Source organism: Endozoicomonas elysicola (assembly GCF_000710775.1).
Classification (GTDB): domain Bacteria; phylum Pseudomonadota; class Gammaproteobacteria; order Pseudomonadales; family Endozoicomonadaceae; genus Endozoicomonas; species Endozoicomonas elysicola.
On record NZ_JOJP01000001.1, the window covers coordinates 1,885,882 to 1,942,671 of the forward strand.

Annotated in this window: 60 protein-coding genes (1 of these 60 only partly in view); 30 read left to right on the forward strand and 30 right to left on the reverse strand. The window is 45.0% G+C overall.

The features are described 5' to 3' along the window. The 9 genes from GV64_RS07935 to GV64_RS07975 all read left to right on the forward strand — a co-directional run. Positions 1-262, forward strand: the 3' end of a protein-coding gene (locus tag GV64_RS07935; protein ID WP_020580629.1) for a hypothetical protein. The gene continues 794 nt to the left of window position 1, outside the view; 262 of the gene's 1,056 nt are visible here — the last part of the coding sequence; its start codon lies beyond the left edge, outside the window; the stop codon is at positions 260-262. Positions 263-269: 7 nt separating this feature from the next. Then, entirely contained in the window at positions 270-1,373 is a 1,104-nt protein-coding gene (locus GV64_RS07940; RefSeq protein WP_020580628.1) for a glycosyltransferase family 4 protein, read from the forward strand. Between the two features lie 435 nt (positions 1,374-1,808). Further along, positions 1,809-2,879 (forward strand): DUF1972 domain-containing protein, encoded by a 1,071-nt coding sequence (locus tag GV64_RS07945; protein ID WP_020580627.1) that lies wholly within the window; start codon positions 1,809-1,811, stop codon positions 2,877-2,879. 83 nt (positions 2,880-2,962) lie between these two features. Further along, positions 2,963-3,862 (forward strand): glucose-1-phosphate thymidylyltransferase RfbA, encoded by a 900-nt coding sequence (gene rfbA, locus GV64_RS07950; protein WP_020580626.1) that lies wholly within the window; start codon positions 2,963-2,965, stop codon positions 3,860-3,862. Continuing rightward, positions 3,859-4,425 carry a dTDP-4-dehydrorhamnose 3,5-epimerase gene (rfbC, locus tag GV64_RS07955; protein ID WP_020580625.1) on the forward strand — a complete coding sequence of 189 codons (567 nt, stop codon included), beginning with the start codon at positions 3,859-3,861 and terminating at the stop codon, positions 4,423-4,425. The genes rfbA and rfbC overlap by 4 nt, the downstream gene beginning before the upstream one ends. Next, complete coding sequence (gene rfbD / locus GV64_RS07960) at positions 4,425-5,303, forward strand: dTDP-4-dehydrorhamnose reductase (RefSeq protein ID WP_020580624.1); 879 nt, start codon at positions 4,425-4,427, stop codon at positions 5,301-5,303. The genes rfbC and rfbD overlap by 1 nt, the downstream gene beginning before the upstream one ends. Positions 5,304-5,350: 47 nt before the next feature. After that, the gene (rfbB, locus tag GV64_RS07965; protein ID WP_020580623.1) at positions 5,351-6,445 is read left to right on the forward strand and encodes a dTDP-glucose 4,6-dehydratase; all 1,095 of its coding nucleotides are present in this window, start codon (positions 5,351-5,353) and stop codon (positions 6,443-6,445) included. Between the two features lie 303 nt (positions 6,446-6,748). Next, on the forward strand, positions 6,749-7,042 hold the full coding sequence (locus GV64_RS07970; protein WP_020580622.1) for a hypothetical protein: 294 nt from the start codon (positions 6,749-6,751) through the stop codon (positions 7,040-7,042). 67 nt (positions 7,043-7,109) lie between these two features. Beyond that, positions 7,110-8,591: a mannose-1-phosphate guanylyltransferase/mannose-6-phosphate isomerase gene (locus GV64_RS07975; protein ID WP_026257981.1), complete on the forward strand. Its 1,482-nt coding sequence runs from the start codon at positions 7,110-7,112 to the stop codon at positions 8,589-8,591. A gap of 67 nt (positions 8,592-8,658) precedes the next feature. Here GV64_RS07975 and GV64_RS07980 read toward each other — a convergent pair whose 3' ends face one another. Both GV64_RS07980 and GV64_RS07985 read right to left on the reverse strand, forming a co-directional pair. Then, positions 8,659-9,090, reverse strand: a complete 432-nt coding sequence (locus tag GV64_RS07980; protein ID WP_020580620.1) for a PIN domain-containing protein — start codon at positions 9,088-9,090, stop codon at positions 8,659-8,661. After that, positions 9,087-9,308 (reverse strand): AbrB/MazE/SpoVT family DNA-binding domain-containing protein, encoded by a 222-nt coding sequence (locus GV64_RS07985; RefSeq protein WP_020580619.1) that lies wholly within the window; start codon positions 9,306-9,308, stop codon positions 9,087-9,089. Before GV64_RS07985 ends, GV64_RS07980 begins: the two co-directional genes overlap by 4 nt. A gap of 283 nt (positions 9,309-9,591) precedes the next feature. Between GV64_RS07985 and GV64_RS07990 the strand changes: the two genes are divergently transcribed. Both GV64_RS07990 and GV64_RS07995 read left to right on the forward strand, forming a co-directional pair. Continuing rightward, on the forward strand, positions 9,592-9,996 hold the full coding sequence (locus GV64_RS07990; RefSeq protein ID WP_152553965.1) for a hypothetical protein: 405 nt from the start codon (positions 9,592-9,594) through the stop codon (positions 9,994-9,996). A 144-nt stretch (positions 9,997-10,140) separates the two neighbouring features. Continuing rightward, a complete protein-coding gene (locus GV64_RS07995) occupies positions 10,141-11,562 on the forward strand; it encodes an O-antigen ligase family protein (RefSeq protein WP_020580617.1) in 1,422 nt (473 codons plus the stop codon). 218 nt (positions 11,563-11,780) lie between these two features. On the opposite strand, the gene GV64_RS23690 is transcribed toward GV64_RS07995, so the two are convergent. Then, positions 11,781-12,353 (reverse strand): putative ATP-dependent zinc protease, encoded by a 573-nt coding sequence (locus GV64_RS23690; protein WP_157236872.1) that lies wholly within the window; start codon positions 12,351-12,353, stop codon positions 11,781-11,783. A 199-nt stretch (positions 12,354-12,552) separates the two neighbouring features. Here GV64_RS23690 and GV64_RS08005 point away from each other — a divergent pair, with 199 nt between their 5' ends. From GV64_RS08005 to GV64_RS08015, 3 genes are read left to right on the forward strand one after another with little or no spacing between them, the layout of a single operon-like run. Further along, on the forward strand, positions 12,553-12,813 hold the full coding sequence (locus GV64_RS08005; protein ID WP_152553966.1) for a hypothetical protein: 261 nt from the start codon (positions 12,553-12,555) through the stop codon (positions 12,811-12,813). A gap of 40 nt (positions 12,814-12,853) precedes the next feature. After that, positions 12,854-13,588: a tyrosine-protein phosphatase gene (locus tag GV64_RS08010; protein WP_020580614.1), complete on the forward strand. Its 735-nt coding sequence runs from the start codon at positions 12,854-12,856 to the stop codon at positions 13,586-13,588. Continuing rightward, on the forward strand, positions 13,585-14,202 hold the full coding sequence (locus GV64_RS08015; protein ID WP_020580613.1) for a hypothetical protein: 618 nt from the start codon (positions 13,585-13,587) through the stop codon (positions 14,200-14,202). Before GV64_RS08010 ends, GV64_RS08015 begins: the two co-directional genes overlap by 4 nt. 402 nt (positions 14,203-14,604) lie before the next feature. Here the strand turns inward: GV64_RS08015 and hmpA are convergent, their stop codons facing one another. After that, entirely contained in the window at positions 14,605-15,807 is a 1,203-nt protein-coding gene (gene hmpA / locus GV64_RS08020; RefSeq protein WP_020580612.1) for an NO-inducible flavohemoprotein, read from the reverse strand. A gap of 96 nt (positions 15,808-15,903) precedes the next feature. Here hmpA and GV64_RS08025 point away from each other — a divergent pair, with 96 nt between their 5' ends. After that, positions 15,904-16,332, forward strand: coding sequence for an Rrf2 family transcriptional regulator (locus GV64_RS08025; protein ID WP_020580611.1), 429 nt, complete (start codon positions 15,904-15,906; stop codon positions 16,330-16,332). Between the two features lie 222 nt (positions 16,333-16,554). Here the strand turns inward: GV64_RS08025 and GV64_RS23695 are convergent, their stop codons facing one another. From GV64_RS23695 to GV64_RS08080, 10 genes are all read right to left on the reverse strand, one after another. Further along, positions 16,555-17,508 (reverse strand): DUF3426 domain-containing protein, encoded by a 954-nt coding sequence (locus GV64_RS23695; RefSeq protein WP_020580610.1) that lies wholly within the window; start codon positions 17,506-17,508, stop codon positions 16,555-16,557. A 149-nt stretch (positions 17,509-17,657) separates the two neighbouring features. Then, positions 17,658-18,557: a 50S ribosomal protein L11 methyltransferase gene (gene prmA / locus GV64_RS08035; protein WP_020580609.1), complete on the reverse strand. Its 900-nt coding sequence runs from the start codon at positions 18,555-18,557 to the stop codon at positions 17,658-17,660. 855 nt (positions 18,558-19,412) lie between these two features. Next, a complete protein-coding gene (locus tag GV64_RS08045) occupies positions 19,413-19,985 on the reverse strand; it encodes a hypothetical protein (protein WP_026257979.1) in 573 nt (190 codons plus the stop codon). A gap of 237 nt (positions 19,986-20,222) precedes the next feature. Next, positions 20,223-21,101 (reverse strand): hypothetical protein, encoded by an 879-nt coding sequence (locus tag GV64_RS08050; protein ID WP_020580606.1) that lies wholly within the window; start codon positions 21,099-21,101, stop codon positions 20,223-20,225. A 153-nt stretch (positions 21,102-21,254) separates the two neighbouring features. Next, positions 21,255-21,443, reverse strand: coding sequence for a hypothetical protein (locus GV64_RS08055; protein WP_020580605.1), 189 nt, complete (start codon positions 21,441-21,443; stop codon positions 21,255-21,257). Between the two features lie 64 nt (positions 21,444-21,507). Further along, positions 21,508-23,157, reverse strand: a complete 1,650-nt coding sequence (locus GV64_RS08060) for a P-loop ATPase, Sll1717 family (protein ID WP_020580604.1) — start codon at positions 23,155-23,157, stop codon at positions 21,508-21,510. An 88-nt stretch (positions 23,158-23,245) separates the two neighbouring features. Next, a complete protein-coding gene (locus GV64_RS08065) occupies positions 23,246-23,851 on the reverse strand; it encodes a DUF4326 domain-containing protein (RefSeq protein WP_020580603.1) in 606 nt (201 codons plus the stop codon). A gap of 1 nt (position 23,852) precedes the next feature. After that, positions 23,853-24,296 carry a DUF488 domain-containing protein gene (locus tag GV64_RS08070; protein WP_020580602.1) on the reverse strand — a complete coding sequence of 148 codons (444 nt, stop codon included), beginning with the start codon at positions 24,294-24,296 and terminating at the stop codon, positions 23,853-23,855. A 14-nt stretch (positions 24,297-24,310) separates the two neighbouring features. Further along, positions 24,311-25,009 (reverse strand): dual OB domain-containing protein, encoded by a 699-nt coding sequence (locus GV64_RS08075; protein ID WP_033402522.1) that lies wholly within the window; start codon positions 25,007-25,009, stop codon positions 24,311-24,313. Positions 25,010-25,124: 115 nt separating this feature from the next. Then, entirely contained in the window at positions 25,125-26,495 is a 1,371-nt protein-coding gene (locus GV64_RS08080) for a restriction endonuclease (protein ID WP_020580600.1), read from the reverse strand. Between the two features lie 928 nt (positions 26,496-27,423). On the opposite strand from GV64_RS08080, the gene GV64_RS08085 reads away from it, so the two are divergent. Continuing rightward, a complete protein-coding gene (locus GV64_RS08085; protein WP_026257978.1) occupies positions 27,424-27,651 on the forward strand; it encodes a hypothetical protein in 228 nt (75 codons plus the stop codon). Between the two features lie 43 nt (positions 27,652-27,694). On the opposite strand, the gene GV64_RS08090 is transcribed toward GV64_RS08085, so the two are convergent. From GV64_RS08090 to GV64_RS08130, 9 genes are all read right to left on the reverse strand, one after another. Next, positions 27,695-29,002, reverse strand: a complete 1,308-nt coding sequence (locus GV64_RS08090; RefSeq protein ID WP_020580598.1) for a hypothetical protein — start codon at positions 29,000-29,002, stop codon at positions 27,695-27,697. 116 nt (positions 29,003-29,118) lie between these two features. Next, positions 29,119-30,423, reverse strand: a complete 1,305-nt coding sequence (locus tag GV64_RS08095) for a zonular occludens toxin domain-containing protein (RefSeq protein ID WP_020580597.1) — start codon at positions 30,421-30,423, stop codon at positions 29,119-29,121. 135 nt (positions 30,424-30,558) lie between these two features. After that, positions 30,559-30,876: a DUF2523 family protein gene (locus GV64_RS08100; protein WP_020580596.1), complete on the reverse strand. Its 318-nt coding sequence runs from the start codon at positions 30,874-30,876 to the stop codon at positions 30,559-30,561. Between the two features lie 26 nt (positions 30,877-30,902). Beyond that, on the reverse strand, positions 30,903-32,225 hold the full coding sequence (locus GV64_RS08105) for a virulence factor TspB C-terminal domain-related protein (protein WP_236632926.1): 1,323 nt from the start codon (positions 32,223-32,225) through the stop codon (positions 30,903-30,905). 189 nt (positions 32,226-32,414) lie between these two features. Continuing rightward, complete coding sequence (locus tag GV64_RS08110; protein ID WP_020580594.1) at positions 32,415-32,618, reverse strand: major capsid protein; 204 nt, start codon at positions 32,616-32,618, stop codon at positions 32,415-32,417. 18 nt (positions 32,619-32,636) lie between these two features. Continuing rightward, the gene (locus tag GV64_RS08115) at positions 32,637-32,849 is read right to left on the reverse strand and encodes a hypothetical protein (RefSeq protein ID WP_020580593.1); all 213 of its coding nucleotides are present in this window, start codon (positions 32,847-32,849) and stop codon (positions 32,637-32,639) included. Next, entirely contained in the window at positions 32,849-33,139 is a 291-nt protein-coding gene (locus tag GV64_RS08120; protein WP_020580592.1) for a hypothetical protein, read from the reverse strand. The genes GV64_RS08115 and GV64_RS08120 overlap by 1 nt, the downstream gene beginning before the upstream one ends. Before the next feature lie 468 nt (positions 33,140-33,607). After that, positions 33,608-33,877 carry a hypothetical protein gene (locus GV64_RS08125; protein ID WP_020580591.1) on the reverse strand — a complete coding sequence of 90 codons (270 nt, stop codon included), beginning with the start codon at positions 33,875-33,877 and terminating at the stop codon, positions 33,608-33,610. Positions 33,878-33,897: 20 nt separating this feature from the next. Continuing rightward, entirely contained in the window at positions 33,898-34,119 is a 222-nt protein-coding gene (locus GV64_RS08130; RefSeq protein WP_020580590.1) for a MerR family transcriptional regulator, read from the reverse strand. Positions 34,120-34,351: 232 nt separating this feature from the next. Here GV64_RS08130 and GV64_RS08135 point away from each other — a divergent pair, with 232 nt between their 5' ends. Both GV64_RS08135 and GV64_RS08140 read left to right on the forward strand, forming a co-directional pair. Beyond that, positions 34,352-34,681, forward strand: coding sequence for a helix-turn-helix domain-containing protein (locus GV64_RS08135; protein ID WP_020580589.1), 330 nt, complete (start codon positions 34,352-34,354; stop codon positions 34,679-34,681). Positions 34,682-34,704: 23 nt separating this feature from the next. Continuing rightward, entirely contained in the window at positions 34,705-35,715 is a 1,011-nt protein-coding gene (locus GV64_RS08140) for a phage integrase (RefSeq protein WP_020580588.1), read from the forward strand. 232 nt (positions 35,716-35,947) lie between these two features. Here the strand turns inward: GV64_RS08140 and accC are convergent, their stop codons facing one another. The 6 genes from accC to GV64_RS08170 all read right to left on the reverse strand — a co-directional run bounded on the left by accC (position 35,948) and on the right by GV64_RS08170 (position 42,065). Beyond that, positions 35,948-37,288 carry an acetyl-CoA carboxylase biotin carboxylase subunit gene (accC, locus tag GV64_RS08145; RefSeq protein WP_020580587.1) on the reverse strand — a complete coding sequence of 447 codons (1,341 nt, stop codon included), beginning with the start codon at positions 37,286-37,288 and terminating at the stop codon, positions 35,948-35,950. 10 nt (positions 37,289-37,298) lie between these two features. Further along, on the reverse strand, positions 37,299-37,763 hold the full coding sequence (accB, locus tag GV64_RS08150; RefSeq protein ID WP_020580586.1) for an acetyl-CoA carboxylase biotin carboxyl carrier protein: 465 nt from the start codon (positions 37,761-37,763) through the stop codon (positions 37,299-37,301). Between the two features lie 214 nt (positions 37,764-37,977). Then, positions 37,978-38,424 carry a type II 3-dehydroquinate dehydratase gene (aroQ, locus tag GV64_RS08155; protein WP_020580585.1) on the reverse strand — a complete coding sequence of 149 codons (447 nt, stop codon included), beginning with the start codon at positions 38,422-38,424 and terminating at the stop codon, positions 37,978-37,980. Positions 38,425-38,586: 162 nt separating this feature from the next. Then, positions 38,587-40,428 (reverse strand): protein-disulfide reductase DsbD, encoded by a 1,842-nt coding sequence (gene dsbD, locus GV64_RS08160; protein WP_020580584.1) that lies wholly within the window; start codon positions 40,426-40,428, stop codon positions 38,587-38,589. Between the two features lie 140 nt (positions 40,429-40,568). Beyond that, on the reverse strand, positions 40,569-41,096 hold the full coding sequence (gene ppa / locus GV64_RS08165; protein WP_020580583.1) for an inorganic diphosphatase: 528 nt from the start codon (positions 41,094-41,096) through the stop codon (positions 40,569-40,571). A gap of 447 nt (positions 41,097-41,543) precedes the next feature. Further along, entirely contained in the window at positions 41,544-42,065 is a 522-nt protein-coding gene (locus GV64_RS08170; protein WP_020580582.1) for a hypothetical protein, read from the reverse strand. Between the two features lie 321 nt (positions 42,066-42,386). On the opposite strand from GV64_RS08170, the gene GV64_RS08175 reads away from it, so the two are divergent. Continuing rightward, a complete protein-coding gene (locus GV64_RS08175) occupies positions 42,387-42,800 on the forward strand; it encodes a CBS domain-containing protein (protein WP_152553968.1) in 414 nt (137 codons plus the stop codon). Positions 42,801-42,853: 53 nt separating this feature from the next. On the opposite strand, the gene GV64_RS08180 is transcribed toward GV64_RS08175, so the two are convergent. Continuing rightward, on the reverse strand, positions 42,854-43,513 hold the full coding sequence (locus GV64_RS08180; protein ID WP_033402521.1) for a trimeric intracellular cation channel family protein: 660 nt from the start codon (positions 43,511-43,513) through the stop codon (positions 42,854-42,856). A gap of 149 nt (positions 43,514-43,662) precedes the next feature. Here GV64_RS08180 and GV64_RS08185 point away from each other — a divergent pair, with 149 nt between their 5' ends. The 11 genes from GV64_RS08185 (at position 43,663) to GV64_RS08235 (ending at position 56,751) form a co-directional block, all read left to right on the forward strand. Continuing rightward, positions 43,663-46,197 (forward strand): hypothetical protein, encoded by a 2,535-nt coding sequence (locus GV64_RS08185; protein WP_020580579.1) that lies wholly within the window; start codon positions 43,663-43,665, stop codon positions 46,195-46,197. A 128-nt stretch (positions 46,198-46,325) separates the two neighbouring features. Next, positions 46,326-47,204, forward strand: a complete 879-nt coding sequence (locus GV64_RS08190; protein WP_020580578.1) for a hypothetical protein — start codon at positions 46,326-46,328, stop codon at positions 47,202-47,204. 18 nt (positions 47,205-47,222) lie between these two features. Continuing rightward, on the forward strand, positions 47,223-47,699 hold the full coding sequence (locus GV64_RS08195) for a SycD/LcrH family type III secretion system chaperone (protein WP_201772472.1): 477 nt from the start codon (positions 47,223-47,225) through the stop codon (positions 47,697-47,699). Between the two features lie 16 nt (positions 47,700-47,715). Beyond that, the gene (sctE, locus tag GV64_RS08200; protein WP_034844143.1) at positions 47,716-49,329 is read left to right on the forward strand and encodes a type III secretion system translocon subunit SctE; all 1,614 of its coding nucleotides are present in this window, start codon (positions 47,716-47,718) and stop codon (positions 49,327-49,329) included. Positions 49,330-49,376: 47 nt separating this feature from the next. Beyond that, positions 49,377-50,909, forward strand: a complete 1,533-nt coding sequence (locus tag GV64_RS08205) for a hypothetical protein (protein WP_020580575.1) — start codon at positions 49,377-49,379, stop codon at positions 50,907-50,909. Between the two features lie 115 nt (positions 50,910-51,024). Next, positions 51,025-53,298 carry a TyeA family type III secretion system gatekeeper subunit gene (locus GV64_RS08210; protein ID WP_236632927.1) on the forward strand — a complete coding sequence of 758 codons (2,274 nt, stop codon included), beginning with the start codon at positions 51,025-51,027 and terminating at the stop codon, positions 53,296-53,298. A 49-nt stretch (positions 53,299-53,347) separates the two neighbouring features. Continuing rightward, the gene (locus GV64_RS08215; RefSeq protein ID WP_020580573.1) at positions 53,348-53,716 is read left to right on the forward strand and encodes a type III secretion system chaperone family protein; all 369 of its coding nucleotides are present in this window, start codon (positions 53,348-53,350) and stop codon (positions 53,714-53,716) included. Positions 53,717-53,905: 189 nt separating this feature from the next. Further along, positions 53,906-54,337: an EscI/YscI/HrpB family type III secretion system inner rod protein gene (locus tag GV64_RS23700; RefSeq protein ID WP_020580572.1), complete on the forward strand. Its 432-nt coding sequence runs from the start codon at positions 53,906-53,908 to the stop codon at positions 54,335-54,337. A gap of 204 nt (positions 54,338-54,541) precedes the next feature. Then, positions 54,542-55,333, forward strand: coding sequence for a type III secretion system inner membrane ring lipoprotein SctJ (gene sctJ / locus GV64_RS08225; RefSeq protein ID WP_020580571.1), 792 nt, complete (start codon positions 54,542-54,544; stop codon positions 55,331-55,333). A gap of 87 nt (positions 55,334-55,420) precedes the next feature. Continuing rightward, a complete protein-coding gene (locus GV64_RS08230) occupies positions 55,421-56,113 on the forward strand; it encodes a SctK family type III secretion system sorting platform protein (RefSeq protein WP_020580570.1) in 693 nt (230 codons plus the stop codon). Further along, positions 56,092-56,751, forward strand: a complete 660-nt coding sequence (locus GV64_RS08235) for an HrpE/YscL family type III secretion apparatus protein (protein WP_020580569.1) — start codon at positions 56,092-56,094, stop codon at positions 56,749-56,751. Before GV64_RS08230 ends, GV64_RS08235 begins: the two co-directional genes overlap by 22 nt. Positions 56,752-56,790 lie beyond the last annotated feature (39 nt).

Here is a 56,790-nt window from a genome sequence, read left to right on the forward strand (position 1 = left end):
TTTTATTGATCTGATTAATTATTATATCGATCCTCTGATAGTGAAAGGTAACTCTGTTATCAATATTATAAGGTTTTTACAATGTGATAGATTTTCAAAGATCCTCGATGACTACTCTAGTAGACTCAATGCATGTTCTGATATTAGCTTAATGATCATTTTAAGTTTGGTTTGTCGTTTCATTTATCACTTTGAAAATGGAAATGAATATAGTGCATTAATATATTCTGGTGTTATTAGCGGATTGCTGATGGATTATTGATTTTAATATGAAAAAAATACTTTTCCTTTTTCATCTTCCACCGCCAATGCATGGCGTTTCGAAAATAAATACTTTTATAAAAGATAGCAAAGTTCTTGGTCAAAAATTTCTAATCGATCATGTTAGCATATCAACGTCACGTAGCGTCGAAGATATAGGTACCTCAGGCGTAAGAAAAATATTATTTTTCTTAAAGATCTTTTGTGATGTTTTTTTTAAGTTAATAACAAAACGTTATGATGCGATTTATATTACTCCGTCCCTACCTGGGATTGGTTTCTTTAAGGATTCAATATTTGTAATCCTGTCGAAAATATTCTGCGCGAATATAATTCTTCATTTACATGTTCAAGGTTACAAGAAAGCCTGTAAGAATAAGCTATATAAAGTGATTTATTCTTTGGTTTTTAAAAACACAAAGGTGATTCACTTGTCACCGCTGTTATATGAAGATATTTCCGGATTGGTTGATGACCGCTATGTTTATTTTTTAGGTAACGGTGCGGAAAACCTTTTTGAATGGCGGGATAGAGCTAGAGGCCTAAAATGTAACACATCAATCACGGTTCTTTTCTTTTCGAACCTGCTTGAATTTAAAGGCCCATTAGTTCTCTTAAAGGCATTGTCATATATAAAGTCCAATACCAAACATAATATTTTTATCCAGTTTGTAGGGGAATGGCATGATCCAGATTTTAAAAATGTTTTTTTTGATTATCTATTAGAGCATGAGCTTTCAGACGTTGTGAGCGTACGAACAGGGATTCGGGGAGACTCTAGAAAAGAGTTCTTTAACACTGCTGATGTGTTTGTATTGCCAACTAAGTATGAAGCGTATCCTTTAGTTTTATTGGAGGCCATGTCATGCGGGTTGCCTATAATAAGTACTTTTGAGGGGGCTATCCCTTCAATAATCAAACAAAATGAAAATGGTATATTGGTAAATAAAGATGATCACAAAGCTCTAGCGCATGCTTTGTTGAAGTTAATTGAAAATGAATCGCTAAGAATAGCTATTAGTAATAACAATCGGGTAAAATATTTGGAGAACTACAGTGTAGAATCTTTTGAGATTAGGCTGACGAGTTTACTTGAAGAAATCGTAAGTTAAAAAACAATGTCGTTACGACGAATAGCTGTTATTTAGGAAGAATATTACGATTTAATCGTCGCATCATATAGCACTTCTGCTCATTTACCGGACTAGGTCATGGCACTGCGTATATTTGGCGAATAGTTCTTCGGTCTGGCAATTTCGCGTTCAATCAGAAACTTAAATATCAAATGGCCCAGTTCGCCAATCTGTCGAACTGAGAAAAACCGGGGTCAGAAATCCGAGGTCAGTTCCTGATTCTTGACGCCCCTTAGTTCTGTTCTACTTTTATAGCTCTCTTGATATTACTTGGGGGCATATTAAGTGAGCAGGCCATTACGAATCCAGTACGCAGGTGCTGTACCATGTGACTTCGCCGGGAAATGAGCGTAAGCCAATTTACCGGGAAGAAGTGGATTTCAATCTTTTCCTGGATGTGCTCCCGTGATTAATATGTCTAAAGTAAGTATTATTGGAACCGTTGGCCTCCCAGCCTGCTATGGCGGCTTCGAAACACTGGCGGAAAACCTGGTTGATCACCGACGTAACGAAATCAACTTTGAAGTCTACTGCTCTTCCAAAACCTATAAAGAGAAGAAGACAACATACAAAAATGCCACTCTCCATTACCTCCCATTTAATGCGAATGGCATCAGTAGTATCATCTATGATATCTGCTCATTCTTACACGCCGTTTTTATCAGGAAATCCAATACACTGTTAGTGCTTGGCGTTTCTGGCTGTATTATCTTGCCTTTTCTCCGGTTGTTTTATAAACGTAAGATCATTACCAATATTGATGGTCTAGAGTGGAAGCGTGATAAGTGGAATGCTTTGGCCAAGTCCTTCCTTAAGTTCTCGGAAAAGCTGGCAGTGCGTTATTCCGATGTGGTTATTGCCGATAACCAGGCCATTGCTGATTATGTCAAACGGGAATACGGCGCCGATTCAGTGGTGATCGCCTATGGCGGTGACCATGCCGTTTCTGATTTTGCCAGCTGTTTAGCAATTGAGCCTAATGAAGGGTACGCTTTTTCCCTCTGCCGTATTGAGCCAGAAAATAATGTTCATATTACCCTGGAAGCGTTTGCCCAGTCTGGCAAAACACTTAAGTTTGTGGGTAACTGGAATATCAGTGACTATGGGCGATCACTAAAGCTTCAATACACTGATTATCCAAATATCGAATTGATTGACCCCATTTACGATGTAGAGCAGTTATTCAAGCTCCGTGCCCGTTGCAGTTATTATGTTCATGGTCACTCTGCTGGGGGAACAAACCCTTCATTGGTTGAGATTATGCACTTTGCCAAACCGGTAATCGCTTTTGACTGTGACTATAACCGAGCCACCACGGAAGATAAGGCTATTTATTTTCATAATGCTGGTGAGTTGATTGTTGCAGTTGAACAGCTGGGTGTAACTTCCGGTAACCTTGGCTCCGTTATGCTGGAGATTGCTCAACGCCGTTATACCTGGGATATTGTTGCTAACCAGTATCTTGATGTTATCTGTAGCAGTTGATTAATCACCTCCACATTTCAGTGCCCACAAAGCTCAATCAAACCTTCAGTTTGCTTTTCCCTCTATTAGGTTAAACCCTCCTCATGCATAAACATACGACCACCCGAAAAGGAATTATTCTGGCTGGCGGTTCTGGCACCCGTCTTTATCCATTAACCCAGGCGGTCAGTAAACAACTGATGCCAGTTTATGATAAGCCGATGATCTATTACCCGATTTCCACCCTGATGCTGGCGGGTATTCGTGAAATTCTGATTATCACCACTCCGGAAGAACAACCGCGCTTTAAAGAGCTGCTGGGTGATGGGCATCAGTGGGGTATTCATTTTGAATATGCAGAACAGGAAGAACCTAAGGGACTAGCCCAAGCCTTTACCATCGGTGCAGATTTTATTAATGGCCATGAGTGCGCCATGATTCTGGGGGATAACCTGTTTTATGGGTTTAATTTTGTCAATATGCTGCAGTCTGCCGATTGCCGTAAAGAGGGTGCCTCCGTATTTTGTTACCACGTAAAGAACCCTTCGGCTTACGGTGTTGTTGAATTTGATGGAAATGGCAAGGCAATCTCCATTGAAGAGAAGCCAGAAAACCCAACGTCCCCTTATGCTGTGACCGGCCTTTATTTCTTTGATAAAAATGTCAGCATGTTTGCCCGGGATGTTGAACCCTCAGCCCGTGGAGAGCTTGAAATTACGTCGGTTATTGATTGCTATTTGCAACGTGGCGAACTCTATGTAGAAAAATTAAGCCGTGGCACCTGCTGGCTCGATACCGGTACTCACGGTAGTCTTCTCGATGCTGCCAGTTTTATTCAAACCGTAGAAGAACGCACCGGCCTTAAAATTGCCTGCCCGGAAGAAATAGCCTTCCGACAGGGTTGGATCACCAGCGAACAGGTGATGGATATTGCCGTACCACTGCGCAAAAGTGGTTATGGGGAATACCTGTTGCAGGTTATTACTGAGGTGAATCCGCTGTGAATATTATCGAAACGCCTATTCAAGACCTGTTGATTATTGAACCAAAAGTGTTTGGTGATGAACGTGGTTATTTTATGGAAACCTTTCAGGCCCGGACGTTTGCTGAGTTTGAGCTGCCCTCCAATTTTGTGCAGGATAACCACAGTTATTCCGCACGGGGTATTTTGCGTGGTCTGCATTTCCAGAAGCAGCACCCTCAGGGCAAGTTGGTGCGTGTGATTGATGGGGAAGTGTACGATGTGGCGGTGGATCTTCGTAAAGATTCCGCTACCTATGGCCAAAGCTACGGTTTATTGCTGTCTGGTGACAATAAGCGCATGTTCTGGGTACCGGCAGGGTTTGCCCATGGGTTTTATGTGGTGAGTGAGACAGCGCATTTTCTTTATAAATGCACTGATTATTACGCGCCAGATTATGAAATGAGCATTGCCTGGGATGACCCTGAGTTAGGCATCGACTGGCCTTTGGTTAATGGTGAGCCACCACAGCTTTCTGCAAAAGATCAGTTGGGTGTATGCCTGGCAGATGCTGGAGGTTTTAACAATGGAGTGTATGAGCCTTGATGAATGTATTAATCACCGGCGCTGATGGCCAGTTGGGTTATGAGTTGCGTAGGACTGCACCGGATTTTGCCCAACTGTCTTTTACAGACTATCAGCAGTTGGATATTACTGATGAAGCGGCCATTCAGGCCTTCTTTGCTTCTGCATCACCGGCGGTGGTGATTAACGCCGCCGCCTATACCGCTGTTGATAAGGCTGAGTTGGATGTAGATACCGCTCGGGCAGTCAACGCAACCGGGGCCGCTCTGCTAGCCAGAGCTTGTGCTGACCATAATATTCCCATGCTTCAGGTGTCTACCGACTTTGTCTTTGATGGTGCCCAATCGTCACCTTATCATGCGGATGACCAGCCTCACCCCCTGAGTGTCTATGGCCAGACCAAGCTAGAGGGAGAGAACCATGTTCGGGAATTGCTGCCACAACGCAGTCTGATTATTCGTACTGCCTGGGTCTATTCTGCCCATGGCAATAATTTCGTAAAAACCATGCTTCGCCTGATGCAGGAGAAAGAGCAGCTAGGGGTAGTAGCAGACCAGGTGGGGACGCCAACCTGGGCCAATCACCTGGCACGTTGTGTATGGAATGGTGTTGTCCGTTTGCTGGAAGGCTCGGTGCAGTTGCCGGTGCATCATTTCACCGATGCCGGTGTGGCCAGCTGGTATGACTTTGCTGTGGCCATTCAAGAAGAGGCGTTACAATTGGGCTTGCTGGATAAAGCGATTCAGATAACGCCGATCCAGACCCTTGACTACCCGACTCCGGCTACCCGGCCTGCCTACAGTGTGTTGGATAAAACCTCTACCTGGGCTGAGTTGGAAGCGCCACAAGTGCACTGGCGGGTAGCGCTTCGACAAATGTTGGCTGAGCTGGTTGGCTAAGGCGTCAACTCCATTTCTGCGTTTTAACTCCCCCTCTGGAACTTTCTATGAAATCACTTCTGGTGACTGGTGGTGCCGGTTTTATTGGTGCCAATTTTGTTCATTACTGGCTGAACCAGTACCCCGACCATAAAGTGGTGGTGCTGGATGCCCTGACCTATGCAGGTAATCTGGCAAACCTTGAGCCGGTTAATGGTCTTCCTAATTTTGAGTTTGTGCACGGTGATATTCTCCATACCGATCTGATTGTGGAGCTGCTTAAGCACCATGCCGTTGATACGATTGTCCACTTTGCTGCAGAGTCTCATGTGGACCGCTCCATTACCGGGCCCGATGCATTTTTGGAAACCAATATCATGGGTACCCACAGTTTGCTGAAGGCTGCCAAACAGGTTTGGCTGGATGGTGGTGTGGTAGATCATCGTTTTCACCATGTGTCTACCGATGAGGTTTATGGCACTCTGGCGGAGAATGATCCACCGTTTACCGAAACAACGGCTTATGCGCCGAACTCACCCTATGCCGCCAGTAAAGCGTCCAGTGACCATCTGGTGCGGGCTTATCAGGAAACGTATGGCCTGAATACAACCATCAGTAACTGTTCCAACAATTATGGCCCCTACCATTTTCCGGAAAAGCTCATACCTCTGGTGATTACCAATATTCTGGAAGATAAGCCTTTGCCTATATACGGCGATGGTAAGCAAGTGCGGGACTGGTTGTTTGTAGAAGACCATGCCCGAGGCATTGAGCTGGTGCTGAATAAAGGCATGGTGGGTGAGAACTACAATATCGGTGGTCATAATGAATGGCAGAATATCGATATTGTTAAGCTTGTTTGCCAGCTGGTCAATGAAGCGTTTTCGGCTGATGCTGAGCTGGCTTCTCGCTTCCCTAATGCGACCAAAGCAGCTAATGGTATTGCTGAAGAGCTGATTACTTTTGTGAAGGATCGGCCAGGGCATGATCGGCGCTATGCAATTGATGCAGCCAAGTCTCGTCGTGAACTGGGTTATGAACCGGTTGAGTCTTTTGAGACGGGTATTCGAAAGACGCTGCACTGGTATCTCGATAATGAAGTTTGGTGGCGAGGGGTGATGGATGGGAGTTATCAGGATTGGATGGAGCGGCAGTATCGTTGAGTAAATAATGGAGAGCTTTGGCTCTCCTTTTTGTTTTGGGCTGCATTATTTCACGGTGAGTAAGATGATGGCCTGGCAGCTATTGGCGTAGTCCGTCGTATGGAAGCTTTCGGCAAGTTTGATCTTGAGCTGATTTGAAGTGCAACGCGGTGGTTATCTGGGGAAGGCCGAGGGTCTTGCAGGAATTGTAAACATAACACGTTCTACAGATCACTTCGTGCCGGTGAGCTCAGGGGCAGATGTAGCACCAAAATTCTTTGCTATGCTCAAGGCTCAAACAACAAGCAGTCATGGGTCGTTATTATGTCTCTGGAAGCCAGGGTGAAAAATATTGAGTCCAAACAAGATGCTCTGGAGCATGCTTTTCGTGAGAATAACAAAATTTTTGAAGCAACTCATGGTGTTGTCTCCCTGATTCTGAACGAGCAAAGGGCAATGCAAAAGGAACAGGAGGGCATGAAGAAAGAGCTAAAGGGAATGAAAAATGAGCAGCAGGCAATGAGAAACGAGATATCGGCAAACCAGCGTGAAACCTGCAAACGCTTTGACAAAATAGAAGAAACGCTCATTCAGATTGTCAACCACCTGGCTAAGTAAATCGGGAATCACTGAACTTTACTCTGCTTCTGTTAGTTCTTTCGTCGGATTGCCGATTTACAAGGTTATGAACATTATCCCCGTAATCATGGCAGGCGGCTCCGGCTGCCGCCTCTGGCCTCAGTCCCGAGCACTGAATCCTAAGCAGTTTCTGCCGTTGGTCAATGAGCAATCCATGCTGCAGAACACGGTGGCCAGGTTGGATGGACTGGACTCTGTTTCTGCACCATTGGTAATTGCCAATGAAGATCACCGGTTTCTGGTGGCGGAGCAGCTGCGCCAAATGGAGCGAAAAGCGTCGGCGATTATTCTGGAGCCGGTGGGGCGTAATACTGCTCCGGCAGTGGCTCTGGCTGCTTTGAAAGCGTTAAGCCAAAAGAATTTGAATCACAAAGGAAAGATTGAGGGTGAGGACGAAGATGAGCCACTTTTGTTGGTGCTGGCTGCGGATCATGTGATTCAGGATGTTGATGCTTTTCATCGGGCGGTTGAGGTAGCGTTGCCAGCGGCGATGGACGGTAAGCTGGTGACGTTTGGTGTTGTGCCTACCCATGCTGAAACGGGGTACGGTTATATAAAAGCGTTTAACCACAGAGACCACAAAGCCCTCAAAGAAAAGATAAGCGAAGAACAGGTTTTTGCGGTTCAGGAGTTTGTTGAGAAGCCGGATCTGGAGACGGCCCAGGGGTATCATGCTTCTGGTCATTATTATTGGAATTCCGGGATGTTTCTGTTCAAAGCCTCCCGCTATCTGGAGGCGCTGAAGCAGTTTCGGCCGGATATTCTGTCTGCCTGTGAACAGGCAATGGCGGTGCAGAATCCGGATCTCGATTTTGTTCGTCTGGATGAAGACGCATTCAAGGCCTGCCCGGATGACTCCATTGATTATGCGGTGATGGAAAAAACGACGGATGCCGTTGTGGTTCCGCTGGATGCTGGTTGGTCTGATGTGGGGGCCTGGTCTTCTCTTGGGGATCTCTCTGAGAAGGATGAACAGGGTAATGCTGTTCTGGGTGATGTCCTGCTGCACGATACCCGTAATACCTATGTGCGCAGTGAGAGACAATTAATTGCGACGGTGGGTGTTGATGACCTAGTGGTTGTGGAAAGTGACGATGCTATCCTGGTGGCCCATAAGGATCGGGTGCAGGAGGTAAAGACGGTGGTAGAGCAACTGAAGGCCGAAGGACGGCCAGAGGTGAATCTTCACCGGAAGGTATACCGGCCATGGGGCGCTTATGACTCGATTGATGTGGGCGAGCGCTTTCAAGTGAAACATATTACCGTGAAGCCGGGTGCCAGGCTGTCGCTGCAGAAGCACTACCACCGGGCAGAGCACTGGATTGTGGTGAAAGGCACGGCGCTGGTGGAGGTTGAGGGTAAAGAGGTTCTGCTGACGGAGAATCAGTCCACCTATATTCCCATTGGTGCGGTGCACCGGTTGGAAAACCCGGGTAAGTTCGACCTTGAGCTAATTGAGGTACAGAGTGGGGGGTATCTGGGTGAGGATGATATCGTCCGGTTTGAAGATACATACGGGCGGACTTGAGTTGTGTGGAAATGGTTAAATGGGAATTGGGAATGTGGCTATTCACAGTTAACTATGCCCACATAACTCATGGCTCATAAGCGCCGTCAATTTGTTGAGCAGCCTTATCAAAGGTGTACACACCCGCTAGCGTTTGAGGAGGCTTTGTACAGTAAGCTGCTTTATTGATAATCAGCGCATCAGGAAAGTCAGCCGTTTTTCGTTTGCTACCGACTTTTACCGGTGTAGCCAGTCGATAATCGTTCAGTGCGCCCCATACTGTCTGGCCATCTTCAAAACGGATATTGGGTTCTGCAAAGAGCTGTTGAATAACGGCGATAAGCTGGCTTTTATCAAGGTTGTATTTTTTCCCCCGCAGTGTCCACAGGGCTTCAACCAGGACAATATCGGTAAGCAGAACGGTGTGCTGGCCATTAATCAGCTTATCGGCCTTTGTTGACTGCTGTTTGTCATCATCCAGGAGATAACGGAGCAGTACATTGGTGTCGATGGCGATCATGGGTTAATGCCCGTTTGCATTGAGGTTTCATCGGTGAATCGTTTATCGTTTTTGGTATCTTTGAGAAAACCTCTGGCAGCCCCTCTGGTTTTTTTCACAATCGTAATATGCCCGTGATTATCAATATAACTTTCGTATTCATCGCCCGGAGCCAGTCCCGCTAACCGGCACTGTTCAGCGGGCAGGGTAATTTGTCTTTTGGCACTGATGATTGGCATAACAGGGTCCTCTTTACTTTTTGTTTAAAAGTAAAGATAGGTGCGACTGTTAAAAGGGTCAAGTATTGCTGGGGGGGAAATGGGTCATTCGACGGGTTTAATGGTTGCGGTTATGATGTACGTCCCATATTTAAGCTTGCATTTGTGCGACCGCCAAGGATGGCGGAAGTGTCGAACATGCAGGAGCATTTTTCGACCCTTTGTGATCTTCGTGGTTTCGAGTTTTACCAACTTCGCCCGCAGCCCTTGCGAGAGCGTCGACTAATCGATTAATGTTGAATTTATGAATAAACCATCAAGCCAAATCCCATGGAAAGGGTTGTTGTTTGTTGCCATCTTATTACTATGCACTGTGATGGCACTGATTCCCGGTGCAATGGATCCCACCGGTTTCCTGAATGATAAATTCAAGCATGCAGTTACCTTTTTCTCGCTGGCACTGATGCTTGATTGCCTGGCTTTCCCTACTGCGAGGTTTGTTGTCTTAAAGCCATTAGGATTATTTATGTTTGGTATATTGCTGGAGGTACTGCAGAATCATGTTGGTTACCGGCAGGGTAACACTGGCGATTTAACGGATATCTTATCGAACCTGATCGGTATCAGTGGCTACTTCCTTATGGCTGCTGTTGTCAGGTATTTCCTCAGGCCTGACCCGGAAGCTTTACCAGGGACCGGTGAGGTTTAACGAGTCTGTCGGACTTTTTCCCGTATGGTTGGTTAAGCTCAGGCTTCTGGGTGCGTTATCTATTGTTGCTTTTCTCCTGTCTTCGGTATTATTACCCGCGCTCTTATTTTCACTGGGCCTGAACCCGTTTTAAGGATTACTGCCTTGTCCATATCGGATAGCCGTTTTAGCCGTATTCTGTTTTATTGCCTCTTGCTGATTATTGCCTGGCTACCCTTGCCTTATGGCAGTAAACCCGAATGGGCTATGGGTATTTTGCAAGTGAGTATTTTCATGCTGTCAGCCGTTTGGCTGGTGGGCTATGGTGTTGGGCAATTGTCGGTTACAACGGCCTTTCGAAAAGGTATACCGGTGGTTGTCGGGCTGGTTCTGGTGGCTTTTTGGGTGTGGATTCAGTCATTGCCTTTGCCTGCTCATATTGTTCAGCAGTTATCACCAGAGGCATGGGCCATTCAGCTTGAAGCGGCACATGCTTTGAGTCTGGCAGTGCCGGAATACCTTTATCTTTCTCTTGATCCTTTTGCATCTCAGGTGCATGCACTGTTATCGCTGGCATATGCTCTGTTGTTTGCTTTGGTACTGCTACTGGTCAATAACCCTAAACGGTTACGGGTAATTGCCTGGGTGTTTGTGATTGCCGGTGCCTTTCAGGCATTGTTTGGCTCGTTGAGTACGCTTTCGGGGGCCGAGGTATTGCTGTTTGGCCCTAAAGAAACCGGGCAGGGGGTGGCTTCGGGCACATTTATTAACCGAAATAATTTTTCTGGCTGTCTGGAGATGACTCTGGCAGTGGGTATGGGGTTATTGCTGGGACAGCTGAATGAACGGCGGGCTCATGACTGGCAAGAGTTCTGGCGGCAAACGCTGCAAACCCTGTTGAGCAGCAAGGTGATATTAAGAACCGCCATTGCCATTATGGTGGTTGGCCTGGTGATGGGGCGTTCCCGCATGGGGAATACTGCATTCTTCTCCAGCTTGATGATTACCGGTGTTTTATACGTTATATGTCGTAAAAAACTTAGCCGTGGGGTGATCATCCTGTTTGTCAGTCTGTTTGTGATCGATACGATTATTGTCAGCCAGTGGTTTGGTCTGGAAGAGGTGGTTGAGCGGCTGGAAAGAACCAATGTTGAGATGGAAGCACGGAGTGATGTAAATCCGCAAACATTGGGTGCCATTCCTGATTTTTCATTGACCGGTTCCGGTGCGGGTAGTTTTTATACAACATTGCCTCAATATCACGATGGAACCTGGCGGGGATTTTTCGATCTGGCTCATAATGATTTTCTGCAATTTCCACTGGAGTTTGGCCTGCCTGCTGCTGCCTTGTTGGCATTGATGGTTTTGCTTTCCATCTGGCAGGCGGTTCAGGCGATGCGTCTGCGGCGCAATTTGTTAATGGTTGGTATGGGGTTTTCGTCGTTTATGGGAGTGTTGGCCATTATGATTCACTCCTCCGTCGATTTTAATCTTCAGATTCCTTCGAACGCCGCGTATTTTATCTGCATGATGGCGCTGGCGTGGTTGGCAAGGTATTTACCTACAGTAGGTCGAGTTCGCGGGTAAAAGATTTTTTTGAACCACAAAGAGCACGAAGATCATAAAGGATAAGATAAGCTTTTCTTCTTTTTTCATTCTCTGTGGGTTTTCTGGTCTTCGTGGCTTAGAAGCCCGGAACCACAAAGAGCACGAAGACCACAAAGGAAAAGATAAGATTTTTCTTTTTTTTCTTTCTCTGTGTACTTTGTGGTCTTCGTGGTTCACGGTTTTTAAGGCTCTTGATTTCAGTGTCTGAGTGCAATATCTCCATCTGGCTGGCAGCCATTCAGCAGGTATTTCTGTGAGGTATCAATCACTGCAAGACTATCCAGGGTATTACGCCCCAGAAGAATACTCTGGGGAAAACGGGATCGGGACGTGAGGCTGAACTCGGTGGTGGTTTTAACATTGCCCAGTTCAATAGTTGCTTCGATCACCGGCCGTTTTTGTGGTTTCCCTGCATGGGTTTGTACCAGAATGTATCGCTTGATGGGCTTGAGCAGCGTAATTTCTCTGCCATTTTTACCTCGTTCAGTCAGGATTTTAAATCGCACCCAGAGTACCCCGTTGGGCATGGGTTTGATGGTAATATCGCGAGCGTCCATGGATGAGGTGGTTGAGCCTGAATCAATTAAGGCCGTGAGCTGAGTATCAAATTGATGATCGATGCGGGTAACGTTTTCATGGTGCCCAAATAGATAGCGATCACCAATTCGACATTGTTTCAGAGAGCTGTCTGCCAGTAGCTGAAACGGCATTAGCACTAACGCGAGAAATAGGGTGACACCGGTAAACCGGAGCCCTGGAGAATACAGCATGACTTCCTCCATGAAGGTACTGCTTAACTAAATCCTTCTCTTTATATTTGTAGCTGCTGGGGATAGGCTGAGCCGATTTAATGCAGATTGCTGGTGGTTAATGACGGTTTTCCGGCTAACTCATCCGTGTGTGAGTGTTATGAGCGCTGCATTGCCATGATTCTGTTGCCAAAATATGTCTATTGAGGGCGTGGTTCTCATGAAAAAGTGGGTGCCTGGGTGGGATATCCCCCTGATTATGTTGGTGCTGGCGGTGGAAGTGCTGTTGATTAACACCCTTTCCGGGCCAGATAATGCGCCGTTGAGCTTAAGTATTGTGGATGCGGTGGGCAGTATTGCCTTTGTGTTTACGTACTTTCATGTTCCGGTTCCTGTCGCATTGTTTTTGACAGGCGTCATGCTGCTGATTCCTGCATGTTTGCTGACGCTATTGATTCGTCGCTTACTGTCCAGAAGCTGAGCGCTTGGTTCGCCTGTAACTTAATGATTTATATGACTAAATGATTGATATCCACAACCATGTAATTCCCGGCATTGACGATGGCGCTGATAGTCTGGAGCAGGCGCTGGCCATGCTGGAGCTGGCTCAGGCCGATGGCATCCAGAAGCTGGTGTGTACGCCTCATATGCACCCTGGTCGTTTTGAAAATAATGTGGGAACGATACGCCCGGCATTTACTGGGTTACAGAAACAGGCGGCAGAGGCAGGGCTGACTATCGAGCTGGCTATGGCCGCAGAAGTGCGTTTCAGCGATGAGATGATGTTTCAGCTTCGCAAGGATGAAATTCCGATGATTGGTCAGTGGGATAGTTACCAATGTCTGTTATTGGAGATGCCCCACCAACGCATTCCTGTGGGTATGGAACAGATGTTGGACTGGCTTCAGAAGAGGGAGGTGCGGGTAGTAATTGCTCACCCGGAGCGGAATAAAGAGCTGATGTCTTACCCTGAGCGTGTATTGCCATTTATTGATCGGGGGGCTTTGTTGCAGCTGACGGCGGGTTCGGTGGCAGGTCTGTTTGGGGAAAAGGCGGAAACCACGGCCCGTTGGTTTGTGGATCGTGGGCTGGTGCATTTTGTGGCTTCGGATGCTCATCATCCGGTGCGTCGTCCACCGGCCATGGCGCTGGCGGCCAGAACGTTGAGCCAATGGGTTGGAAGCGAGCAGTGTGCTCAGCTGACAAGCGAGAATCCGGATAAGTTGACACAGTGCCTTTTTGGTGATGCCTTATGAAACGTTCGTTATCCTGGCGGCGTGCTTTGCTTATTCTACCGCTTGTGCTGGTGCTGTGTCTGGCCATTTCTCAGGCGTTTAGTTTGCTCCGTTCTGAGGTGGGGCGTTACCAGACAGAGCTGTTTGTTGATCACTGGCAGAAGGAAACTGCAGTCAACAACAGTTTTCTTATAGAACCTTCCGAGCTAGACATTGCTCTCAAGGGGGTGGATAGCGCCATACGTCAAATGCCAGGTAATCCTGCGTTGTATGTTTTGAAGGCACGAGTTCTTGAACGGGGCAGGCTTTCCGGTATCGCCAGGGATAATCATGCTGAGCTGGATGCCTGGCAGAAGGCGGTAGTATTAAGGCCATCCTGGCCTTACAGCTGGAGTGATTATGCCCGAGCCCGTTCCCAGTATTCTCTGATCGACTCGCAGTTTGAGGCTGCATTACTGCGCGCCAGCGAGCTTGGACCATGGGAGCCTCGTGTTCTGGAAAACAGTGCGGTATTGGGGTTTCACTATCGGGGCTGGTTGAGTAATGAACTGCAGGCAGAATTGGATAACAGTTATCAGAAACTGGTTAAGCTTGCCCCTCATCGTGCCCGACAGATAGCGCAGCAGTATCAATGAGATTTTGATTGAACCACAGAGGTTTTAAAAGCTTTTGAACCACAAAGGCCACAAAGCACACGAAGAAAAGAAAAAGGCTTATCTTTCTTTGTGAACTTTGCGGCCTTCGTGGTTCAAAAAATCTTGCCCCCGTTCCCATGCTCTGCGTGGGGATGATACCCTTTGGCTTTGGTATCTCAGGAAAGTCCGGTATGCATTCCCACGGAGGATCGTGGGAACGAAGTTAGAGATCCTAAGAGCTTTTTAACCACAAAGGGCACCGGTAATTGCTTCTGCATTAACGGCACTTCCGCCATTCTTGGCGGTCGCACGAAGGCAAAGATAAGCTTTTTCTTTTCTTAGTGATCTTTGTGCTCTTTGTGGTTCAAAAAATCTTATCTTTTCCTCTTTTGTGAAAAAGACTCAGAGGTCTTTATGGGGGCCAAATACTTCATAGTGGAGGCGGTCTTCAGTCACTCCCCAGCTTTGCAGCGATTTTTTCACCATCGCCATATACCCCAGGGGACCACAGAAGTAGTAGTGGGCGCCGGGCAGGTCTATCTTTTTGCGGATCAGTTCCAGGTCCGTCTTCCCAGCATGGTGATATCCAGAACAAGCACCGGTTGGCTCGTCGTAAAACAGAATCTGTTCTATGTTATCACTCTGCTCTGTATGCTCCCTGACATGCTGATCAAAAGCGTGAACCCTGCTATTCATTGCACCATGAACATAAATGATCGGTTGTTGATGCCCCTGATGGACCAAACTGTTCAGCATACTCAGCATGGGGGTTTGGCCGACGCCGCCACTGAGTAGTACAACCGGCGCTTCGGAGCGAGGGTTCAGATAGAAGTCTCCGCTCGGTGGACACAATTCCACAATATCATTTATATGTACATTGTCGTGCAGGTGATGGGAGATCATGCCCTGAGTTTCTCCTTTCCCCTCACGTTTTACCGAGATGCGATAGCTTCGGCCATTGGGGGCATCAGAAAGGCTGTATTGACGAATGCAGCGATGTTCTGATTGTTCCGGGTGCAGGTAGATGCCAATGTATTGCCCGGGCTGGTAATCGGCTACCGGTAAACCATCCACCGGTTCAAAATAGAAGGAAGTGATCAGCTCACTTTCCTGTACTTTGTTCACCACTTTGAACTCACGGGTTCCCCGCCAGCCACCTTCAGCCAGTTCACTCTCCCGATAAATTCCTTCCTCAACTTCGATAAATAATGCGGCGAGAAAGCCATAAGCCTCTCTCCACGCATTAAGTATCTCATCCGTTGCTGCATCCCCCAGAACATGAGTCACTGCTTCGAGCAGGTGTTTACCTACGATTGGGTATTGTTCAGGCAGGATATTAAAGCTGGCGTGTTTGTGGGCAATTCGTTGTACGGCTGCGGTTAGAACGCCCAGGTTGTCGATATTGGCAGCGTAGGCATAGACGGCATTGGCCAGAGCCGCCTGTTGGCGACCGGTTTTCTGGTTGGTGGCGTTGAAGATGTTCAGCAGTTCTGGATTCTGGCTGAACATCTGCTGGTAGAAGTGCCGGGTAATGGTTTCACCATGTTCCGCGAGAACCGGGGCAGTGGCTTTGACGATTTGAATCGTTTGTTCACTCAGGCTCATAAAGCACCTCTTTCCATCGTAAATAAAAACATGCATTTGAAATGCATTTAATAAAAGTGCATTCTAGTTACATCTTTCGCCCATGTCTATGCTTGAATGAAACTGACCAAACACACCGATTATGCCCTTCGCATTTTGATGTATGCAGCCCTCCAGCCTGAAGGGCAACTGCTTTCTATCCAGGAAGTAACGGACACCTATGATTTATCACGGAATCATGTGATGAAGATTGTTCAGAAACTCGGGCATGAGGGTTATCTGAAAACCTTACGCGGAAAGGGTGGCGGGTTCACCCTGGGCAAACCGCCGGAAGACATTAATCTCGGTGAACTGGTGCTGTGTATGGAAACCACCATGAAAGTGGTGGAGTGTGATCAGCCGCTCTGTCGGATTTCGCCTGGGTGTGAATTAAAAGGGGTGCTTGCTGAGGCCGTGGCTGCATTCATGGCGGTATTGAACCGATACAGTCTGGCGGATTTGATAGGCAACCGGAAAGAGTTGATCAAGCTGCTGGCGATTGCTTGAGAAATAAAAAAGACCTTTAAACCACGAAGAGCACCGGTAATTGCTCCTACATTACCCACAATTCCGCCATCCTTGGCGATCGCACAAAGATCACAAAGACAAAAAAAGCTTATCTTTCTCTGTGAACTTTGTGATTTCTGTGGTTCAAAAAGTTTTAGTCTTTCCTTTGTGAGCTTTGTGCTCTTCGTTTCGTGGTTCCAAAAAAGTCTTAATCAGTCACATCTAGTTAAATCGTGTCATCTTGTTTTCACTGAATGTCAGTTGATAATTCACTGCTCTTTCGCCTGGATCAATAATTTCCAGCCCAAGCCGAATCGGTTGTGCTTTAGGCATCTCTTCTGAGCCAGCCAGTTCTCCACCAAGGTATTCAAAAGGTGTAAACGTGCGGTTAGCCACCAGTCTGCCATTGATGTCCGTAAAGGTCAGTTCCAGATCCGGAAATGGCTGAGGGTGCTTGGCTTCATTGATGATGACAGCATCTATCTGCAAGGCATTATCTTGATTCGGATGACTGCGAACCACCAGGTCAACGCTTCTTATGGCCTGAATATCGACCAGGGGGGGAAGGGTGCAGGGAAACAGATTACAGGCTATTGCATAGGCAGGCCTGAGTGAAGGGGTCAGAGACAGCGTGTTGCGGTTGAACCAGGCAAATTGCAGAACGAGCATCAGCATCAGGGCGCAGGCAGCAAATCCCCAGTAGGTTCTTTTTCGCCGGCGCTGCTGTTCGCTAATGGCTTCTTCAGTTTCCCGTTCATCCAGCTCCTGAATCAGGGTCTCAATGCTTTGCTGATGGTAACCATCGTACTCCATGGGAGCAGTCGCAACCTTTGCCTTTACAGAAGGGTCAAGCTCTTTGGCTTTGGGTCTTTGCGGTTGCGATGATTCCGGTTTTTTTACCGGTTTGTGCTGTTGGACTACCAGCTTTTCCGGAGGCTGTTGCCTGGGCTGGGCCGCCACTGGTGCTTCTGTTTGATGGGGGGTGGTGTTTTCTTCAAGAGCCTTAACGGTTTCTTTTACTTTTTCCTGCTCTTTTGGACGCTCGACCTGATCCAGGGCGTTGAATACCTGCAGGCATGAGCCGCAGCGCACCGAACCATTGGCAGCCTTAAGCTGAGCATTGGTAATGCGAAATGTAGTCTGGCAATGGGGGCAAGTGACACTTGAAGGCGTCATGTTTACTTTGTACCTGATCTTTAGGCTGCATTTTTTATTAGACCAGAGCCCCCGTACTGAATCCAGTCTAATTCGTGAAGCAGGTGCAACAGGCTCTATTGATAATGAATCTGCAACGAGTTGTTATACCTGCATCCTATGCATGATTTTTATGAACGTCGTTTACCAGAGAGCATGGCCCAGCCATCGAAAGTGACGGGGGCATCCATCGCAAACCACTGTTCATAGGTTTGAATAATTTCATCCGCTTGCTCAGCCAGAATACCTGACAGTGCAATGGAACCGCCTTCCCTGGTCAGACTGGCCAGTTTGGGAGCCAGTTGAGTCAGGGGACCAGCCAGAATATTGGCTAATACAACATCGGCCTGATCGGTTGGCTCATCATCCGGCAGGAAAACGTCAAGTTTGCCCATTGGGATACTGTTCCGTCTTGCATTCTCGATAGTTGCTTCCAATGCCTGTGGGTCGAGATCAACACCGACAGCCGATTGTGCTCCCAGCAGAAGTGCGGCAATGGCAAGAATACCTGAGCCACAACCATAATCGATCACTTCTTTACCGTTCAGGCCATCTTCCAGGTGGCTCTGCTGATCAAGCCAGCGGAGACAAAGTGCCGTAGTAGGGTGAGTCCCGGTGCCAAATGCCAGACCCGGATCCAGCATCAGGTTAACGGCCTCTGGATCTGGAACTTCTTTCCAGCTTGGGCAAACCCACAGACGGTCACCAAACTGCATTGGATGGAAATGGGTCATCCACTCTCTTTCCCAGTCCTTATCTTCCACCAGTTCGACCTTGTGATTGGGGAAAGGGTTCAGTCCGGCATTCTCTTTGAGAAACGGAATGACATTATCGGTGCGGGTTTGGGCATCAAACAGGCCAACAACGACGGTGTTATTCCACAGCGGGGTCGTACCCAGTTCCGGCTCATAGACCGGTTGATCTTTTGCATCCTGCAGGGTTACGGCACAGGCACCTGCTTCCAGAAGCAGGTCTTCCAGAATTTCAGCATGGTCAGAAGTAGTGTCCAGTCTGACTTGAATCCAAGACATTGTGTTATCCAGAATGAAAAGCGATAAGAATTCCGGCCTGCTCTTCATGAGAGCTTCAGGGGAGAAATTCATGGAACATAACGCAGGGTATTGTAGCTGAGCACGGATATTTCATATTAATATAAGGGGGAAAACGCCCCCTTTATTTTCAATGAGTTATATACGAATCAGTTACTTACAACTGCACTTGCGTGCAACCATTAATGGTTGTTAGTGGTTACAGGCAAGTTCTTTCGACACTTGAGAGCATACTATACGGCCAATCCCTGTCAATCTGGACGAATGGTTTATAAGTGGGGAGGTGCTATAGAGAGAGCTATATAGGTAGGGGAAAGTGGAAGGTGATCATTCTTGCCATGCAAAATCCTTGTTCAATTTTGGTATTGGAGTCCAATAAAACGGGGGAAGTACATCATCGCCCGACTTCCGTTTTCCACTATCTGATAGGATTAAACTGGCTCTTGGCTAAACAGTACATTTTCTTTTTAGTGAGGTTATGTCGAGTCTTCTCTATGTCAAATGAACCATATTTATGACATTGATCCCTGAAATAATGCTGTGCCTGGCGGCGACAACCACGATTTTCTACAGAACCTCTCTTGTAATTAGAACAAACTGCATTGTAGTCAATCTTATTATTTTTATAGCTGTAACGAACCTGATAGTACACATCGTGTTTATCTAGATTCACTGACCAGCTATTAAAGCTAATAAATAAAAGAGCTGCAATGACTTTAAACTTCAAAGAAACTGAGTGCATTGGTTGAAACTCTGTAAAACTATTTTTATCATCAGTCCTCTTAGGACAGGAAGTAATTTAAGCTTATGCACTATGAAAGACCTGACCATAACTTTTTAGGCATTTTTGGCAGATTTATCTTTTTGCCATTTTGCTCTTGCGTGCGAACCTGTTCCTCTAGAAAGATTTTTCCTATGAATCATCTGGCTTTCAAAAGAGAAGTCATTATTGATTTTTACTATTAATAACTTACTAAAATTTCCTGCACGCTTAACTCTTACTTCGTCTACGTTTTTTTCAGGAGAGATTGTTTTAATTTCAATGAAATCATTTCCAAGTTTACCATCTGAACCTTTTGTATGAGCTTTATGACGCTTGATGTTGTAATAAATTTCACCAAACAACTCTCCTAACTCTCCCCAAATTTGAAGGTAACGATTCGTTAATAAGTGAAACTCTTTTGCATTGTAAACCAGTTTTTCAAAAATTTCCTCCAACTCAGTATTTATAAGTAATCTGTCAGAAAGGAATTCCTCATCTTCAACTTCTTCCCACTCATTAGGGCTAAAGCCGTAATCAACAAAAGTTGTTGGCTCATACGGGTTGTAACCACAAGCAGCTGCATCAGCTATTTGGTCTGGGTTATAACCCTCATTATGCATATCGTGTAAAAAATCCCAATCGCTCATACTTACCTCGATGAAATGTGAATGAATGCCTAATGCTTATTAGTGTGAATTCCGCTTTTCACTTTGAAGATCTGCACAAATGAGTTCACCTTACAAATTTATACTGATTGAAAATCATCATTTTTGATGACATGGAAAACTGATGTCAGGTCTTTCATTGTGTATTAAACAAAGTATGGGGTTTTCAGATTTATCAATTTAAATGCACGATGAAAGACCTGACTCTTATTTTACGTTCTATTTTTTAAGTGCTTTTAAGGCAATTTGAGAAAATGATGCAGGAAGAGCCTTAGCTTTTGCTTGATTGGATAAATAAGTTGAGAGCTTGCCGTCGCCAATATAAACCTCTCTGAACCATCTTCTGAACTCACCTAGTGCAGACTCAGGATAGCACCAAGGAACTTGAGGGTTTGACATTGCTTGTGGGAAATAATCGGGATAATTATGTTCATATTTATCACGCTCCCCAAATTTCTGCTCAAGATTGTTTTTTGTCCAATGGCTACTCCATGTTCGACCAACACTGATATCAGGCACAAATTTGTGATCAATATGCAAACCAGCCTGCCCAAGAGTTACAACCATATCTGCAATTTCTTTGAAGATACTAAAATAACCTGCTGGTACAGAGTCATATGTAAGAGAAACTCTATCGTGGAACTGTTTCCATTGCTCTGGAACAGCTTGGTTTGGGTCATAGCCAACTTGGGCATATACGAACTCTTCGAACCCTCGACCAGCGAGAGTTCGATAGTTTTGTAATGCGATGGCGTTGTCGTTTTGCAAAGCATCAAAAGCATAATATTCTAGGACAGCAAGACAAACTGACCCAGTCCAGAACCTACTTCCATTTACTTCTAAATACGGTGAATGTAGGCTTACACCACGATTATCTAAAATTTGTTTAATCTTTGTGACACGAGGTTTTTGGACGGATTCTGACCATTCAGAACCAAGTCGTACAATTGGTGCGTTATCAACACCACATAACCGAGCTAACCCACGACCAGTTAGATAAGGAGTACCATCAGAAAGTACACCCATTCCCACTCCATTGATTTCAACTTCTTTCTCGACTTTGAGGTCAAGCTGGTCTTGAACGGTTGGATAATTCATATTTGTCCCCTAAAAGTAGGTGTAAGAGCATACTTTAAAATTATGTTAAGCATGTAACACCTAAAACAAGTACGCTGTAGGTGTCATCTGGAAAATTAGGATCAGGTTTTTGATTATGAATTACAAATCATAGCGTTCAGGTTTATCATTTTTCTACAATGCACGATGAAAGACCTGACCCTTATTTTTTTCATTGTATGTAGCTGAGTGGAGCGAGTCTTCGGCTTCGTCTGCTTGTTTTGCTATAAGTGCGATTTCATCAGTTCTTTTGGCAGATTGCCCTGCAACATTGTCAGAGTTTTTTGAAAGAGCCTTAGCGATAGCTGAAAAAAAATCCTGCATTGGCTCCGGTGGCCAGCAAAGCGGAAGCTAAGCGTATAGCAATTATTATTTTATTTTTCACAAACTAAGACCTTTTATCAATTGCTAGTGCACGCCATAATATTTTGTGAATATATACGATGGATGTGTTCTCTATTTTCTTTGCTGTTAGGTCTTGGCTTCTATCGTGAGACCATTTTACTGTACTTGTCCCATCTACTTTTATTCCGATAACTCCAATTTTATATAAAACATAAAGTATATTTTGTCTTAACTGAACAATATGAGCTTTAGAGGCTGGATATCCTGTTTTCATGTATGCATACGCAGATCTAACAGCTATGTCTGAGTTTTCTTCTGGAAATTCCGCCAGTTCAAGAATTAAAAATTCAAGTTGATCATCAGTTATTGCGCTAACTTTAAAGTTGCTATTCCTGTTATGTAAGAGATCAATATATTTATCAAGAGCTGGATGCTCAACAAACCATTCATACTTTAAGGATTCTATCCTATCTACAGAATAGGATTTTTCAGCTAACTTTATTATAGAAGATGTGATTTCGGACTTTCCTTGAGATTCATTTAAACATGCATTTACAAACATTATCGCATCTCTAGGGCGAAGTAGTGTTCTATCTAATATATATTCAGCTGCTGTAACTTTATCTATTTTATCAGGAAAGACATCATTGAAATTAACAGATCCACTTTTGTACTTATATTTAAGTAAGTGATTAACCCTGCTGTCTAGCACACTCATTAATTGATCTTTATTCCAACCCAACTGGAGAAAGAGACTGTTATATTTCTCACGCTGAAATCCAGAATCTCTTGTTTTATCTAACACCCTATCTAAAAGGTCTGTTCTCAAAGTAATAATAATTTTTACAGGTGTAATGTTTCTAAACTTTTTAATTGTTTCAATTAATGCCCGTATTAGCTTATAGCGAAGTCCATCCTCCACCCAGTTTTCATCTAATCTATCAATTAGAATATATATTTTGTTTTGTGGGTCAGTGAATATATCTTCCGCTAAGAGATTTACTATTTTGGATAGTTTTTCAATTTGAACGGAGCTTACTACTTTTTTTCCGTAATGTATGACTTCTGATTTTTGCTCCTCAGATAAAGCAATCTCAGCTTTGCCATTAACCTTTACTCCAGGGACATTAGAATTAATTGAAGATTTTAAGCTTCTTTCTAACTTATCTGTAAATTCCTTAATACGCGTTTCTGTGTCAATCCAGAATTTATCTCCCCACTCTTCAATATATTGAAGTGCCTGTTGTTTTTTATGGTTTCCAGAAAGTAATGCAGTAATTGAGTCAATAAAATTTGTTTTTGCTTGTGCTGAATCAATATTGTATTTATTTTTAATAAGTTCAACAGCTAAGGTGTGCTGCCATAGTAGGCTGTAAAATATATCTAAATTGACACCTAATTCCTCAAAAAAGTTTAATATGGTTGAATTTGATATATGTCTAAGTGCCAGCTCTTCAGGTTCAATTCTTATTACAGTGTCACTATTTTTTTCTAATTGCTCTAATAATGCACTTTTTCCAATTCCTGTTCTTCCAAGAACTATCGATTGTGAAGCAGTCGTATCTTCTAGGATTTCATAATCACCAATATCAACGAAGCACTCTTCCAAAAACTGCTTATCGTTTTCAGCATCAGCCTCACCGACCGACATATGCTTTTTAAAAACGAAGTCTTGCTTAGCTCTTTTTGTCATATTCCCTCATGGTTTAACGATTTATGTTTTAATGCTAACGCCTAAATCAGGTGCGCCGTAGGCGTCACCTGGATTTATTTGTTAAGCGCTACTCACCATCATCCCAGCTGTTTAAATAATTAGCCAAAACATCACCGTGGCAATTGGCAGGCTTACAAAAACATCCTAGACGCTTACCGGCAAGTCGATAAACCTCATTTTTTTTCAGATGTGGAAATTTATCAAAGTCAAAATCATATTTGAACTTTCTAATTACTTCATCACGGTCACCGTCACCATCATACATTGAATGAGGGTTTCCCCATTTTGAGCCTCTACCAATGTATTCATAGTCTTCAGTGCTCTTTTTGCCTTTATACTCTGTCTCATTCTTTATATTTATAACTCGAGTGATTTTAATTTTTATAAATCTAGAAAAAACACCCTTTTCTTTAAGCTCTTTTCTTAAATCAGAGAATTCTTCACCATCATCAAAAATAATAGCATGAGTGATACTTTCTAGATTTAGACGGCCAATCTCTGTAAAATTTATATCTGGTAATTTTTCAAGGCAAAGTCGGGCAATGAGATTATTGTGATCTTTAATTGTCGCAATTGTATAGTTGTCAAGGTTGGATAGGATATTGCCGACTTTCCTTTCAAGCTTTTCATAGCAGTTGAAGGCTTCAGGGTACTGTATTAATACAACATTCATTTTAGAATAAATGCTTAACTTGAAGGTTTAGTTCTGAATTGTCGTTTAAATACTCAACGACAAGGCGACGATGACAAAAATGAGGTTTGTGTTCGCTGCATAGTAAGCAACCGCTATCCATGAGTGCAGAGCTTAAAGTTTTTTCAATGCAACGTTGTGACATCAGATTGAGGAATCTGTCTTCATACGCCTCCCAAGATATTTCCTTCTTCTTATAGGCATTTAATAAATCTTTTGTTGGCGCTAGCTCTGGTGCGTGTTCATAATCAACACCACATAGTTTTTCTAAGAAGAATTTCAAGTCATCTCTTTTTGCAAAACCTGAGAGTTGAGAAACATTGTTTAATCTGACATCAATAAGAGTTTTTATATCCTCATGGTTTATGAGGCTGAAGAACTCTTTTGCCTTTTTTTGAGTAAAGCCTATTGTATATATTTTCCCCATATTCAGCTCCTCGTTTAATAGCTCCGGATGTTTCTCTGATAATCAGGGAAAGTATAAATACCGTTTACCTGTAACCAATACCCGTTTCTATGGTCAGGACTATAGGCACGACTTAGACCAATCCGTAAATATACTTCATCTTGGCTAGAAATGAAATCTTGAACCCTATCGAGCTCTCCATCATTCTGGTGCATTATCGCATAATCATAGAAGCCACGGTCAGTTATTGATAGATAGCGATAGCTGTGGCCATCTTGATCAGTAAAGCTAAGTTTGATTTTTCCTGGATTGTATTGGTCTTCGTGAATATGAAGTTCAGCTGGATCCACTTCTATTGTAATTATTGAGCATTCAACCTCATCATTTATATCCACATGTTTTTGATTTCTTTCAAACTCATAGTTAAAGCCATCTTCAACTGAATTAGAAAGAGAGTTTAATAAAACTTCTTTAAAATCTTCAGATGAAGCAGGGCCTCTGAATATGAGATTGGAGTAGCTTGCATCTTCTATATGGGGATTCTCTGCATCTTCATCAAAGGTGAAGTTTCCTGTAAAAATTGCTCCTGGTTGAATGTTGTGATCTGCACATGCCCTACTAGAAAAATAAGGCATTGGGCGAATACACTCCCCAGTATTAACATCAATCATTGCTGTACAAACAATATCAGGGTTTCTGAATCTAGTGAGGTCGGTGACTATTACTCGTCTCATTATGATACTCCGTTGTTGATGTTTTTTGCGCTTAACGCCTGCGTGTGCGGCTTGTCCGCACCACGCACTTGTTAGCTGCGTCCTTACTCTAAAACTGAACAAAGGTATTTCTGTATTATTGAACTGCTTCTATGTAACTTTTTTTCAAACTATCAAAATCTGAAAAATCCGAATTTTCTAGAATAACAACTCTTCTAGGTGAATAACTGACGCCATGATTTCTAGGTGGTATCCTTTGTCCTATATGAGTATCAAAAAAAGTCATTAATACATTATTTTTATCTTCTATTTTTAAGGCTATAAAGTATTCGATCAATTCAGCTTTGACTTGAACATCCTTTATATAAGAAAAAACCTCAAACACTTCATCTTTTAGTTCTTGTATATCCCTATCGAGTTCAATTAACCCTGTAACAAGATTTTGAGATAAAAATGATGTTTCAACAGTATTAAGATTCCAGTCGTCAGCCTTTCTAAGTTGAGACAAGATGCTATTTTTGGAATTCTGAATATCTAAATTAACAACGACCTTAACAGCTTCTGAAATATATATGCAGTCCATTGACGACAAATCAGAAGAAATAGTTAAATTCAAATTTCTTATTGTCACTTCTTGTGGCTGATAAGGTAAATTTCTTAACGAGGTCTCCAAAACTCTTACGGCTGTAGGGTTCTGGTAACAGCAAGACAAAGCTGTCCATATAGCATTTTGATAATAGGTGTCCCTAAAACCCTGCAAAGTCCTATAAAGATCATTCAAGGAAATAGAGCCAGGGAGCTTCTTTTCATCATCAATAATGTTTATTTCACTTAACTTAAATGTAGTAACAACCTCTTGGATTTGGTTATCTGTAAAACAAAAGTAACCAATTCTTTTTTCTTCAGTTTTAAACTCATTATTCAGTTCAACTTTAGAAAATATTAATCCTTTAAAATGATTTTCATTGACAGTGTCAATATGCTTGAAAGGAAGATGGTATTCTCCACACAAAATTCTTTCTATTTGTTCAAAGAGTATATTAATGCTATTTTTTAGATTATATTGTTTTATTATTGATACTGATTTGGGACTGCGCTCAATCATAGATTGGAGCTGTTGCCTATCCCAAACTTTCATTTTAAAGCCATTTCTATCAGAGTTTTCTGCATCGAAATTACTTTGAACAGTTGCGCTAGCAATAGTAGAAGTAATTAGAAAATAACCATCTACTTTAAATTTTTTACAAGCGCTTCTCCAGTCCCCAAGCTCGTTTTCATATACAGATTTGTTGCTGTGGGCTTTATGTTTACATTGAACTAAATACTTTATTGAGGTTGTTGTACCTATTTGATCTTTATTCTCAACTTCAACAATTAAGTCTTTTTTCTGGTCAGCACCTCTTGATGGTGAAGATAGAATTTTGACCCCATGACTTTCTAGAACATCTCTAATTAAGAGTTCAAAGTCTTCGCCATCATCGCTGATTCTTTTGAAATCAATAGTCATATTTATTTCACAAAACAAGTAAGTATTAGAATTACTGGGAAATATTAAATATCTATAAAGTAAATAAAGTTTTTATTTATTGCTTTTTTAAATACACTACACTTTCGTTTTTTTCGGCATAGCAGCTAACACTTATTAGTGCGAATTCCGCTTTTCACTTTGAATATCTGCACGCACGAGTTCACTTTAAAACTTTCAACTAATTGAAAATTATAATTTTTTAATACGATAATTAATTAAGCCGTACTAGTCATGTTCTGACAAAGCGAGAATTGGTATTAATCGAGAATCAAGATTCACGATAAAGATCCAGAGGCTAAAATTATTTCTCTAAAAACATACAGATAAATTTTTTACCACTATTTATCAAGAATTGTGGGTACGCTATACACTCTGGGAATTCAGCAAAATCACCGACTTTTTATTATAACTGTATGCTCATACAGCAGATTGAGAGTGATGACCATCAGGCACGCTACCGCCCGTCGATTTTAACTTCTGCCTTATACAGACATCAGGGAGCACATATATCAAACAGCTCAACAACAATTTTTGGGATGTAATATTGGTTCGATGATGTGAACCGTTGCTTACAAAAACCGGACTAAAGTATCAGGTAGGGCTTTATAATTAAAGAAAATCTTTATTGTTCTTCCATCGTCTTCTACTTACAGCTCATCACTTGGTAATAAAGGCTCTCCACTACCTTTTTATGTGCTGGTTCAACCTCGATTTGGACTATATTCAGGGGTTTGAGTCTGTGCGTCAGTTTTATTCTGAAAGCCTACCTCCTGCTGAATAGTTGTAATTTTGAACAACACCCGACGTAGTCCAATAAATCTGTTGCCTCTTCGGACAAAACATTTTTTGGACACGTCTTTACCTGTCGTTCCTGGACAAATTACATTCAGCAAACGAGGTAAACATCATGAAAACACTCACTAACTCGATGCTCTGCACCCTGATTCATTTGACCAAAAATCAGCTTGAAGAAAAGCGACATGAAATTTCAGAACTGAGCCAGTACACCACCAAGGTGATTCGCGAGAGTTATAATTCCGAAGTCGAAGAACTGGTGGCCATATTGGAAATTCTTCACGTTTTACTTAAAGATCATTCCTCACTTGAGCAGCAGATTCGTCCCACCAAGAAATAGCAGAGTGGGGTTTATCCCCTTTCTGCGCCATTTTAAGGGCTGGTTAGATGCTGTATCCCATCAGTATTCTTTCCTGATAGGAGTTTCGTAGTCGCTCAATGAGTTGGTGTTCAGTCGTGTTATTTTTCTCGTAGTGGTCGGCAATGTCTGTCCAGATAATGCTTTCTTGCAGTTCTTTCAGTACCTTTTTGAACTTCAATCCTTTTCGTGCACAGGCTGACAGTAAGTTACCGATGTAGAGCTGGTAGTTTTTGCCGGAGAATGAGGTGGCTTTTTTGTAGTAGCGTTTGTAGTGGAGATTCTCTTTGTAGGCGGACTCAGGGTATTTGAAGACGATATCGTCCAGCAGGATTGTCCAGATCGGATCAAGGTAGTTGCTGTTGTACTTGAGTTTGAAGGATTTCAGACCGTAGAGCCAGAGTGCCTGAATATGTTTGATGACCTCGGAGTAGGTGTTCATTTTAACGCCGATTTCACCGGTTTCTTTGTTGCAGGTTCCCAGGGCAAACTGTTGGATCACGGAATGGTGAAAGCGTACCTCAAACCGGAAGACATCGGATTCAGGATCATATCCACTGCAACCATTTTTTAATTGGGTGCTTTGTTCCCATTTGTGTTCCATATAGTCGAACTTATCAATGGTTTTGGCCTGAATGGTTTTGTTGTAGATGGCCATTTGGACGGCACCCGCAGAGCCAAACTTAAAAGACTGGGAACGATCATAGATGCAGGAGACTTCCGAGACATTGAACTCCGCTTTATCAATCCCGTTAAACTGGGCGATTCTCCGTGATTTACAGGTCATTCGTTCAGAGAGTTCGTTATCCGGTTTCCAACCCTGTACGTCCACCGCCAGGTGGATAGCAGGGTAGTGCGGTTCAGCGCATCGAAGCACTTTCTTGGCAATGTTCGTCAGGAACTGATCCACTTTCTTTGGAGAGCGGTTATCCAGGAACCACGGGGAGCATTCAATTTTCAGGTGGGAGCCAATGGATTCCGCTTTGGAGTGGAACATTTTGCAGAAGATAATGACTCCAAGCTGGTTATTCTGGAGTCGATACTGGTAACCGGATGCTTTACCACTTTTGCCCAGTATCCAGTTATGACCCAAAAACCGGAAGGTTTTCTCCCCAAAGCTCATGGAGTCTTCGATATCCGTCAGGAAGTCCAGATCCATAGCGCCTTTAAAAAGCTGTCGTAAGGTATCCACATAGGTTCCTACGATCTGGAAATTGTCTTGATAGAGATCCTGTACTTTCCCATAGCGAGGATGGACAAAGAGAAGGCCTTTATCACTGGCTATGGTTTCAGCTCTATCCTCTGATAGTTCATATCGTTCTAAAGATTGCATTATAAAATCCTTCTTATAACTTTTTGTCTTATATCTACCCTTGTTTAATGACGTGCTACAGGAACGTCCGCCTGTGCGGGCTGCGCTGCGCGTTGCAGCCTCGCACAGTGTCTGGCTCAGAGTTCGTCATAGGGTGCAATCTCTCTTTTCTGGCTGCGGCGACTGTTTCTGTCGTGTCGTTTATCCGAGAGTGTTTCGTCGAAATAGCCGTTGCGGACAACGGATTTGCACAGGTAGTCCGGCACATCCATCCGTGTCACCCGCTGGGAGTAACAGATGCAGACTTCCTGTGCGGTGTCTTCCCGCCAGAGCACACAGTTTTGTGGCTTAGGGAAGGAGCGGGGTTTGGTGAGGTGGTCGTAGACCGGCGCCGTATGTGTGATGCCGACAATTCTCGGCTTGCGCTCTTCCAGATACTGCTCACGGCTTTGAGGCTGGGTGTCAGCAACCGGCAGCAGAGAACCGGAGGGTTCCGGTGCTGGTGCGGCTTCGCCTGGTTGATCAGGGGTAAGCGTGGTGTAGCCGAAATAGAGTGCACAGCCGATAGCACCGAGCAGTAGCGGGATCAGCCAGATCACCGGCGGCAGGCTCAGCTTGTGCGTGTGCTCAAAGGCCGAGAAGTAGACTCCGAAGTATTTCCTGGGTTTGCCGGTGACGGATTTGCGTCCTTCTTTCTTGGCAAAGTGGTCATCGGGATCAGCGCACTTGTCCCAAGTGTATCGGGTGACTTTGGACGATCCCCAGAAATTGAAGTAGTGGGTATGGTGTCCGCACAGCCTTCTCAGGTGTACATCAAGAAAGTTCGGGTGTTGGGTAATCAGGATGACATCAAAACTGTCGTGGCGATGCTTTTCAAAGCGTGAAGCGTATACAGGGACTTTGTCTTTGCCGGAGCGTACCGGAAAGAACTCCTGTGCCTCATCGATCACCAGCACTGAGTAACCTTGCAGGTCGTACCATTGGTGAGGATCAGGAAAGTGTGTCCAGTGCAGGTTCAGATGCTCGAAGTCCTTGAAAGTGAGTTCCACACCTTCAGGTGCATTCTTCTCGATCTCCGATACTTTCTGAACTTGTGAAGCTGGATAGCAGACTTTCACCCACTTCAGCCATTGCCTCAGTGGATCATGTTGCTGAAAAGCCTGTTCCAGAAACGGCGCATCCTTCAGTTCTACAAATCGCTTTTGCTCATGGATCGGTTGAATCATCGGAGCAATGACAGACTTTTGATTCCTGGTCAGTGACGGTAGATAGATGTCGTAGAAAAATGCCTGGAAGGTCTGGCACTGCTGATAGTCCAGCAGGTTGAGTTTGATGTTGTTGTAGAACTTGGGTCGGCCAGCGTATTTCTTATCGGTGCAGACGGTTTTGAAGCAGTTCAGGCTTTTGCTGGCACCTGGTCTGCCGGTAATGAAGTGCAGCACTGTCCCTTTTCTCCTGTGGTCATCCTTGCGGATTGTTAATGGCTGTTGTTGTTGGGTTCCGCTGGAAACCGAGTTCTTTTCAGGAAAAGAACACCATTTCCAGCGGCTCAATAGACAGCGTTAACAACCCGTGGTTCAGGACGTGCCACCAAAGCCTTTCCAGAAGGAAACGCTTTGTTTTGGCCGTCCGTTGAAATAGGAGATGCCCTTGATCACCATGATGACGGTGATAAACGACAGTGCGATATTGACCGCTTTCGGAATGCCCAGCAGGGAAAGCATCTGGAACATGGCAACCGGCATACCATCAAAGTTGGCCTGTATCTGCTCACCCAGATAATCCACCATGATATCCAGGCCAAAGTAGGTGACCACACCGACACCCAGTCCGCGCAGCAGTAGCCAGGCAATGGGAACAATGGTGGAAACAATAAAGGTGAGTATGTAGCCCATGAGGTTTCTCCTATTTGTTGTGTTGTTTAACCAGAACCAAGTGACTTGGCCAGAATCACCGCCATCGAGAACCAAGTGGCAAAAATAATGAACCATGAGATATAGGAAGCCAGGTCACACAACGGAGTCAGGACAAATTCATATTCAGCACCGAGAACGGTAAAGCCGATTGGGTCTGGGCATTGGTTGTCCGACGTGACGTATTCATCGGTATCCAGGAAGTCTTCAACGTGAATTTCCAGCGTGTCACCTGGGAGTGACCCCAGTGGTGACATGTTTGGGTTGTTGCTGATGATGGAACCGACTTCCCCCTCGTTGTATTGGGAGAGGCACAGTTGCTTTTTCTCCATTCGGGCAATGGCGCACTGAATCGCGTCACCGGAACAGGTCACTTCTTTATCGCATTCAAAACCAGAGAATGCTGATTTGGGATTGTCGCTTTCTGCCTGTTTTTCGGCTTGCTGGCGAATACCCGTTTCTTTGACAATTTGCTGAACGGTTTGGGCTTCAGGTGTGTTGTCCGTGAGATCCTGCTGATCGAGAATATCATCCGTTGTACTGCCATTAGCATTGCCACCATTGGCAGGATGATCCGCAGAATTTGGGTCAACCATATCGCCTTCAGGGTAGGTGCAAAGGTATTCACCGTTGACGTATTGGCAGTTGCTGTAAGCATTCTTTTCAAAGCAGACGACTTCACCGTTAAAGGTTCCGCAGTTGAATTGGTCTTCCAGTGTTTCGTTATCAATACAGACAGGCACCCCATTCACCAACTTGCAGGTTTGATCAGCACTGATGCAGACCTGGGTATAACCATCCGTCCGGCAAGGCAGTTCATCTTCATTGATTTCGGTGTATTCGCTGATACCCGCTAACTGAGTCGTGTCTTCATTACCGGTACAGGCTCCTCCGGTCGGAATGTATTCATAGGCGATGGGAGCCAGTGCATTGTCATAGTCACGAAATCCTCCCAGTGAGGTATAGCTGCACTGGTTGTAACAGGCCGTTTGAGCATTGGTAGAACTGGTGATTGGTTTTGCTGTTAAGCATGATGAAGTACAGGAACCCGTTTCGTCATACACCTCACATTCAGGTGGTGTACTGAAGTTGTAGAGCGCAGTGAAACTTGATGATTGATCATCAGGAGGGCAGTAATTGTACAGGGTGCTGTTTGGGTATTGATTTAAGCCATTATGAACATGGGATAACAAGCGAACAGAGTAGGTTGAGCCAGAGTTATGGGAATAGGTTTGACCGATGGGCGACGTACAATCAGCACCACCAGTTTGATAAGATAAAACATCCAGACTGAAAACACTGGGCAGAATAACGGCTAAAAGTCGTTTCATGGCTGCATCATCCAGACAGCCATGAGGACAACCAGTACATAGAACCATCCATAGTCTGGAACCCACATAAGCCTGTTGTCCTTTTATGGTTGTTCATACTGACAATTGCTCGTGTATTGCCAGCATACCGTCCATCCCTGGACATAAAGACGGGAGGACGAACCTCCCGCCAACCCATGCAAACAAGTCTCAGCCGAAAATCGCGCCTTTGACCCATTTGAACACCACGGCAAGTGCCGCCACGCCAATCAATGCAGTACCCACAGCGGTAATCGCTGTCGAACCATCGGTTGAAATGGCGGTAGTGGCTGCTGACACATCAATCTCGGCAAAGGCACTGGATGCCATTGCTGAAGTTGCCAGCAGGAGTGCAAGGTGTTTTAGCTTCTTCATGGCTAATCTCCTTGTTGGTTAACGTAATTGACGAAGGATCAGGGCAAAGATGAACCCGATGACCAGCAGCATCAGCGTTGCGCTGATCAGGGCATCCGCCTGTTCTTTCGTCAGCCCATTCGATGCAGGGATCGCCTGCACCTCTTCAAGCGTGATGGTGGCGGACTCACCAGAGCAGGAAATCTGCCCTTCCGAATCCGAACTGAAGCCATCACACAGAAGCAGTTGCATTACTTAACCGCCTTTTCTAATGCCGGTTTTTTAATGCCAAGAATTTTGATGGAGATGCGTTGTTTTGAACCGGACATGACTTTGGTTCGAAACTCGTAAGGTTTTAAGGGTTGCAGGGATTGAAAATCCTGAAGTCTTTCATAATCAGAACTGCAAATCATGACATCCAGTCCGAAAATATTGGGGTCGTCATCTTCTCCTGTCGCAGAAAGAAAAACTTTTAAATAGCGACTGGATTCAAATTCGGTAACTTTTGCGCCCAGGTAAAGTGCCTTTATTGATGATTCCATTTTTTTGCTCCTGATGTAATTTGTTGTTTTGGCAATTACAGATTTAATTGCAAAGGGAATGGTTTTCAATAGGGGGTTTTAAACTCGCCCGTAACCGCCAACAGTGGCTAAAAGAAAAGTGAAAATTTACAATTCAAAAGCGAAAATTGATTTATTGACAGCAAAGCTTGGCAAGGCAATTAATCGCATGAAAGGGCAAGGGGTTGCCCTGCGATTAATTTTAATGCCTTGCCTTCACTGTCAATAAATCAATTGGGTTTTTACGTGTCAGACGACGTGTGGTTGCTGGTTGGCCATGTGTCGTTAGGAGGCTCACGCCCGATAATCACGCCCTTAGTGCGGTGATAATGGTAGACACACTCCCATATGTGGGACTTGATAATGTCCATTGCTACCAGGTGTCTTTCCTCCAGAGAGCAGCCAGGTTTAACCCGTGAGCTTGTTCTTTTTCTTCTCATGGTGGTGTTCTTATGGGTTAGGGCAGGACTCATTTAACTGATTAAACCACTCAGAAAGAAATGCCTGAATGGTTCTCAGGGTTTTTAATTCATTGAGCAATTGGGCTTTAAGGTTTTCAGAAATAAAATGTGCTTGATCAGCTAATTGAAACTCCAATTGTTCTTTTTGAATGGTTACAGATTTGATAGAATACTGTATCAAAATTAATTGAAGATAAGGGTCGTTAATAACATCAACCGCTTCAATAGCATTGCCTGTAAAAATAAATACATTGCTCATTTTTTTTCGTCCTTGTTATTTTATTTAAGAGGAATGTTGTTCTGGCCTTTTGCAATTTGCTCCCTGAGTAACAGCATATTGATAAACACCCGTCTTCCAATTCGAAACAATGGCAGGAGTCCTTGTTTCATCCAATGACGAACAACGTGTTCTGAAATATCCAGAGATTGGGCGAAAGCCTTTGGTGTACAAATGACTTCACTGGGGAGGTGACCCTTAATGATCAGGTCTTCAATGTCCATACCATCATCCGTGACGATTGGGTTTATGAAAACTTCTATAAAGTATGCATATAGCATGCAGATGTAATATTTACATCTATAATAAGATAATGTAAAGGTTTTTATTACCTTGCATGTATATATGTCATGTACTGCAAAAATTTATTAGCGAAGGTAGTATTAATACATACCAACAGGACTACCTGATTTAACTGCTCATAAGGCGGTTAAAGAGGGGGATAGGAGCTGATAAATGAGCAGGACTGACAATAACGGTTTGACCATGAATGGTCGGCTGGAGCTGGTTCGTCGATTGCTGGAATACACCCGTAAAGAGTGGGCTGATTTGCTGGGATGCAGCGTAAACTTGATCTCCAACATAGAACATGGTCGCCAGAGGCCGACCAGTGATTTGCTGGAAGCGATCAGTGAACGCTTTCCGTACCTGATTGAGTACATTATTACCGGTCAGGCCGAGAACATCATCAGTGATAAAGAGAAGGCATTCATCAGGGAACTGGCAGGCTATGAACCGGAAAAGGTAAAGGAGATCCTCAACTCTAAACCCAGGAAACGCTATTAGCGTAACTAAAGGTCAGTCAGTTTATGAAAATAACAAAAAATCCAGAAACAGGAAAATGGAAACTTGATGTAGAAATCTCCAAGAACAAGCGGTATCGCAAAACCTGCAATACCAAAACAGAATGCCTGGAGTATTACCACAAGATCAAACGGATGCATGATGATCAGGAAGTGAACGGTTCTGAGGATAAGCGCTCCCTGAAAACCATTATTGATATCTGGTATGAAGGTAAAGGGTGTGAGTTGATTGAAGGGGAGCGACTTCAGAGAATACTCCATGCATTAGCGGACGTGATTGGGAATCCCGAAGCACGAAGTGTGACGCCAAAGCGCTTCAATGACTACAAAACCATCAGGCGTATGGAGTCTAAGAATGGTAAGAAGTGCATTGCCGATTCCACCCTGAATAACTATCTGACGTATCTCCGGTGTGTGTATAACTACCTGTTTGCGATTGGTGAGATCAACTATCCCAACCCGCTGGCAAAGGCTCATAGAATAAAGGTGCAGGAACCGGAGCTGTCTTATCTGACCTGTGATCAGATTCATGACTTGTTAACCGTTATGAAAGAGCATTTTCAGGAGGATCACCTGTTGCTGCTCACAAAGCTCTGTCTTGCTACTGGGGCTCGCTGGAGTGAGATCATCAGTCGAAAAGCCTATCACTTTAAAAATGGGCAGATTGACTTGACCAAGACCAAAGGGAAGCGCATTCGCAGCATTCCACTCAATAAAGATCTTTATGAAGCCGCGAGGCAGCACCTGGAGCAGCATGGCAGCTTCAAATGCACCCGCAGGGGGTTTAGTAAGGCAATTAAGCTGGCAGGAATCCGCTTGCCTGAAGGACAAAGCAGTCACGTACTCAGGCATACCTTTGCCAGTCACTTCATGATGAACAAAGGGAATATCATCGTGCTTCAGAACATACTGGGGCATACGGATATAAAGCTGACAATGAAGTACGCGAAGTTCGATCCTGAGCACTTCAAGGATGCCATAAATCTGAATCCATTAACCCAACTTGAACGACAGTAAGTGTACAAAAAAGCTGGGTTGGCATGTTTACGACGTTTGATCGACATGCCTCGAAAAAATGGGACGAAAGGTCAAAATAATATCAGTGGAAACAAGCGGTTATGGTAAGTGCTTGTTTTGGTTCAAATATTTCATAAACAGACACTGGCTGAGCAATCAGAGGGTATACAAAATAAAGGCCATACCCGGAAGGTAATGGCCTTTATTAAGCGAAGACGTAGAAACAGTGACTTTAGTCAGCCAGTTTCTTCTCCAGATAGTGAATACTCACGCAGCCTTCTTTGAAGTGAGGGTCAGTTACCAGATCCTGATGGAGAGGAATATTGGTTTTGATCCCTTCAATGACCGTTTCGTCCAGCGCGTTCTTCATACGGGTCAGGGCTGTTTCGCGGTCTGGGCCATAACTGATGATCTTGGCGATCAGTGAGTCATAGTAAGGGGGAACGCTGTAGCCGTTGTAAAGGTGGCTATCAACGCGAACACCATTGCCGCCCGGTGCATGGAACTGCACAACCTTGCCAGGTGATGGCATAAAGGTTTTCGGATCTTCCGCGTTGATACGGCACTCGAAGGAATGACCTTTGAGTTCGATGTCTTCCTGGCGAACACTCAGTGGCAGACCACTGGCAATTCTCAACTGCTCTTTAACGATATCAAGACCGCTGATCATTTCCGTCACCGGATGTTCCACCTGAACCCGGGTGTTCATTTCAATGAAATAGAACTCACCGTTTTCATACAGGAATTCAAAGGTGCCGGCACCTTTGTAACCCAGTTCGATGCAGGCACGGGTACAGGCACTGGCCACTTCCTGACGTTTTGCTTCAGGAATGCCGGGAGCCGGTGCTTCTTCGATGACCTTCTGATGACGACGCTGCAGTGAACAGTCGCGGTCACCCAGGTGAATGGCATTGCCCTGTCCATCCGCCAGTACCTGAAACTCAACATGACGTGGGTTCTGCAGGAATTTTTCCAGATAGACCGTATCGTTGTTGAACGCAGCACCGGCTTCTGATTTGGTCAAGGCTACTGAAGCAATCAGTTCTTCTTCGTCGTGGACCACGCGCATACCACGGCCACCACCGCCGCCAGCGGCTTTGATGATGACGGGGTAACCAATATCCCGGGCAATGGCCATGGTACGACTGTCATCATCAGTCAGCGCACCGTTGGAGCCGGGAACGGTCGGTACGCCTGCTTTCTGCATGGCTTCAATCGCGGAAACCTTGTCACCCATCAGGCGGATAACATCGGCGGAAGGCCCGATAAAGGTAAAGCCACTGCGTTCTACCTGTTCAGCAAAATCGGCATTCTCTGACAGGAAACCATACCCCGGGTGAATGGCGGTGGCATGAGTCACCTCAGCTGCACTGATAATGGCAGGAATATTGAGATAGCTTTCTGCCGGGTTGTTTGGACCAATGCAGACAGACTCATCCGCCAGATGCAGATGCATAAGGTCTGCATCGGCTTTGGAGTGAACCGCAACGGTCTTGATGCCCAGCTCTTTGCAGGCTCTTAATATTCGAAGAGCAATCTCGCCCCGGTTGGCTATAACGACTTTATCGAGCATAACGGGACTCTCAGGCAATGGTGAACAGGGGCTGGTCGTACTCTACTGGCTGACCATTCTCAACCAGAACGGCCGTAATAGTGCCGGATTTATCCGCCTTGATCTGGTTCATCATTTTCATGGCTTCAACAATGCAGAGTACATCGCCTTCCTTAACCGATTGACCTTCTTTAGCGAAAACCGGTGATTCTGGGGATGGAGAGCTGTAGAAAGTACCAACCATTGGAGACTTGACCTGATGCCCGGAAAGTACTGGATCAGCCGTTGGTGCAGTTGGAGCAGTTGGTGCCGCTTCTGCTGCAACCGGGGCTGCAGCCGGTGCAGGCGCAGGGTAGGCGATTGGGGCATGAGCGACTGGGGCGTTCTTGGAGTAACGGCTGATGCGAACGGACTCTTCGCCCTCATGGATTTCGAGTTCATCGATACCTGATTCTTCCAGCAGCTCAATGAGCTTTTTTACTTTTCTAATATCCATAGTCAGTCTCAAATGCTTGTACTGGCAGAACCGGCCGGCCAGTGTGGTTGATTTTTTCCAAAAATCGAACGTTCGACTCGTCGAAACGTCAGATATTGGGTAGTCAGTTTTTTACGTTGTCCATGCAGCGGTTTAAATACCCGCACGGTCATTTAAATGAACTCAAGAGGCTGCCTTCCGATCTATCTTGTGGGCAGCCTCCTGGCAATTTGACTCATGGCTGTCTGGCAAGAGTTTCGATAGCGGCAGTCAGCGCGAGTTCATAACCTTTTGGCCCAAGACCGGCAATGACACCCTCAGCCACATCACTGAAATAGGAGTGATGGCGAAAAGGCTCTCTGCGGTGGACGTTCGAAAGATGTACTTCAATAAACGGTATGGCGACGCCCAGCAGTGCATCCCGCAACGCAACACTGGTATGAGTGAACGCTGCCGGATTGATGATAATGAAGCGTACCTTATCCTGACCTGCCTGATGAATGCGTTCTACCAGGAGGTGTTCTGCATTGCTCTGGAAGTTTTCCAGACCAAGGCCTGCATCGGCAGCCAGCTGAACAAGGTTCTGGCTGATCTGCTCAAGTGTGGTTGCTCCATACACACCGGGCTCTCGGGTACCCAGTAAATTCAGGTTGGGGCCGTTGAGCACAAGAATGTCTGCCATGTTTATCCTCTTGACTTCCGGCTGAAGGAAATTCTTTCTGAAGCACATTGCAATCGTTATTGATCAGGCATTTTGCCCCATTGTCAAGGGTGCGTCCAGTTTGCGCGTGTTACAGGAGGTTAACGACAGTTACGAAGAATTTCATGCCTGTTTCAGACATCTTTAGACATCAAGCGTATGCAGAAGCTTTAACAGCTTCTGGTGGAGTTGGGGGGCCGTGATTTCACCCTGCGATTTCAAGGCGGGCAGTTCCAGCCCGGCAGCGTCGAAAAACAGTATGGCTGGCGGGCCAAACAGTTGATATTGGTTGAGAAACTGCTGATGTTCTCTGGTGTTGTCGGTGATGTCCAGTTTGATCAGTGTAATAGCGGCAAGCTGCTCTGCAACCAGTGGGTCAGGGAAAACGGTGCGCTCGATGATTTTGCAGGAAATACACCAGTCAGCATAGAGATCAACCAGCGCAGGCTGTTGATTGCTGGCTGCTTCTGCAAGCAGGCTATTCAGTTCGCTCACCGTGGTAACGGTTCTGAAACCTGATGTTACCGTTTTGTCAGAGATCAGTGACGTTGATGGGCTGTTTTGACGGTAAAGTGGCCTCAGTGGATCACTGTTGCCCATGGCAGCACCAACAATCAGGCAGGTTCCATAGATCAGGCACAGAATACCAATGGCCTGCCTGAGTTTCCGGCTTGCTGTTTCTGCGGCCATGTCGACTGGAAAGTGGAGTGCTCCCAGAAAAATACCACTGCCAATCAACAGTGATCCCCAGAGGAACAAGGTCACCGTGGCAGGGATGACTCTTTCCAGCATCCAGATGGCTACGCCAAGCAGAAGAACACCAAACAGCCCTCGGACACCATTCATCCATGAGCCTGATTTCGGCAACCAGTGGCGTCCGCCCATGGCCAGAGCAAACAGTGGAAGCCCCATTCCCAAGCCAAGGGCAAACAGTGTCAAGCCGCCAAACAGTGCGTCACCCGTTGAGCTGATATAGATCAGGGCACCCGCCAATGGTGCAGAGACACAGGGCGAGACGACCAGCGCTGACAGTAACCCCATCACCGCGGCACCATATAAGCTGCCGGATCTTTGCTGATTACCACTGAGCTTATCTCGAATCCGGGCGGGCAGCTGCAGTTCGTACAGGCCGAACATACTCAGAGCCAGGAGCACGAAGAGGATAGCCATTGGCACCAGCAGCCAGGGGGATTGAAGTTTTGCCTGTAAATTAAGGCTGGCTCCAAACAGCCCCATTAATGTACCGGCAGTAGCAAAGGTAATGGACATGCTGAGTACATAAGTTAACGTCAGAATCAATGTTCTGGCTTTGCTTAACTCTCTGGCACCCAGAATCAGGCTGGAGAGTATCGGAAACATTGGCAGAACACAGGGCGTCAGGCTCAGACCGATACCCGCCAGTACAAAGAGAATCAGGGTGATCGGGAGACTGTCGTGCTCGAGTTGCTGCTGGAATGCATTCTCTGAGCCGGGCATCTCTGAGAGACTGGTTTTGATGGCCTTGGGCGGTTCACTGATTTCAGTCTGAGTAATCAGAGGGATGGTCAGTTTATGGGGAGGGTAACAAAGCCCTGCTTTGGCACAGCCCTGAAATCCAATTTCCAGCTCAGGAAGATTGCCCGAATAGTTTACTGGTAGCTCGACGATGAAATTCTCACTGAAAATCTCAAGCTCTTTATTGTAATAAGGGTCAAAAATCTGTTCGCCATCTGGGTAGGCAGCCGTTTCCAGCTTAGAAATATCGGTGATAGGAGTAAAAGTAAAACGGTGCTTATAAAGGTAGTGTTCCGGTGTGACCTGAACATCAATAATGGCTTTATTATCCTCAATTCGCCCCGTGAACCGGAATGCTTCTTCAACAGGGAGAAATGCCGGGCTCTCACTGGAATCAGAGCCAAACAGCTGGGTCAGGCTGGCTTGAGCAGACAAGGATATCAACAGGCCTAGCAATAAAGGCCAGATCAGGCGAAGAGATAGCGTTGGCATACAACCTGCGGTTTATAATGGTGAGTTCTATTTATTTTGCAGTGATATATCAGAGATGCAAGGGGAAGTGATTAATACTGTTTCAAAAAGCAGGATTGTCTGAGCTCAGGTCAGAAAACCTGAGCTCAGAATAAAGAAAATCAGCCTTTGTAGTTTGCGGCAGATTTCTTGATGACTTCCAAGGCCGCTTCGGAACCTTCCCAGCCATCAATCTTGACCCATTTTCCTGGCTCAAGGTCTTTGTAGTTTTCAAAGAAGTGCTCGATCTGCTGAAGCAGCAGAGCTGGCAGGTCAGTGTATTCCTTCACATCTTTATAGATGGCAGAGAGCTTGTCATGAGGAACGGCGATCAGCTTTTCATCACGACCACTTTCATCAGACATGTTCAGCATGCCTACGGTACGGCAGCGAATCACAGAACCGGGAATGACCGGGTATGGGGTAACGACCAGAACATCCAGTGGGTCGCCATCGTCGGCCAGGGTCTGGTTGATGTAGCCGTAGTTTGCTGGGTAAAACATGGGGGTTGCCATGAAACGGTCAACCAGAATGGCATCCATATCCTTGTCGACTTCGTACTTTATTGGAGAAGCATTAGCAGGAATTTCGATGATTACGTAGATATCTTCTGGGAGATTTTTGCCAGCAGGAATAGATGAATAGCTCATTGACAGTCAGTCTCTGTGTGGGTATCGGTTTGAAATTGCCGCGTATTATATAGAGTTTGCTGCGTTCTTTTCCACTTGCAAAGGTTATGACTGACCAGTGGGCGTTACCAACAGGTTTAATTTCCAGTAGGTAACGCCCACTGAGACATTGAGTCAAAGGCTGTCGTCAAATAGGGGGTGGATGCTTTTTACAGTGACGTATATAAACAGACGGTTGAAAAAATAAGTAATGATGTAAGAGGCTTATATTGAACTGTAGCCAAAAATACACAGCCAGAGGTGCCAAACCCGTTGCATTTCAAGCAGCTACTTTGCTGGCTAAGTTCACTCACTGGAGCGTTAGCCCCGCCCGATTACTTACTCATTGTAGGCTAACGGGGGGCGCCATGCAGCAACTTGAAATCCTCTGGGTATATGGATTTTGTGGCTGTTTTTATGAAAACAGACTCAATCCGTTTTAACTTTTGGTTTCACATTGGTTGGAAGCTCACTATTGCCGGTCATCAATGGTGAGTATTCAATACTTTTAGCAAGAGCAGTTAATCCAGTAACGGTTCGGGAAGCACTTTGGTAGACAGCACTCCCACCACTGGAAATCAGACTGCAACTTTTATCATATGCTGCATACGCTGCACTTGATGCGGCACTGCTACTGGCAGAAGCAAGAGCACAGCCCTTTTCATAAAAGGCATTAACGGCATCAGAAGCAACAGCAGAAATTTTTCGACCAGAGGAAACCGCTAAACTGGAACAACTATCGTATAGCCAGTCCTGATGATTCTGGTTGGTGGAAGCATAGGCGATATAACAGGCACCAAGTGTTAAAAACGGTTTTACCGAGAGTCCAAACGCAATGCCCAGTCCGAGAAGTATACCTTTACTGGTCGAATTGTCCTGAGCATGACCTTGTTGTTGAGTGTTTGTAACTACAGCATTGGAAGCTGGTTGGCTGGCTACTGGTGTAGTCATCTTTTAATTCCTTGTAAATCCATATGTGTTTTCTGGTCACAAAGTTAGATAGTTATTTCGTATATAAGTTCAACTTTCAGAGTAATAGGTGAATATTTTATAGATGAGAGACTAATTGATTGTTTTTCCTGGTTTTTATTGTTGCTTTGCACGTGTGAGACTTGTACTGTTGGTCAATATACGGAGTAATCTGCTAAATGCCACCGGTGAAATAGCTTCTGACAAATTAGATATATTCAGATATCTGTTTGATTGAAGACTAAAATTAAACAGGTATCAGTCGCTGGCGTGAGTGGGATTTATATCCCGAAGGAGGTGATTGTGAGATCGATTACTGTTGAAGATTGCATGACCCCCAAAGTTGTAACCATTTCTCCGGATATACAAGTTGTTGAAGCAATTCGTATTTTACTGCAACATAATATTACTGCTGCACCGGTTGTGGATAATGAAGGAGTGCTTGTAGGCATTCTGTCAGAGTCTGATTGCCTGGAAGGCACGTTGAATGGTAGCTATTTTTCCCAGGATGCCGGTCTGGTAAGTGAATACATGACAAGGAATGTTGTGACGGCCGACCCACAGGAAGATATTATCACGGTTTATCAACGATTTATGACTGATAAGGCCTTCAGGGTACCGGTCGTCTCAGAGGGAACCCTGGTAGGGATTTTGAGTCCAAAGGATTTGATGTCTGCTCTTCTGGAGTTTTACGAGCGTCCAGTGGACTCTGGATGAGGCACTGATGCCTTTTTTATTGGTTCAAATGTCAGCAGATTAACAGTTCATACCTACTGCCCAGGCTTATCCTCAGGCGTGGATGAGTCATCAAAATTGAACTTTGGAAGCTCCAGTCCTTTATAAATAGCCAGAATACGCAGAGTAAATCCGGAAATCAGTGTGATAAGAATAACGCTATTAGCTGAAAGAGGAGTCATTATCAAACCGAAATACAGCCATGCAGAAAGAAATGCAATACTGCCATAGAGCTCTTTGCGAAAAACCAGTGGTACCTGATTGCAAAGAATATCCCGAACGACGCCCCCAAAAGCGCCGGTAAATACAGCCATGGTTGCAGCAATAATATAGCCATGCCCTAATTCAAGCGTTTTCTGGGCGCCAATAATGCTGAAGGTGATCAGGCCTACGGCATCAAGCACCAGAAAAAGCTCAGTCATATAGCGAATCCAGGGGCGGATGAATAACACCAGCAGGGCAGCTGAGCAGGTAATCATTAGATATTCTGGTTTGCCAACCCATACCATGGGGTGGTTATTCAGTACCAGGTCTCGAACAGTGCCTCCGGCGAATGCGGTGCAGCAGGCAATAATTAAAATACCGAATGGATCCATTTTTTTTCTGCCAGCGACAATAGCACCTGCCATGGCTTCAACTGTTATTGCCAGAATATAGAGTGTTTCAAGCACGTCAGAGACCCTGATTAATTTCATTAAATAACAGCTATTAGGATAGTTATTATTTTTTTGTTTTATTCGAAATTAAAATAATTTTATAAATTTCTTTTAATTATTGAATTTGCCGTTTATTCATCAGCTAGACTTTTCTTTTATATAAGGAATATTTTTGAAAAGGAATTCGCATGGCACATCCACCGTCTGGGCCTTCTGGGGGGCCACAGGTTCTTTCACAAGGGGACTTAAGCTCACAGGGTAAGCTTGGTGGTGTGAGTGGTAAGTTTGTTACTCCAACGGGTAAGAGAACCGTCAAACCTAAAGAGGTTGAGTCTAAGTTAGGCAAGGGGAGTGTGGGGTCACCTACTGTTTCACCTGCTAACAAACAGAGAACGATCAGCGCAACTGGCAGCGAAGGGGATGAAGGATTTGAAGATGGAAAAGCGCTGGATAATGCTCTTGCAGCCAGTCTGGATGATGTAGAAAACGATTCACAAACTTCAGAAGACTCTGCTGTTTTTTCAGGTTCTAATAAGTCTGAAGTTGAAGATGATCCAGAGGATTTGACTCCTGATACCCATAAAGACTTTCCGGCTTCTGTTGATCCTGCTATAGCTGGGGTTTCTAATCAAAGGGTGGCCAATCCAAGAGAAAGTGAAGATGTTGATGAAGGGTTCGAAGAAGGAGAAGAGTCAGATCAAGCAACGGTCCCCGGTTCGGGTGATGTAAAAACTGGGATACAGACTCCGGTTCACTCTGCGACTTCGCCTCAAGTTCAGTATGCGCCAGAAGATGTTGTTTCTCCTCCCAATACAAGCTTTCCGGTTCCTGTTGATTCTCAAACTAATGATGCCTCTATTACGATCAGCAATACCGGTGCCGACAATGATGCGGCAATTAATGGTGATGAAACGATCACTATCGAAGGTGGCGGGCAGGTTAATAAAGGGAAGTTTTTAAAAGCACTTAAAGCAGTCGCTAACTGGTTTATGGGGCTTTTTAGTAATAAGATCGCCGTTGGCCTGGCGGTGTTTTTTGCCCTGACTTTCCTTTTTGGTCTTTTGGCAAGCCCTGCAGGTGCCCCCTTTGTTTTTATATTAATGGCCGGTCTTTCAGCTGCTATTACCTGTGGGTTAACGGGGCTGCTAATTGCTGATCTGTCTCCAGATCTTTCAAGGCAACAGCAAGAGCATCAGCAACCCAGCAATAACCAGAATCCAAACCAGCAGAATAATAACCAGAGTGATAAATCATCTTCTGAAATAGACAAAACGAAGAGCGGCTCTGGTTCAAGTCAACCCAGCGCTGACAGTGTTGATGAAAATGATACGGCTGGCAGCTTTTTTATGAAGCCAAACGGAAAAAAAGCGCCTGCACCCGTTATCAATGGAGGTGGCAGTTCCTCAGTCAGGGAGAGTCCGGACGCTGCTTCAGCAGCGAGTGCTGTAGACGCTCAGCTTGACAAAATTTTCGGTACCGAAGCGTTTGATGAATGGCTCAATGAAAACCTTCTTCGTTGGTCGAATAAAGCACAGTTTGCAGAGTTTTCGAAAACCTTACGGGGAAGAGATGATTACAAAGAGCTGGCGATGGACGACAAGCTGGATAGTCTTTTAGAAGACCTCCATCGTGAGAGTAATGATCTTTCCTATCTCGCACATTCACCTCTGGAAGAACTGGATAGCAGCGGTCCCCGCCAGTTTGACAGACTGAATTATTTTAATTCGTCATTTGATAGGGCGCTGGAGTTGCTTGATCCTACTCCCGAACATTGTCAGACCATGTTTAACCGGCTTATGAGAGTACTCCCTAAAGAACAGTTTCCCTGGGTTTCCTCCAATTTATACTCTCCTTTGTTATCAATTGGAGACCAGCGTAAGAGTCTTGAGGCGCAACCCAGTCAGGAAATTGCCAAGGCTGAAGTATCTGACATGCTGAGGATCGCTTTACGAAGGTTGGATAGCTATGGGAAGGGAGGAGAGCTTCAAAAAGAAAGTGAAGAGCAGGAAAAGCGTCGCCAGGTTCAAACGGTTAAGCGCAAACGGGCAGCTGATCCTCAAGATGGAAAGCCTCCAGAAAAAGTCAGGGTCATTGAGAAAACATCTTCAATCGAGGTAAAGCCAGTTGAAACCCATGAAAAGGAAGTTCAGGTTAATTTGAGCCATGAGGATCTAGAGGGGAATGCCGAAAGTCGAGCCAGAGTAGCCAAGACTTGGAATCGAGATATTGATGGGCTTGGTCTTGATTGGAAGCCGACAGATGAAAGTAAATCGGGAAAAGCCTGGTTTATGAGAATCAAAGGTGAATTGCAAGGTTGTGTTAGTGAATTAAAGTGGAGTAGTACAAACCCTTTTGTGCCAGCTAATGCCACTGATATGGAAAAACGCTTCATGGCAACAACAGGTAAATCTGTTCCCCCCTCAGATCTTGATAAGAACTACTTCGAGATTGCTGTTGAACAAGCAGCATTGGCTATTAAGGACAAAGTAGAAAAAACCATTACCGAGGAGCAGATTCGTGACCTTAAGAGTGAAGGCTCTAGAGGTTACCAGATGTTTGGTGATTTTAAGGCCGCATTTGTTGACAGTATTTTGGATGCGCCTCAGGTTGGCAGTGAAAAAACAATGGAGGATGCTTTTCAAGCTGTAAGTGCGAAAGGTCAAGACAAGCTATTGATTAAAAGTTACATCAGGGGTCACCTTATAAATAAATGGATGCCTTAAATTTAAATTTAATTCATTTTTCTTATAAAAAATTATCGACCAAGGTGTAATTGGCAAGAACATTGTTTCATAACCTAGAGTTAAAGGTAGTGCTTTTACGGATATTCCAATAAGACAGGGAGTCAATAATGAGTAACCCAGTTGGCGGCACTGGTTCCACCGGTACTGAATCAGGAACGACCTCGCCCACAATTACTTTGAACGATGCCAGAATCGCTTCACTGCGTGCTGCAGGTTATACCGATGCTCAGATTGAAGCCCTGCTGTCACTGGCCGATCCGGATGATCAGGGCAACTCCCTAGCCCCAACACACTTTTATTCCGTCAATAAGCAGACACTTAATTCGCTGCAGTATACCGGTCAGCTTGATGAGGCTTCCCAGGAGCTGGTCTATCTACAGGCCCCTATTGCTCTGGTTCAGGAAGTCAGCAATCCTGCCAATTGGAACGGTGATAATTATATAGGTCCCGGGGCTTCAGAAATTAATGCGTACCTTCTGGGTGAACCGGTAGATTTCACCAAGCCCAGTCTGGATGCCTTAATAATGTCTGTATTGACGGCCAGGGCGGACATTCTTCAGACACAGCTGGAAGAGCAGATTGAATCCATCCAGCAGAAGAATGATTTGCTTGAAACGGCGAATGCCTGGCTGGCTGAAGCCAAGTCTTTAAAAACGACTGCGGGCACTTCCGGCAGATCTGAAATCACTCAGGAAATGAAAGATTTCTGGGAGCAAATGGGTGCCAAGCTTGCTGAAGATTCAAATGGTAACCCGCTTGGTACGGATGGCGATGGTGACGGTCTTCGTTCCTATAATTCCGCAGAGTGGGATGTGAATATTGAAGCCCTTAAAGGGAAGATTGAGTCTCTTACCAGTCAGTCGCAACTGGAAACCACCAAGCTTCAGCAAACCATCAATAAATACAACCAGACATTTGAAATGCTTTCGAATTTCATCAATAAGTACTTCCAGTCAATAAGTACGATTATTCAGAATATGCGTTAACTCATGGAGGAGTCTCACGTGAATAATGAAGATCTTAACGGTTATGAAGGTGAAGAGCTGGAGGATATGCTCCTGAATTTCTTCGGTAAGGGGGGAACCTTCAAGGATTTGAAAAACATGAGTGATGATGCCATGGAGGCTATCTACTCAGTGGCTTACAACCTTTACCAGAGTGGGAAGTACGAAGAAGCGAAGAAGGTTTTTCAGTTTCTATGCTTTTATGACCATTTCAACCGTAAATACTTTTTGGGGCTGGGCGCATGTCAGCAAATGCAGAAGCAGTATGACAGCGCTATAGAGATCTTTTCGTTTGCAACGATTCTTGATTCTGATGACCCTCGTCCAATGATGTATATCGGTGATTGTCATATGGCCAAAGGCGATAAAGAAAAAGCCCAGATAGCCTATGAGACCTCTATTGAATGGTCCGATGGCAGCCCTGAGTACGCCAAAGACCTGGAGCGTGCCAAGAACATGTTGGAAAATCTTAAATAACTGAGGAGTAATCAGGATGTCTACTATTCAACAGGGACCTCAGTCGACGGATCAAACGGGGATAGATCCTTCGCTCTTGCAGCAGCAGAAAAAAGAACAGGTTGCAAAAGAAGAGCGCGTCAGCCGTGGTTACCCACCTGAGAACAGTGTTTCCACGGCCAGCGCACAGGACGATATTGATCCACCCATAAAAGCTCAACATAATTTGGATGTGCCAACAGAAGGCTCCGACTCACCTTCAGAAAAAGTGCTGAAAGAGATCTCTGTCTTTGCAGAAATCGAGAAGCTTGCCAAGTCCGATCCTGAGGCTGCCAAACTAGGCCTGCTTTCAGAGTTTCTCGTTGAAAATGGTGGACCGGACATATTGGACCCATTCGGCGCTTCTCTTGAGAGACAAAACCCGCTCGCCAAGCACATCAGTACTTTGCAAAGCAATAAGGATCATCTCTTGTCCCTCGGATACAGTGAGGAGCTCATTGATGGGCTGCTTGCAATGGCTGATCCCAATGACCCAGACAATTCTCTGGCGAGTATGCACTCATTCTCTGCCCGGGTTACTGGGAGGTTAGCTGGTGATGACTCACTTGAGAATCTGAGCAACCTGTTTGCAGATACCCTTAACAGGGTTGGCAACTTGAAGGGTGGGCCTGCTGATCTTCATGCTCAGTTACAGGCAGATTTGAAAAATTTTAATGCCACCTTTCTAAACTCCAAAAAGCATATTGATGTTGATACGGCAACACAAATGCTTATGAGTATACAAACAAAAATCCAGAATAACCGGCTGTTATTTGACCAGGAAAACATCAAGTTGAATCAGGTGGCCAGGGAGCAGGCCTCAGAAAAGCGGATAAACAAGATTCTGGACTCTATTGAAAAAGCAAAAGAAGCCAAAAAGGCCGGCATGATCAGTCGAATCTTTGGTTACATTGCCGTAGCCATTATGGCGGTTGTTATGGTTGTCATGTTTGCCACTGGTGTTGGTTCGCCTCTTGCCATGGGCCTTATGGCAGCAGCACTTGCCCTGACGGTGCTAATGACAGTTTCCTCTGAAACAGGCGACTGGATGAATAAAGGTGTCGCACAAATGTTCGAGGCTTTTGGGCTCTCTGAAGAAAATGCCATGATCGGAGCTATGGTCTTCTGGTCGGCAATTATTCTGGTGTTGAGTGCTGGTGGCGCTGTTGCTGCGGGGGCAGGGACTACCGCATCTACCGCTGCCAATGCTGCTGCCACAGGTACCAGCGCTGCAGCAGGTGGTGCCTCGGGCGGTGCTACGGTTACGGCTCAGGTAACCACGGCCGCAACCACTACGGCAAGACTTTCCAGAATGGCCAGTATGGCTGCACGTTTTGCCCGACTGGCGAGAATTGCAGGTGGTGGAGCCATGGTAGGCGATGGCTCATCCAGTGCTGTCAGTACGACCATGCAGTATCAGGCGGATATGTTAAGAGCTGAGGCTAAAGAGCTATTTGCCTGGATGTTGGCAAATCAGCACATCATTGATGACCTGACCGAGGATATCCGTAAAGTTATTGAGGATATGCAGCAGGTCTGGCAGGTCATGACTGGCATGATGAAAGACACCAATGAGACGATGACGAAGCTCAATGCCGCTCTCAAAGGGTAATTAATTAAGGTTGTTTTTACCTTAACGGTGATACATGGAGGTAACGCATGGCTGAGGGAATATCCGGTGCAGACCGCGCGTCGCAGAATGCGCATATGAACATGCTCCTTGAAAAAGGCGGGACATCAGCAGAAAAGAAAGCGGCAATCAAGAAGGGTGACATTGACTTTCAGCAGGAGAGTTTGCGGATTGCCTCAAAGCAGCATACTGGTACTGAGGCATTGAAAGATCTCCAGAAAGCCGGAGAACAACTTAAACCGGCGCTGCCCACTCCTGATGATTTGTCAACGAATCAAATGACGAATGCCAACAAAATGCTGGGGGATTTGTCCAAGTCCACTGATAAGGCCATGGAGTCGACCAAACAGCTGTTCAATAATATCTTGAATGGTTCTGTGACCCAAGGTGAAGCCGCGAAACTGAAATCACACGCAGCCGTCCTTGATGACACGGCATCCTATATGGAGCTTTTGTCTGGCAAAGGCGTGGAAACGGCTGAAGGTAAGCGGCAAGTACTGGCAGGTATGGGGGGATTTCATAAGTTCCAACTGGATAACCTTGAGCAGCTGTCAGGCTCTAAGGACATTACCACGTTTCTGGCTGCCCAGCATGGTGGTGCTAAGGGGTTGGACCAGAAAACGGCGATCCTCCGATCGTTAGGATACAGTGATAGCCAGATTAAAACGCTTATGTCCCTTGCGCCACCGGATACGGATGGCAGCCGCCTTGATATGATGCGAGCAGCAGGCTCTGATGTAAAAGCAGTTTTACAGGCTCTCGGGTTTGCCGATGCTGCTGAAGGCCTTGCCGCATTATTGAATGGGCAGCATCCGAAGCTTGGTAGTGCAGAACAAAAGCAGCTCCTGGCCAAAATGGGCTTCAGTGACCAGGAGATTGAAGTCATTCTTCTCTCAAGTCATCCTACGTCACTGAAAAATCAGGCTGCAATGATGCGCAGCGGTCCCCAGGGGCTTGCAGCCCTGCTAGGAGCTAACAGCGCCGGTATGAATTTGCTTGCTGCAGGCAAAACTTTTGAGGACCTGAAAATACTGGAGCAGCTGGTGGATATCTTTGCAGTGATGGAACTGCTGTTTAAGATGAGTACCACTCAGCGACGTCAGGCCAGGGAATTCCGTGCAGTCAATTATGAAGCTGCCAAGAATGAGGTTCTAAACCAGGCTGAAGAGATGAAGAAAGCTGCCTTGATGTCAGCCATTGGTGGCTGGGTCAGTGCAGGTACGAAAATCATAGCGGGTGCTGCTTCGATTGGACTTGCCGTTAAAGCCGGTAATGCGCCAAATCAGGGGGCGATGCAACAGCAGGTGGCTGTGGCGAATGGTGTTTCCCAGGTTATTTCTGCATCCGGCGATATGATTAAAGCGGGTACAGACTATAAGGCTGGTATGCATCAGGCTCAGGTGAAAATTCATGAAGCGATGCAGAAAACCTATGATAACGCGGCTCAGTCTGAAACTGAGTTTATGAACCTGCATCAAGATATGCAGAAGACAGTTCTGAGCAAAATGGACGAAATTATCCGGTCATGGTTCGAAACCCTGAAGTCAACAACCAGAGCTTGATGATCGGGTATTTAAAGGACGTGGTTTATAAGATGTAGCCAACCTCTGTGGTTGGCTTTTTCTTGTATAGAGGGAAGAGATGGGTAATCCAATTGGAGGGGTTCCAGGGTCTGGAGTGACGCAGCAGCTGACTCCCGCAGCGGTGGCGCAAGGCACTGAAAAGGCTGGGCAGAGTAACGGGCGAGCGATTATTGCATCGAATCCAGCTTCGTTGGTTGCTACCAGTAATATGAGTGAAGAAGCAACGGCGTTGGTTGCTAACCACAAAAAGGCGAGTGACTTCAAAGTATCCAAAGGTAAAACCGAGAGTGAACGACAGCTTGAATTAATCGAAAAAATCAAGATTGTTGAAGAGATTCAGGGTGTTGATGATTTTAAACGGCGTTTTCCTGAAGATTCAAAACAAGACTATCGGCACGAAGATTATCTGAAAGGTGCCAAAGAGCAATTCAAGGATCCTTATCACCAGTATGTCGCTCTTTATGAACTTGCCGTAGATTTTAAAGCCCAGCCTGATGATGAAGTTTTCCAAGCCATTGAAACGCTGGAGCAAGAACACCCTAAATATATTGAAGTTGGCGTAGAAATTTCAAAAGCAGCTGGTTTGCTGGCTGAGAAGTATGATGGTGTTTCGTATACTGAGATTAATCAGAAAGTCTTTGGTCATGTTAAAGATCATAAGTCCCTCTCAGAGGCTTTTAAGGATCTGAATAATAAGCAAGAGTCGACGGAATTTGAAACCAATGTAGACATCAGGCTCAAATTGTTAAGTAGTGATTTGAATAAGATGACGTCTACAACAGAAGATACTCACTTGCGTTCAGTTATTAATGATATGACGACGCTAAAAAGGCTTGTAGGTATCCATGATACTTGTATGGAAGCCCAGGGAGAGATGAGAAGACCTCCGAATAGTGTAGAACAGTTTGATGGCAAACTGTATATGACAAAGTTTTTGGATATATTGGATAAGCAGTTTGTTGTCGGTAGTGACTTTGTCACACTGCTGGATCAAATGGGAATGTCTGATCAGACAATACAGGCCAAAACTGCACTTATTAATAAGACGGCTACCTTGATTCGTGATATTCCAGAAGAAGTTTTTGCTAATGAACAAATTAAAGGTGGTCTCGTAGCGGCTATCGGTGAAGAACAGGATTCACTGGCCTTGATTGAAGAAGGTGGTTGGACTTCGGATAAAGAGTACGGAAAAGTTGGAGAGAAAGAAGTTAATTTAGATGGTTTTATTCGTTCTGGTGACATTCTTGGTGATCTGGGGGTCAATGTCACGGGGGCTCAAGCCAACCCAATACCTGACCTTGTGCCGACTCAGGATACCGCTGTAAGTCCACTGCCTGACCTTGTGCCGACTCAGGATACCGCTGTAAGTCCACTGCCTGACCTTGTGCCGACTCAGGATACAGCTGTAAGTCCACTGCCTGACCTTGTACCGAGTCAGGATACCGCTGTAAGTCCAATGCCTGATATTGTACCAACCCAAAAAGCACAGGTTGAAGCTTCTGGCACAGTAGATAAAGTTTCTGCTGGTTCAGCAAAAAATACCACCGCGGAGGTTTCAGCAAAGGGCAGTATCGATGGGCTTCCCGATAAGGAGCTTATAAAAAGGCAGGATGAGCTTCTGGATAAGGCTCGTGGCCTGCAAGAGAAAAAAGATACAGATTTTGTGTACGGGTGTGCTGTGACTGGTTTGGAGCACGCTCTGAATAATGATCCGGATACCCTGTCGGCATTGAGTGCTGTCGCCAAGAAACGGGGTAAAGGAACATTCGCTCAAGGTCTGAAAATTGCCATTACTCCAGAGGGAAGTGGGAAGGAATTAAAGCTTATTCCTCCAGATAAAGAAGCGCTTCGAGCATGGCAGGCACAGAATCCAGATAAGAGTGTTGCTGACCTTGTTCAGACAGCAATCGATGTTTTGAAAAATAATCGTGACTCAGGCTTCGATCTGGAAAAAATAAATAATGAGCTTGCCAGCCTTAAAGGGGCTATTTCTGATATAGACTCGAGAATAAGAAAATCTCACTATACAAAATCTTTGAAAAATGCCTTTAAAAACCCAAGGAAGGAGCCATTGTTGCGTCAACCTGGGGTCGATACTTTTGACAATATAGAGTCTTCTCACAAATTTAGAATCAGGGCGGATCAGAGGTCTGTGGGTGAAATCAAAGCTGAAGCTGATACGCCAGAAAAAAATGGTGTCGCTGCTCAAAAAGAAAAAGTCGATGCGGCTTCAAAAGATCAGCAAATAGAACCGGTTATGGGCAATCAGTGGCGGATGCCAACATACACTGGGTTTGATAATCCTTCTGTTGGGGATATAACACCATTTGAGGATAAAGATGGTGATGGCTATATGATGGATGACTAAGTCATTCATGTACGTTTTATAATAAAAACTGATTTCTGGAGAGAGCACCATGGACTGGCGCAATAATGTAATCACTGAATTAGGTGAGGGCATGGGTATCAGAGGACTTGATTTTGGCGATACCGGCGTTGTCTGCTTTCAGATTGAAGGGGCAGGCTCTCTCTATATGGAGCAGAAAGAAGACGGTATTTTGATGTATCTGGTTCGAGAAATGGATAGTTTCAATAGTTTGCCAATTTTAGAGCGCGCACTGGCAGAGTGCCATTATAAAAAAAGCTTCCCCTATCCTTTACAGGTAGGTGTTCAAGAGAACCAGCTGTTTATCTGCTTATTTATTCATGATGTCGATTTCAACCGACCAAGCGTAGAAAGTGCAATGCAGTTTCTGATGAATAAGGTGGATGAGCTAAAATTATAAATGAAATAAATAAAAAATATAAAAAGCTGTAGCAGGCTCTGCTGACATAAGTATTCTTTCTCAGCATCAAGCCAGGATGCTTCTGGTTAGGCGTAAGAGCACAGGCATGCTAATGCCAGTAGATCCTAAAGCAGCAAAGAGGATTTATAAGTACCTCAAACCAATAAATAATGAACAGAGGTTACTATCATGGCGGACAATCTTATCAAGACGGGTGATCTTGCCGATAAGGCTTTGGAAAAAACGCAGGAAGGCTTTGCCAATCCTGATCAACCTGAAGAAGGGGCCGCGGGACGTTTTGCTGAGCTGGTATCTGGGCAAACGCCGGATGAGGCTGTACAGGCAGCAAATTTCAAGCCCATAGAAGTGACTGCAAACCCCGATGCACCAGCCCTGACACTGGGAGATAAGGTGCTTAAAGGCATGCAGGGGCTCAGGGATCATGTGGAAAGCAGGGCTGATTTGGTGAAAATGCATCTGGCACCTGGTGAGGCTATGGGTATGAAGGATATGTTTAAGACCCAAATGGCTATGACTAACCTGATGATCACCGAAGATTATATCGGAAAAATTGTCAGTAAGAGCACTCAGACATTCGATACACTGTTACGTAATCAATAAATCATAAGTATCCAGACATATTGGATTCATATGACTGGGTGCTGATGTATCTATAAGCTGAAGGAAAACCTGATGATTTTCTTTCAGCTTCCCTCCTTAACTATATCTTTCGAAACTATACTCTGAAAATTATAATTTTTCTCTTCAACTGGCCGTTAAAAGTAAGAGCAATAAATATTTTAACGTGCATAAGGTTGGCTCGTCATGAAACAGGGGTTTGTCCAGAGCTTTAGATATACAGTGCTGTGTCTCTTCAGCCTTTTATTGTTGGGGTGTAAAGTCGAGCTTTATTCCGGGCTTGATGAGAAAGAAGGCAACGAAATGCTGGCTATTCTCATCGATAATGATATTCCCAGTGAAAAACTGGTGGATAAAGATAAGATAGTCACCATCATGGTTGACGGGAGTGATGTTTCAAGATCTGTTAAGGTATTGAACAGCTTGGGTTTTCCAAAAGAAAAGTATTCATCAATAGGTGATATTTTCCCAAAAGACGGGCTGATCTCATCGCCAACGGAAGAACGAGCTCGATATACCTACTCAATGTCTCAGGAGCTGTCCTCAACCTTGTCAATGATTGATGGGGTGATAGTGGCCAGGGTACATGTTGTATTACCACAGGAGCAGGACAGTCTTACCGATGTTAACTACCCGTCATCTGCTTCTATATTTATCAAGTATACCCCTGAGCTGGAGCTTGCCGGCTTGATCCCAAAAGTGAAAACCCTGGTAGCTAACAGTATTGAGGGGCTTTCCCTGGAAAAAATCACGGTTTCATTGTTCCCGGCGACACGCTTGAACTCAGGCAGTTTTGCCAAGCCATCAACAGAAACTGTGTTATTTGTTGATGTTACTCCCAACTCCGCAGGGGTTATTCGAATTGTTGTCTATTCTTTGATTCTCTTGCTGGTTTTAGCGCTTGGTGCCTGTGGCTACTTCTTCTGGATGATGGAACAGAAGAAAAAGAAGAAGAAGAAAAAATCTATTGATAGTTAACAGCAGAGAGATTTTCTTAAGGCTCTGTGTGCAGTCAAACGATACAGGTGCTTGTTGAGAGTGAATGTGGTTAGAGTGAAATGACCAATGAACAGTAATAATGTTTTTCAGGAATATAATGGAACAACTCTGTTCAATCATATGGTTGAGTTCAACTTATTTCCCATTCGTTATGTGCACATGAGCTGGCTGAAAACGGATGAGCATTTCAGGTTACTTAAAGGGCTTCAGTCCAGTGTGCCGGCGCAGTTTAATATATCCAGCTATTTGCTGAACAAGTTTGGTATCGCGAATGAGTTTGATTATGATTTTGGCCGCTTGGATAAAAGGGTAGTTTTTGCCAGTGCCAAAGAAATTGAGCGTCTGGCTTTTTACCTGGGACTGATACTAAACGAGGGGACTGTCCGGTCAGTCATTCGTCGGGATGAGCGTGTGGCTTTGCAAAAGTGTCTAGGGGAAGAAGCCTATCGCTTTGCAGTGAAAAAAGCACAGTTTCTCAGCAGAGCTTCGGAAAAATCCGGCCCCAGTCTGCTCATTGACTGGCAGCATCTGGACCGCTTCAAAGCGTACCTGGAAACCAATGGCCAGCAGGTTATTTCCATGGCGTTTTCTGACTTACCCGGTGCTTTTCGACAGCGATTGATTTTAAAAATGCCCAGCAGCTGGAAAAAGACATTAAGCTCCCCGGATGCGGGGGGGCTGAGTAAAGCTCAATGTGTGAAGTTACTGGTAAAAACGCATAAAGAGGTGAATGGACAGTGGCGGCACCTGTTATCCTGAATAATGTCCAGCTTGAGCTGGATCCAACCTGCAAGGTTCTCAAGGCTGATGACTACGTTGTCTATCTTGAGGCACAGGAAATTATTAAGGCTGCCCAGCAGCAGGCTGCGGGTATTGCTGAGGAAGCCCGCAAGGCGTATGAGCATGAAAAAAAGCGGGGGTATCAGGATGGTATGGCTCAAAGTAAGGCTGAACAGACTGATCATATGTTGAAAGTGGTCAGCAGAACCATCAACTATCTCTCCGATATTGAAGATACGCTTGCGAACATTCTGTTGTCCGGTGTTAAAAAGATCATAGGTGAGTTTAACCAGGAAGATCTTGCCATCAGTCTGGTCAAAAATGCGCTTCAGCATGTCAGAAATGAGAAGCACGTAACTATTCGTATACCGCCTGCACAATACAGTGCCGTACAGGCGCGACTGAATATGATACTGGCAGACTATAAAGGGGTTGGTTTCATTGACCTTGTTGCCGACCCACGACTTGCAGTTGGTGACTGCATTATGGAGAGTGAAATTGGGGTTGTCGATGCCAGCGTTGACGTTCAGTTACTGGCATTACAGAAGCGGTTTGACAGCCTCAAATCCATCGCTGCTCGTACCCGGGAAGCTGAAGTGGCTAATAAGGCCCCGTGATGAGTTCTGGAAATAAATAACGTACTGAACTTTACTATA

What these genes read in the sequence shown, in the direction of transcription:
- GV64_RS07940 (WP_020580628.1), top strand. Translation starts at nt 270, where the DNA reads ATGAAAAAAATACTTTTCCTTTTTCATCTTCCACCGCCAATGCATGGC.
- GV64_RS08005 (WP_152553966.1), top strand. Translation starts at nt 12,553, where the DNA reads ATGAAAAAGTGGGTGCCTGGGTGGGATATCCCCCTGATTATGTTGGTG.
- accC (WP_020580587.1), bottom strand. Translation starts at nt 37,288, where the DNA reads ATGCTCGATAAAGTCGTTATAGCCAACCGGGGCGAGATTGCTCTTCGA.
- rfbB (WP_020580623.1), top strand. Translation starts at nt 5,351, where the DNA reads ATGAAATCACTTCTGGTGACTGGTGGTGCCGGTTTTATTGGTGCCAAT.
- GV64_RS08190 (WP_020580578.1), top strand. Translation starts at nt 46,326, where the DNA reads ATGAGTAACCCAGTTGGCGGCACTGGTTCCACCGGTACTGAATCAGGA.
- GV64_RS08050 (WP_020580606.1), bottom strand. Translation starts at nt 21,101, where the DNA reads ATGAATTATCCAACCGTTCAAGACCAGCTTGACCTCAAAGTCGAGAAA.
- GV64_RS08130 (WP_020580590.1), bottom strand. Translation starts at nt 34,119, where the DNA reads ATGGACATTGAAGACCTGATCATTAAGGGTCACCTCCCCAGTGAAGTC.
- GV64_RS08105 (WP_236632926.1), bottom strand. Translation starts at nt 32,225, where the DNA reads ATGAAACGACTTTTAGCCGTTATTCTGCCCAGTGTTTTCAGTCTGGAT.
- GV64_RS08045 (WP_026257979.1), bottom strand. Translation starts at nt 19,985, where the DNA reads ATGAGCGATTGGGATTTTTTACACGATATGCATAATGAGGGTTATAAC.
- GV64_RS08115 (WP_020580593.1), bottom strand. Translation starts at nt 32,849, where the DNA reads ATGCAACTGCTTCTGTGTGATGGCTTCAGTTCGGATTCGGAAGGGCAG.
- GV64_RS08065 (WP_020580603.1), bottom strand. Translation starts at nt 23,851, where the DNA reads ATGAATGTTGTATTAATACAGTACCCTGAAGCCTTCAACTGCTATGAA.
- GV64_RS08090 (WP_020580598.1), bottom strand. Translation starts at nt 29,002, where the DNA reads ATGCAATCTTTAGAACGATATGAACTATCAGAGGATAGAGCTGAAACC.
- GV64_RS08080 (WP_020580600.1), bottom strand. Translation starts at nt 26,495, where the DNA reads ATGACTATTGATTTCAAAAGAATCAGCGATGATGGCGAAGACTTTGAA.
- GV64_RS23700 (WP_020580572.1), top strand. Translation starts at nt 53,906, where the DNA reads ATGGCGGACAATCTTATCAAGACGGGTGATCTTGCCGATAAGGCTTTG.
- accB (WP_020580586.1), bottom strand. Translation starts at nt 37,763, where the DNA reads ATGGATATTAGAAAAGTAAAAAAGCTCATTGAGCTGCTGGAAGAATCA.
- GV64_RS08230 (WP_020580570.1), top strand. Translation starts at nt 55,421, where the DNA reads ATGAACAGTAATAATGTTTTTCAGGAATATAATGGAACAACTCTGTTC.
- hmpA (WP_020580612.1), bottom strand. Translation starts at nt 15,807, where the DNA reads ATGAGCCTGAGTGAACAAACGATTCAAATCGTCAAAGCCACTGCCCCG.
- sctJ (WP_020580571.1), top strand. Translation starts at nt 54,542, where the DNA reads ATGAAACAGGGGTTTGTCCAGAGCTTTAGATATACAGTGCTGTGTCTC.
- GV64_RS08205 (WP_020580575.1), top strand. Translation starts at nt 49,377, where the DNA reads ATGGCTGAGGGAATATCCGGTGCAGACCGCGCGTCGCAGAATGCGCAT.
- GV64_RS08060 (WP_020580604.1), bottom strand. Translation starts at nt 23,157, where the DNA reads ATGACAAAAAGAGCTAAGCAAGACTTCGTTTTTAAAAAGCATATGTCG.
- GV64_RS08025 (WP_020580611.1), top strand. Translation starts at nt 15,904, where the DNA reads ATGAAACTGACCAAACACACCGATTATGCCCTTCGCATTTTGATGTAT.
- GV64_RS07975 (WP_026257981.1), top strand. Translation starts at nt 7,110, where the DNA reads ATGAACATTATCCCCGTAATCATGGCAGGCGGCTCCGGCTGCCGCCTC.
- ppa (WP_020580583.1), bottom strand. Translation starts at nt 41,096, where the DNA reads ATGAGCTATTCATCTATTCCTGCTGGCAAAAATCTCCCAGAAGATATC.
- GV64_RS08055 (WP_020580605.1), bottom strand. Translation starts at nt 21,443, where the DNA reads ATGCAGGATTTTTTTTCAGCTATCGCTAAGGCTCTTTCAAAAAACTCT.
- GV64_RS08010 (WP_020580614.1), top strand. Translation starts at nt 12,854, where the DNA reads ATGATTGATATCCACAACCATGTAATTCCCGGCATTGACGATGGCGCT.
- aroQ (WP_020580585.1), bottom strand. Translation starts at nt 38,424, where the DNA reads ATGGCAGACATTCTTGTGCTCAACGGCCCCAACCTGAATTTACTGGGT.
- prmA (WP_020580609.1), bottom strand. Translation starts at nt 18,557, where the DNA reads ATGTCTTGGATTCAAGTCAGACTGGACACTACTTCTGACCATGCTGAA.
- sctE (WP_034844143.1), top strand. Translation starts at nt 47,716, where the DNA reads ATGTCTACTATTCAACAGGGACCTCAGTCGACGGATCAAACGGGGATA.
- GV64_RS08015 (WP_020580613.1), top strand. Translation starts at nt 13,585, where the DNA reads ATGAAACGTTCGTTATCCTGGCGGCGTGCTTTGCTTATTCTACCGCTT.
- GV64_RS08125 (WP_020580591.1), bottom strand. Translation starts at nt 33,877, where the DNA reads ATGAGCAATGTATTTATTTTTACAGGCAATGCTATTGAAGCGGTTGAT.
- GV64_RS08180 (WP_033402521.1), bottom strand. Translation starts at nt 43,513, where the DNA reads ATGAAATTAATCAGGGTCTCTGACGTGCTTGAAACACTCTATATTCTG.
- GV64_RS08070 (WP_020580602.1), bottom strand. Translation starts at nt 24,296, where the DNA reads ATGGGGAAAATATATACAATAGGCTTTACTCAAAAAAAGGCAAAAGAG.
- rfbA (WP_020580626.1), top strand. Translation starts at nt 2,963, where the DNA reads ATGCATAAACATACGACCACCCGAAAAGGAATTATTCTGGCTGGCGGT.
- GV64_RS08215 (WP_020580573.1), top strand. Translation starts at nt 53,348, where the DNA reads ATGGACTGGCGCAATAATGTAATCACTGAATTAGGTGAGGGCATGGGT.
- GV64_RS08135 (WP_020580589.1), top strand. Translation starts at nt 34,352, where the DNA reads ATGAGCAGGACTGACAATAACGGTTTGACCATGAATGGTCGGCTGGAG.
- dsbD (WP_020580584.1), bottom strand. Translation starts at nt 40,428, where the DNA reads ATGCCAACGCTATCTCTTCGCCTGATCTGGCCTTTATTGCTAGGCCTG.
- GV64_RS08100 (WP_020580596.1), bottom strand. Translation starts at nt 30,876, where the DNA reads ATGGGCTACATACTCACCTTTATTGTTTCCACCATTGTTCCCATTGCC.
- GV64_RS08075 (WP_033402522.1), bottom strand. Translation starts at nt 25,009, where the DNA reads ATGAGACGAGTAATAGTCACCGACCTCACTAGATTCAGAAACCCTGAT.
- GV64_RS23690 (WP_157236872.1), bottom strand. Translation starts at nt 12,353, where the DNA reads ATGCTGTATTCTCCAGGGCTCCGGTTTACCGGTGTCACCCTATTTCTC.
- GV64_RS07970 (WP_020580622.1), top strand. Translation starts at nt 6,749, where the DNA reads ATGTCTCTGGAAGCCAGGGTGAAAAATATTGAGTCCAAACAAGATGCT.
- rfbD (WP_020580624.1), top strand. Translation starts at nt 4,425, where the DNA reads ATGAATGTATTAATCACCGGCGCTGATGGCCAGTTGGGTTATGAGTTG.
- GV64_RS07990 (WP_152553965.1), top strand. Translation starts at nt 9,592, where the DNA reads ATGAATAAACCATCAAGCCAAATCCCATGGAAAGGGTTGTTGTTTGTT.
- GV64_RS08170 (WP_020580582.1), bottom strand. Translation starts at nt 42,065, where the DNA reads ATGACTACACCAGTAGCCAGCCAACCAGCTTCCAATGCTGTAGTTACA.
- GV64_RS08085 (WP_026257978.1), top strand. Translation starts at nt 27,424, where the DNA reads ATGAAAACACTCACTAACTCGATGCTCTGCACCCTGATTCATTTGACC.
- GV64_RS23695 (WP_020580610.1), bottom strand. Translation starts at nt 17,508, where the DNA reads ATGACGCCTTCAAGTGTCACTTGCCCCCATTGCCAGACTACATTTCGC.
- GV64_RS07985 (WP_020580619.1), bottom strand. Translation starts at nt 9,308, where the DNA reads ATGCCAATCATCAGTGCCAAAAGACAAATTACCCTGCCCGCTGAACAG.
- GV64_RS08140 (WP_020580588.1), top strand. Translation starts at nt 34,705, where the DNA reads ATGAAAATAACAAAAAATCCAGAAACAGGAAAATGGAAACTTGATGTA.
- GV64_RS08110 (WP_020580594.1), bottom strand. Translation starts at nt 32,618, where the DNA reads ATGAAGAAGCTAAAACACCTTGCACTCCTGCTGGCAACTTCAGCAATG.
- GV64_RS08120 (WP_020580592.1), bottom strand. Translation starts at nt 33,139, where the DNA reads ATGGAATCATCAATAAAGGCACTTTACCTGGGCGCAAAAGTTACCGAA.
- GV64_RS08185 (WP_020580579.1), top strand. Translation starts at nt 43,663, where the DNA reads ATGGCACATCCACCGTCTGGGCCTTCTGGGGGGCCACAGGTTCTTTCA.
- GV64_RS07945 (WP_020580627.1), top strand. Translation starts at nt 1,809, where the DNA reads ATGTCTAAAGTAAGTATTATTGGAACCGTTGGCCTCCCAGCCTGCTAT.
- GV64_RS07980 (WP_020580620.1), bottom strand. Translation starts at nt 9,090, where the DNA reads ATGATCGCCATCGACACCAATGTACTGCTCCGTTATCTCCTGGATGAT.